Below are 57,671 nucleotides of genomic sequence, written 5' to 3' on the forward strand. Positions count from 1 at the left end.
AAAGTTTGATCTCGACATCCACGCCAGCGGCGAGGTCGAGTTTCATGAGGGCGTCCACGGTCTGCGGAGTTGGCTCAACAATGTCGAGCAGGCGGCGATGAGTTCTGATCTCGAACTGCTCGCGACTTTTCTTATCCACGTGGGGGGAACGGTTAACCGTAAACCGTTCAATATGCGTCGGCAGCGGGATAGGACCCCGAACCCGCGCACCCGTACGCTTCGCCGTGTTTACGATCTCTTTTGTGCTGTTGTCAAGCACCCGATGATCATACGCCTTCAGGCGAATGCGGATGTTCTGGTTGTCCATTTATTTTCTAGTCCAACACCTTACTTGTCCGGAGTAACCCGGGCCGCCAAATAAGACCCCAGCTAAACAATTAGCCGGGGCCCTACAGTCTTTGGCTTTTTCCGAATTACTCGGTGATAGAAGCCACTACACCTGCACCAACGGTACGGCCGCCTTCACGAATAGCGAAACGCAGACCTTCGTCCATAGCAATAGGTGCAATCAGCTCAACGTCCATAGCACAGTTATCGCCTGGCATTACCATTTCTGTACCTTCTGGCAGGTGAACAACACCTGTTACGTCAGTTGTACGGAAATAGAACTGAGGACGATAGTTTGTGAAGAATGGTGTATGACGACCACCCTCTTCTTTCGTCAGGATGTAAGCTTCAGCTTTGAATTTTTTGTGCGGCGTAATTGAGCCTGGCTTTGCCAGAACCTGACCACGCTCAACGTCTTCACGTTTTGTGCCACGCAGAAGCGCACCAATGTTGTCGCCAGCTTCACCGCGATCAAGCAGCTTACGGAACATTTCAACACCGGTAACGGTGGTTTTAACAGTGTCACGCAGACCAACGATTTCTACTTCGTCACCAACGTTAACTGCGCCACGCTCAACACGGCCGGTAACAACTGTACCACGACCAGAAATTGAGAATACGTCTTCGATCGGCATCAGGAACGGACGATCAATCGGACGCTCTGGCTGAGGAATGTACGCGTCAACCGCTTCCATCAGCTCAAGAACGCGATTTTCGCCAACTTCTGCATCACCATCTTCGAGGGTAACCAGAGCAGACCCTTTGATTATGGGGATATCGTCGCCAGGGAACTGGTAAGAAGACAGAAGCTCACGAACTTCCATTTCTACGAGCTCGAGCAGCTCAGGATCATCAACCTGGTCAACTTTGTTCAGGAACACAACCAGAGCAGGCACACCAACCTGACGAGCAAGCAGGATGTGCTCACGTGTCTGAGGCATTGGGCCGTCAGCAGCAGAAACAACCAGAATTGCGCCGTCCATCTGAGCAGCACCGGTGATCATGTTTTTCACATAGTCAGCGTGTCCGGGGCAGTCAACGTGAGCGTAGTGACGCTTCGCTGTTTCGTATTCAACGTGAGCTGTAGAAATGGTGATTCCACGAGCGCGTTCTTCAGGTGCAGCGTCGATCTGATCATATGCCTTAAACTCAGCACCACCAGCTTTCGCCAGGGTCTTTGTAATAGCAGCTGTCAGAGAGGTTTTGCCATGATCAACGTGACCAATGGTACCAATGTTACAGTGCGGTTTATTCCGCTCAAATTTAGCCTTAGCCATTTTTCCACTCCACACTTCCGGTTAAACCGGAAGCCGTTTCAAAATACACTTCACTGAACTCCACCGGGGAGCCAGCGCACGCAAACAGTTACCAGCGATAATGACTGAAAGCTTTGTTTGCTTCAGCCATACGATGGGTATCTTCACGCTTTTTTACAGCAGATCCACGATTGTTAACCGCATCAAGCAGCTCATTAGACAACCGGTCCTGCATGGTGTTTTCTCCCCGTTTGCGGGAGGCATCAATCACCCAGCGAATGGCCAGCGCCTGACGGCGTTCTGCACGGACTTCCACAGGAACCTGGTACGTCGCACCACCAACGCGGCGTGAACGAACCTCTACTGCAGGCTTAACGTTATCCAGAGCATTGTGGAACAATGCAACCGGATCAGCAGAAGCTCCACTACGACGCACAAGCGCCTCGAGAGCTCCATAGACAATCCCTTCCGCAGTGGATTTCTTGCCATCATACATAAGCGCATTCATGAAACGCGTGATGACAATATCTCCGAACTTCGGATCGGGAAGAATTTCGCGCTTAACAGCGCGGTGACGGCGGCTCATACCTTAACTTTCCCTTACTTCGGACGCTTAGCGCCATAAAGCGAACGACGCTGGCGACGCTTCGCGATACCCTGGGTATCAAGTACACCACGAAGGATATGGTAACGCACACCCGGAAGGTCTTTTACACGACCGCCACGAATTAACACAACGCTATGTTCCTGAAGGTTATGACCTTCACCAGGAATATAGCTCACCACCTCATAGCCATTCGTTAAACGCACCTTAGCAACTTTACGCAGTGCAGAATTAGGCTTCTTTGGTGTCGTTGTATAAACGCGGGTGCAAACACCGCGCTTTTGCGGGCATGCCTGCAGTGCAGGCACTTTGTTGCGCTTGACTGCGGGCTTACGCCCCTTGGCAATGAGCTGGTTGATGGTCGGCATGCGCCTTTCCCGATCCTTACACAATTGAGCCGGAAGGCCTTTTTATCGGCCACCGACTGTCATTTAAAAATCCCATCAGGCAAAACACCCGTATGGGGCTATGTTAACATCCGACCCCGCTTCTTACAGAAGCCAGTCGCATGTTTTACAAGTGAATTCGACATACCCCGCTCTCACAGGCAGAGCGGAGCCGAGGGCTGTTTCGTAACGCCTTGACCAGATGAAGTCAAGACAATACGGCCGATTCCTCTAAGCTTTCTCCCATTTTACTTAACAGACAAAAAAAAACCGGGGCGCAAACCCCGGTTTTTATCTTTAACGCACACTGTAAAGGCGAATCATTCAGCTGCTGAAGAACGCCCTACACGCTGACGGTCCTGAGATGCTGCAATCGCACGAAGGCGATTCATAACACTACCTGTACCGGCCGGGATCAGACGACCGACAATGACGTTCTCTTTAAGACCATTCAGACGATCAACCTTGCCAGCTGTCGCTGCTTCAGTGAGCACTCGTGTGGTCTCCTGGAAGGAAGCGGCAGAGATGAACGACTGCGTCTGCAGAGACGCTTTCGTAATACCCTGAAGAACAGGCATCGCAAGAGCCGGACGCTCACCAGCGTTCAGGCACTTCGTATTTTCAATATCAAACTCAATACGATCTACCGTCTCACCGATAAGATAAGTTGTGTCGCCTGGCTCCAGAATCTCAACTTTCTGAAGCATCTGACGCACGATAACCTCAATATGCTTATCATTAATCTTCACACCCTGAAGACGATACACATCCTGAATCTCGTTCACCAGATAGTCAGACAGCGCCTCTACACCCATGACTTTAAGAATGTCATGTGGCACACGAGGACCATCAACCAGCGGATCGCCCTTCTCGACAAAGTCACCTTCCTGAACGGAAACGTGCTTGCCTTTGGGGATCAGATATTCTGTCTCTTCGCCTGTCTCGTCGTTTTTAACGATAATACGGCGTTTAGACTTATAATCCTTCCCGAACTCAACGCGACCTTCCATTTCTGCAATGATCGCATGGTCTTTTGGACGGCGAGCCTCGAACAGTTCAGCAACACGTGGCAGACCACCCGTAATATCACGGGTTTTAGACCCTTCACGTGGCAGACGGGCAAGCACGTCACCAGCATGAACTTCTGCACCATTCTCAACTGAAAGCAGTGTTTCAGGTGACAGGAAGTAACGGGCGTCATTACCATTGGCCAGTTTAATCACTTCACCGTTTGGACCTGTCAGCTGCAGACGCGGACGCAGATCAACGCCCTTCCCTGCCTGCTTATAGTCCACCACCACTTTAGATGTCAGACCGGTCACTTCGTCCATACGCTCAACGAGTGTAATGGAGTCAATCAGGTCAAGATATTCAATCTTACCGGCTTTTTCTGTGATGATTGGCAGTGTGTAAGGGTCCCACTCTGCCAGCTTCTGACCACGGGCAACGGCTTCACCTTCTACTGTCAGCAGACGGGCACCGTAAGGCACACGGTAGCGCGCTCTTTCAACGCCTGCATCATCTGTCAGCAGAATTTCACAGTTACGCGCCATAACAATCGGAACGTTCTGAGAGTTATGAACCACGTTACGGTTACGGATCACAACCTTACCATCACGTGATGCTTCAATCATTGACTGCTCAGCACCACGCTGCGCTGCACCACCAATATGGAAGGTACGCATTGTCAGCTGCGTGCCTGGCTCACCAATAGACTGAGCGGCGATAACACCAACGGCTTCACCAATGTTAACCGGTGTGCCGCGTGCAAGGTCACGGCCATAGCAATGACCACAAACACCAACGCGACTGTCACAGGTCAGCACGGAACGGATAAAGACAGATTCAATACCTGCTTTCTCAATCCGCTCTGCCTCAGCTTCTTCAATCAGGCTGTTACGAGGCACAATGACCTCTCCTGATGTCGGATCAGCAATATCAACAGCTGCCGTACGACCAAGAATACGCTCGGACAGAGACGCTACGATCTCACCGCTGTCCATAACCGCACGAACAGTCAGACCACGCTCTGTACCACAATCTTCCTCAATAATGATGCTGTCCTGCGCAACGTCAACCAGACGGCGGGTGAGATATCCTGAGTTAGCTGTTTTAAGCGCTGTATCAGCCAGACCTTTACGGGCACCATGGGTTGATGTGAAGTAATCGAGAACCGACAGGCCTTCTTTAAAGTTAGCGATAATAGGCTGTTCGATAATTTCACCTGATGGTTTCGCCATCAGACCACGCATACCAGCAAGCTGTTTCATCTGTGCCGGTGACCCACGAGCACCGGAGTGGCTCATCATCCACACAGAGTTAATTGGTTTACCAACTTCCTGACGGGAAATTTCTTTGGTCATTGCAGCCTGCACTTCGTCAGTGCAACGTGACCAGGCATCAACCACTTTGTTATAGCGTTCGCCGGCGGTAATCAGACCATCCTGATACTGCTGTTCGAACTCTTTCACTTCAGCAGCTGTACGCTCTACCAGAACTTTCTTCTCTTCAGGGATGATCATGTCATCTTTACCGAAGGAAATACCAGCTTTAGCAGCGTGCCTGAAACCAAGAGCCATCAGACGGTCACAGAATATAACAGCTTCTTTCTGACCACAGTGACGGTAAACCGTATCAATTACGTCAGAAACAGCTTTCTTTGTCAGCTGTTTATTGATGAGAGAGAACGGAATAGCTTCATTTTTGGGCAGAATCTGCGCAATCAGTACGCGACCTGGCGTGGTCACAACAGTCTGATAGACAGTCTTGCCGTCTTTTATCGTCTCAAAGCGGGCACGGATTTTATCATGCAGCTTCAGAGCACCATCATTGAGCGCATACTCAACTTCACTAATGGAAGAAAATGATGGTGCACCCTTAACCAGAATTTCACCCGTTGTTTCATCATAGGTGTTTTTATCTGGTGTCAGCGCGTATTCCGGCAGCTCAAGGCTGAGATAATACAGACCCAGAACAATATCCTGAGACGGCACGATAATTGGCTTACCATTTGCCGGGCTGAGAATGTTGTTGGTCGACATCATCAGTACGCGTGCTTCAAGCTGAGCTTCGAGGCTCAGTGGCACATGCACAGCCATCTGGTCACCGTCAAAGTCAGCGTTAAACGCTGTACAGACGAGCGGATGAAGCTGGATAGCTTTACCTTCGACCAGGATCGGTTCGAACGCCTGAATACCAAGACGATGCAATGTTGGTGCACGGTTAAGCATAACAGGATGTTCACGGATAACCTCTTCGAGGATATCCCACACTTCCGGACGTTCTTTCTCAACCATACGCTTTGCAGCTTTAATGGTTGTCGCGTGACCATATTTCTCCAGCTTGGAGTAAATAAAGGGCTTAAACAGCTCCAGCGCCATCTTTTTGGGCAGGCCGCACTGATAAAGCTTCAGCTCCGGACCAACCACAATAACTGAACGGCCTGAATAATCGACGCGCTTACCAAGAAGGTTCTGACGGAAACGACCCTGCTTGCCCTTAAGCATATCTGAAAGAGATTTAAGCGGACGTTTGTTCGCACCAGTAATCGCACGGCCACGTCGACCGTTATCAAACAGAGCGTCAACGGCTTCCTGAAGCATACGTTTTTCGTTACGCACGATAATATCGGGCGCACGCAGCTCCATAAGACGTTTCAGACGGTTATTACGGTTGATAACACGACGATACAGGTCATTCAGATCTGATGTTGCGAAACGACCACCATCAAGTGGTACCAGTGGACGCAGCTCAGGTGAAATAACCGGAACATAGTCAAGCACCATCCACTCAGGACGTGAACCGCTTTCTGCAAAAGCTTCAACCAGTTTCAGACGCTTAACGAGTTTTTTGCGTTTTGCTTCTGAGGAGGTTTCTTTCAGTTCCTGACGCAGGTGAACCTTTTCGGCATCACAGTCAATACGCTCAAGAACCTTCTTAATAACCTCAGCACCGATACCAACCTCAATGCCTTCTTCACTATATTCATCAAGAACATCAAGGTACTGGTCTTCAGTCAGCAGAGAATACTGCTTCAGTGGTGACGTACCTGGCTCAAGAACAAGATAGTTTTCGAAATAAAGAACTTTTTCAAGATCTTTAAGCGTCATATCGACCATAAGACCGATACGGCTAGGCAGAGATTTTAAAAACCAGATATGTGCAACAGGGCTGGCCAGCTGGATATGCCCCATACGCTCACGGCGTACTTTTGCCAGAGTAACTTCAACACCACATTTTTCGCAGATAATACCGCGAAACTTCATGCGTTTATATTTACCGCAAAGGCACTCATAGTCCTTAATAGGACCAAAAATACGGGCACAAAAAAGGCCATCACGCTCAGGCTTGAACGTACGATAGTTAATCGTCTCGGGCTTCTTAATTTCACCGTAAGACCAGGAGCGGATCTGCTCCGGTGATGCCAGCTGAATTTTAATCTGATCGAAGGTCATCGCCTGGCCGGTCTGACCAAGGATTTTCATGAGTTCATTCATGTGCTGAAGCCCCCAGAGGGAAAGTGAAAGCAGCCGGGGTGTTTGCCCCGGCTACTTCTGCAAAACAAAAACTGAGAATAGCGGCTGTTAAAGCTGGTGCGCTCACTCTGACTCAGCCCCCTGCTCCAGCTCAACATTCAGACCCAGAGATTTGAGCTCTTTGATCAGAACGTTAAAGCTTTCAGGGATACCCGCTTCAAAGTCATCCTGCTCACGCACAATCGCTTCATACACTTTGGTTCGACCGGAGACGTCATCCGATTTCACCGTCAGCATTTCCTGAAGTGTGTAAGCAGCACCATAAGCCTCAAGTGCCCAGACCTCCATCTCACCGAAACGCTGGCCACCAAACTGAGCTTTACCACCCAGAGGCTGCTGCGTTACCAGAGAGTATGGACCAATAGAACGGGCATGGATCTTATCATCGACAAGGTGATGCAGTTTAAGCATGTAAATATAACCAACTGTGGTTTTACGCTCAAACGGTTCACCTGTACGACCATCAATCAGCTGAGACTGACCTGATTTATCAAGACCTGCTTTTTCAAGCATCGCTTCGATATCAGGGATAGACGCACCGTCAAACACAGGTGTTGCTATTGGAACGCCCTTACGCAGGTTATTCGACAGCTCTATCAACTCATTATTGTTCATATTGGCAATAGCGTCATCATAGACTTTCTCGCCATAAACATCTTTGAGTGAATCAAGCAGTTCCTGGCGTTTCTCACCTGTGCGCTGGTATTCATCAACCAGATCACCAATGCCGCGGCCAATATTAGCACATGCCCAGCCAAGATGTGTCTCAAGAATCTGCCCCACGTTCATACGTGAAGGCACACCCAGCGGGTTCAGAACGATATCGACCGAAGTACCATCCTCAAGGAACGGCATATCCTCAACCGGAACAACCCGGGAAACCACACCTTTGTTACCATGACGGCCGGCCATTTTGTCACCAGGCTGAAGCTTACGCTTCACAGCAACAAAGACTTTAGCCATTTTCATAACGCCAGGGAGCAGCTCATCACCGCGCTGAAGCTTCTCGACCTTGCTTTCGAAACGTGCCTGAATTTTCTGAATTGATGCATCGAACTCACGACGCAGCACTTCCAGCTCAGCCATAACCGTATCAGAATCAACGACGATGTGACGCCATGCACCACGAGGATGCTCAGCCAGAACCTCAGCTGTAATTTCCGTGCCAGAACGAATGCCTTTATAGCCCGCACCAGCTACCTGACCGACAAGCTTTTCGCTCAGACGGCTGTAGAATGAACGCTCCTGAATACCACGCTCATCATCACGGTCTTTAGACAGACGTTCAATTTCTGCGCGCTCGATTGCCATCGCACGCTCGTCTTTATCAACGCCACGGCGAGAGAACACACGCACATCAACAACCGTACCCGTCGTACCTGGCGGCAGACGCAGAGACGTATCACGGACGTCAGAAGCTTTTTCACCAAAGATCGCACGCAGAAGTTTTTCTTCTGGTGTCATCGGGCTTTCACCCTTTGGTGTTACCTTGCCGATCAGAATATCGCCAGGGTTAACCTCAGCACCGACATATACAATGCCTGCCTCGTCAAGATTGCGGAGCGCTTCTTCACCAACGTTAGGAATATCGCGGGTAATCTCTTCCTGACCCAGCTTCGTATCACGAGCCATGACTTCAAATTCCTCGATATGAATCGAGGTGAAAACGTCATCTTTCGCAATACGCTCGGAGATCAGAATTGAATCTTCGAAGTTGTAACCATTCCAGGGCATAAACGCGACCAGAATATTACGACCCAAAGCCAGTTCACCAAGCTCGGTTGACGGACCGTCAGCAATAATATCACCAGCTTTTACCAGATTACCTACGTGCACCAGCGGACGCTGGTTAATGCAGGTTGACTGGTTAGAGCGCGAGTATTTGCGCAGACGGTAAATATCTACACCCTGTGTCGCACCAGAAGAATCTGTTGCACGCACAACGATACGGGCACCATCAATCTGGTCAACGATACCATCACGTTTTGCAACGATCGTGGCACCTGAGTCATGAGCTACAGCAGCTTCCATACCCGTACCAACCAGAGGCGCATCAGAACGCACCAGCGGCACAGCCTGACGCTGCATGTTTGATCCCATCAGTGCACGGTTTGCGTCATCGTTCTCAAGGAACGGAATGAGCGCAGCAGCAACTGAAACCAGCTGTTTTGGCGAAACGTCACAGGCTGTCACGTCAGTTGGCGCCACCAGACGGAAGTCACCACCACGACGAACAGAAACCAGCTCATCAGTCAGTGCACCAGCAGCATCCTGCTTCGCATCAGCCTGTGCAACGACCAGCTTTTCTTCTTCCATAGCGGAAAGATATTTCCAGCCATCCTGAAGAACGCCATCTTTAACAAGACGATAAGGTGTTTCAATAAAGCCGTACTTGTTCACTTTGGCATAAGTTGCCAGAGAGTTAATCAGACCAATATTCGGGCCTTCAGGCGTTTCAATCGGGCAGATACGACCGTAATGTGTTGGATGAACGTCACGCACCTCAAAGCCGGCACGCTCACGGGTAAGACCGCCCGGGCCAAGCGCTGAAAGACGACGCTTGTGCGTTACTTCTGACAGCGGGTTGGTCTGATCCATAAACTGGCTGAGCTGCGATGACCCAAAGAACTCACGCACAGCAGCCGCAGCTGGCTTTGCGTTAATAAGGTCATGCGGCATAACAGTGTCAATATCGACTGAGCCCATACGCTCACGGATCGCGCGCTCCATACGAAGCAGGCCGATACGATACTGGTTTTCCATAAGCTCGCCAACAGAGCGAACACGACGGTTACCCAGATTATCAATATCATCAATCTGACCGCGACCGTCTTTAAGGTCGCACATCACTTTAATGGTGCGCAGAATATCTTCTTTACGCAGCACACGCAGATCATCCGGAGCATCCAGATCAAGACGCATGTTGAGTTTTACACGACCAACAGATGACAGGTCATAGCGATCAGCATCAAAGAAGAGACCACGGAACATAGCCTCAGCGGTTTCAGCCGTCGGCGGCTCACCTGGACGCATAACACGATAAATATCGATCAGCGCTTCATCACGTGAACTGTTTTTGTCAACTGTGAGCGTGTTGCGGATCCACGGACCATTCGCTGCATCAATTGCCAGCACAGGGAATTCGGTAATCCCGGCTTCTTCAAGAGCTGCGAGACGTGCCTCGGTGATTTCTTCACCGGCTTCGCCGTAAATTTCACCGGTTTCATAATTGACGATATCACTGGCGATAAAACGACCGATCAGATCAATGTCACCGACAAGAACTTCACGTGTTTTTTCAGCAATTTTACGAACAGCACGGGCTGTCAGCTTAGCTTCTGCCTCAGCAACAACCTCACCCGTCTCGGCGTCAACCAGCGGTGCAAGCAGCTTAAGACCACGGAATGATTCCGCATCGAAAGGACGTGCCCAGCCTTTAGGGGTTTTGGTGAATTTCACCGTACCATAGAAGCTTGCCAGGATCTCGTTGTCGTCCATCCCCTTGATATCGAGAATGTCAACATCACCACCTTCAGCCAGCTTAGCTTCACGTGCAGCAACAGAACGATCGCTCTCAAGCGCATAAAGCAGCGTGGTAACAGGCAGCTTACGTTTACGGTCAATACGAACGTAAATCAGATCTTTTGCGTCAAATTCGAAGTCAAGCCATGAACCACGGTAAGGAATAACACGCGCTGCAAACAGATATTTACCTGAAGAGTGCGTTTTACCTTTATCGTGATCAAAGAACACACCTGGTGAACGGTGCATCTGACTGACGATAACACGCTCTGTACCGTTTACGATAAACGTACCGTTATCGGTCATCAGCGGCATGTCACCCATATACACGGGCTGCTCTTTAATATCACGAATAGAACGTGAGCCGGTATCTTCATCAAGATCCCAGACAATAAGACGCAGAATAACTTTCAGGGGCGCTGCATAAGTCAGGCCACGCTGAATGCACTCTTCAACATCATATTTTGGTTCTTCAAATTCGTAATTTACAAACTCAAGACGCCCCCGACCTGCGAAGTCATTGATCGGAAATACCGACCGGAAAACTTCCTGCAAACCAGTCGGTGTGCGCGAATCAGGCGACACATTAGCCTGAAGAAATGCTTCATAGGACGCACGCTGTATGTCGATCAGATTCGGCATCGGAGCGACTTCGGGAATCCGCCCGAAACTCTTGCGAATCCTCTTCCGTCCTGTGAACGATTTAGTAATTGCGTTCATCTTCGCTCCTGCCCGCCGTTGCTCTCGGATCATCAGATCTGCCCCGAAGACAGATCAGAGGGTCCGACCGCCCTTGTGTTACCACAAAAAGAACTACCATACCCAATCAGACTCAATAAAGATCTGAACAGGCAAACGGGCAGAGGCCAAAGCCCCCACCCGAAAGTCTTTTCCAGTTACTTTACTTTCAGAGAAAGTAAAATACAGGAAATTATTTAATTTCGACGCTTGCGCCGTTGTCTTCAAGAAGTTTCTTGATTTTTTCGGCTTCGTCTTTGTTAGCGCCTTCTTTAATGGTTTTAGGAGCACCTTCAACCAGGTCTTTAGCTTCTTTCAGACCGAGACCCGTGATACCACGGATTTCTTTAATGACGTTAATTTTTTTGTCGCCAGCTTTGGTCAGAATTACGTCGAATTCTGTTTTTTCTTCAGCAGCAGCGGCAGGAGCAGCAGCAGCAGCAGCAACTGCAACCGGAGCAGCAGCAGAAACGCCCCATTTTTCTTCGAGGAGTTTTGACAGTTCAGCAGCTTCGAGAACGGTCAGAGCTGACAGTTCGTCAACAATCTTGTTAAGATCAGCCATAGATTTAGACTCTCTATATAAATACTGGTTTACAAAATGCGACCTCAGCATGAGGGAGGCCACACTTCAGAAAAAAGACATCACACACCAGACGGCGTGTAATTTCAGGCAGCTTCCGCCTCACCCGTTTTGGCATAGGCCCCAAAAACCCGAGCAAGCTGGCCAGCCGGTGCCTGAGTGACACCAGCAATACGTGTAGCAGGCGTGGAGATAAGACCCACGAGCTGTGCACGCAGCACATCCAGAGATGGCAGCTCAGCAAGAGCCTTGATTCCATCGGCCCCAAGGACCTGAGAACCAAGTGATCCACCAAGCACCACAAGCTTGTCATTGGTTTTGGCGAACTCAACGATCACCTTCGCTACAGCGACCGGATCTTCTGACCACGCAAGCGCGGTAGGACCCTTCAGCAGCGAGCTGATTCCGTCGAATTGGGTACCAGCCAGGGCGAGTTTTGTCAGCCGGTTCTTCGTGACTTTGTACGAAGCACCCACTTCACGCACCTTGCGTCGCAGATCAGTCACATCAGCTACGGTCAGACCTTTATTTTCGGTGACCACAACCATTGACGTTTCGGCAAACACGGTGGCGAGGGAAGCAACGAAGTCCCGCTTTTCCGTACGGTTCAAATCCCGTCTCCGTCTTGTTCCGCCTGACACATGTTCAGTCAGAACGGGTTGCCCATAGAGCTTTACGACCACCGCAAAGCTCTGCTCGCCTGCCCTCTAAACGGAATCCCGGAGCTACCGTAAAAAACGATAGACAACCAGCATCCCCGTCTTACCACCTGCAGGCCTCAGGGCCTATTAAGGTCTAACCACATGCGGTCTCGGACAGGTCAGGAAGCTGAATATACCAGCTTCCCTGAGATGTCACGCCAGATATACCGACGCAACGTCATTCTTTTACTCAGCCAGCGAAAGCTGAAACATCAAGGCTGACACCAGGACCCATTGTAGAAGACAGACCTGCCTTCTTAAGGTATGTGCCTTTAGCACCTGACGGACGCGCTTTCTGAACAGCATCAACAAATGCACGAACGTTTTCAGCAAGCTTCGCTGCATCAAAAGATGCTTTACCAACGCCAGCATGAACAATACCAGCTTTCTCAGCACGGTATTCAACCTGACCAGCTTTAACAGCTTCGATAGCACCTTTAACGTCCATGGTAACCGTACCCAGTTTTGGGTTTGGCATCAGACCACGTGGACCGAGGATTTTACCAAGACGGCCAACCAGAGCCATCATGTCAGGCGTTGCAATGCAGCGGTCGAAAGCAATTTCGCCTGCCTGCACTTTTTCCATCAGGTCTTCTGCACCGACAACGTCAGCACCGGCAGCCTGAGCTTCGTCTGCTTTTGCACCACGGGCAAAAACACCAACGCGCAGCGTTTTACCTGTGCCATTTGGCAGAGAAACAAAACCACGGACCATCTGATCAGCATGACGCGGATCAATCCCCAGATTCAGGGAGATCTCAATTGTTTCGTCAAACTTAGCTGTTGCATTGCCTTTTACGAGAGCAATAGCTTCATCCAGACCATAAGCCTGATCGCCGTTTACTTTTGCCTGAGCAGCTTTGAGACGCTTATTAGCCATAATCTCAGCCCTCCACCGTCAGACCAATGGAACGAGCAGAACCAGCAAGCATGCTTACTGCACCGTCGATGTCATTAGCGTTCATGTCTTTAAACTTCTGCTCCGCAATTTCACGAAGCTGCGCCATCGTCACTTTACCAACATTGGCTGATCTACCAACAGTCTGGCTACCTTTTGAAACCTTTGCAGCTTTCAGCAGGAAGTATGTGTTTGGCGGCGTTTTTGTAATAAAGCTGAACGTACGGTCTGCATAGGCTGTAATAACAACCGGGATCGGCATACCTGGCTCAAGACCCTGGGTCTTGGCGTTGAACTCTTTACAGAACTGCATGATGTTCAGACCGCGCTGACCGAGCGCTGGACCTACTGGCGGTGAAGGGTTAGCCTTACCAGCAGGAATCTGAAGCTTGATGTAGCCAACAACTTTTTTGGCCATATCCGGGACTCCTTATCGTTGAACCCGAACCGTGGTCAGCGGCTCAGCGCATACCGCGCACGAGCCTCCCACGTTCCGTTGAGAGTGCCGCCCTTAGCGGCTTTTTGAAAACAGGTCAAGCAAATCTGCTATTTTTTTTCACCAGTAAGATCAGCAGAGCGTGCATCTGTCTGCGTGCCAATACCGCCGACGGGCGTTGCGTGATGAAGCTTTTCATACTGCAAAACGCCAAATGGCATCAGCTCATGAGAGCCAGGCAGTTCGCTCCGTGACCAGCCCCCGCCCAGCGCACGAATTAACTCTACACGCGCATCAAAGGCCCGGGTCTGAACCTGCACAAGTTTAATACGCGCCTCAAGTGCTGCAATCTGCGCGACCACTGCATCCAGATAGTTTGTAAGGCCACCTGTATAAAGCGCCATTGTCATCGTCTGCGTGCGCAACGCGGCATTAACCGCGCCACTCTGCTGCTGCTGCTGTACCTTCAGGCGCGTTGTCCTGGAAAGATTATCCTGCACTTCCTGAAAAGCGCTCAGCACAACGCTTCTGTACAGATCTTCCTGCTGGCGATACTGCGACCAGCTACGCTGCAGCTCAGCCCGCCGCGCCCCGCCGGTAAACAAAGGTAGCAATGCCTGCACAGCATACTGGTACATAGAGTTAGACAGAGACGCGAGGTCAAACCCGTTATCCATAAATCCGGTCATCGCGTTAAATGACACATCAGGATAAAATGCAGCCCTTGAAATACCAATCGCCCTGTTCGCCTGGGCCATGCCCCGCTCAGCTGAGGCAACATCGGGACGACGCTCCAGCAGTGTTGCAGGCAAGGCAACGGGTGGTTCAACATCAGCAAAAGCAAACTTATTCACCGGCGCAATATGAAACGTTGCCGGAGCCTTATTCACAAGTACGGCTATAGCATGCTCAACAATCTCACGCTGAGTGAGAATGTCTGTCTCCTGCGCCTGGGTCGTGAAAAGCTGTGTCTCAGCACGTGACACATCCATACCAGGAGCGATAGAACCAACAAGACGCAGCTTAGTAATCTGCACCGCTGTTTTATAGTAACCTATCGAATCCCTGTACACCGCATCCTGCACATCAAGCCCGCGCAACAGAACATAATCACTGGCCAGTTCAGCCTGAAGGCTGAGACGTGCCAGCGCATAATCTGCGGCTATAGCCTGCGCGCGCTGCTTGGCAACCCGGGTTCTGTTACGGATAGCCGACCAGAAATCAGGCTCCCATGTCGCCACAGCTGAATATTGCTCAGACGACATATAGGTAGGACCGGTGGCAGTTCCACCACGCCAGAGCCTGTGATGAGAGCTTTTGTTTTTCTGTGCACTCGCACTGCCATTGAGCTGCGGGTACAAATGCGATTTAGCCTCAGCAACAGCGTCACGCGCCTGCAAAAAAGCCTCAGCCTGCGCCTGCAAGTCAGGGTTAAGGCGCATAGCCTGAGCCTCAAGTTCATTCAGCTGCGGATCACCAAACATGACCCACCAGTCAGAACGAAGAGCTGCGTCAGACGGACGGGCATCCGTTAAAAACTTCGCATCCCCCCAGCCTGCCGGCAGCTTCAGAGGTTCAGGCTTATAACGGGGAGCAAGGTCACAGCCAGACAAAGCCGTTGTCAGTGACAGAGCAGCAAGCCCCCACCGCATCATTTTATATGACCTTCCGCCCCATTTCATTGACGACCTCCGGCTTCAGGTACTGGTGCATTATCATCAGGCAGAGCTCTTACATTTTCTGTCTGCTTTGCCGCATTAGCCTTTGCCGCAGCGGAGGCCGCCACGGGCTTAACCGGAGGAGCGTTATACCCTGGCGTGCCCTGAACAACACGCACCTCCTGCCCGTCAAGAATGCCGGCAGAAGGATTATTAATGACACGATCGGTCTTTTTAACACCGCGTAAAATCTGCAGGGTAGACCCAAGATTTGTACCCACTGTAACGCTTACAAGATGCACATGGTTGGTATCATCAACCAGCGCAACCTGCGTACCCTCCGCGCGGAAAATAAGCGCACCCAGCGGCAGGATCAGAATATTTGAATCTCCCGGAGCACGGAATGTCGCTGTCGCATACGAATTAGGCCACAGTTCACGGGTTTTATTATCAATTGTGAGCTCAGTGGTCACGGTACGGGTAGAAGAATTAAATGCCGTCGCTGCTGTGAGATATTTTGCTTTAAACACTTTATCAGGATACTGCGGCAGAACCAGATCAGCCTGAAGGCCTGGCCCTATAACATCAGCGTAATCCTGCGGGACAGCGACGAAAACACGCATAGCATGCACATCAGCAACACTGAAAAGTTCTGTCGCCTGCCCCTGTGAATCCACATCACCGCGGCCGGCATTAACATAATCACCTACGTTAGCAAAACGCGATGTAACGACACCATCAAACGGGGCGACAATACGCTTAAAGTTCTCCAGCGCGGCAAAGCGCTCGACATCGAAGCCCGCGGCCTCCATCTCAGCTTTTTCAGCCGCAGCATTCGCGGCCTGCACGTCAACCTCCTGACGTGAGACGGCCTGCGTACCCTGAAGAGCCTTCCAGCGGGCAGCTGTAATTTCAGCAAGTTTATACCGGGCTTTGGCAACATTCAGCCGGGCCTGCGCTGCGGAATACTGCGCATCAAGACCTGGCGTGTTAATTTCAGCAAGTACGTCACCTGCCTTCACAACAGCACCGAAATCCTTATACCACATTTTCACGTAGCCCGAGACCTGGGCATAAATAGGAGCCTGATACCAGGCCGAAACATTAGCGGGCAGAGACAACGTACGCTCTGACGGCCCCTCCTGCGGGTAAATAACCTGTATAGCCGGCACAGCCTGATGAATTGTTTCATCAATCAGTTTTGAATACTGCATATGCCGCTGCACAAGGCCGATAACGACCAGCCCCACAGCAACACCCCCGACAACAAACACCCAGAGCCGGCGTTTTGCAGGGGAAACTGAATGCTGCCCCGGGTTTGAGTCATGTCTGCCGTGCGGCCCCTGATCATGCGCACTCATCAGCTCTCTCCCTCGCTCTTCAGCTCTGTCTTTTTATGATTGTGTAACAAGGCAAAAACGCAGGGGACGAACAGCAATGTCGCAACAGTTGCAACAATCAGCCCGCCCATAACGGCTTTACCTAAAGGCGCATTTTGTGAATTACTCATAGACATCGGCAACATACCGATAATCATGGCCAGTGCAGTCATCAGCACAGGGCGAATACGCTCATACCCGGCTTCAAGAGCAGCCTTAACCGCGTCACCATGCTCATCAAGCCTTTCACGGGCAAACGCTACAACCAGAATAGCATTTGCGGTGGCCGTGCCCATGCACATAATCGCCCCGGTCAGAGCCGGCACAGACAATGTTGTATGCGTGAGAAACAGGCTCCATGAAATGCCAGCCAGCGCCCCCGGGAGGGCCATGATGATGATAAACGGATCAAGCCATGACTGAAAGTTAACAACGATCAGCAGATAAACCAGCAGAATGGACATCGCCAGACCAGCAATCAGCTGCACATATGCACTGTTCATTGTAACTGCCTGCCCACGCACAACGAGAGATGAACCATGAGGCAGATTGATCCGCTCCTGGTCAACAATCTGCTCGACATCACGCGAGGCTTTACCCAGATCAACTCCCTCATTTGAGGCATAAATATCAAAAACGGGCATAATATTATAATGCGCGACCTCACCCGGGGTGCCTGTCTGCTCAATATGGCTCAGCCCTCCCAGAATCTGCATATTTTTACCTGAAGGGTTACCGTCACCTTTATCAACCGGTGTAAGCTCCAGGTCATTCATGGTCTGCAAAAATGCAGCCGGCGTCTGAATATCAATCAGATGCGAGACACCAGTCGTAACATCAAGCCAGTAAACCTGACCGACCTGTGAACTGCCTGAGAGTGACACCAGCGCATTGTTAGCGACATCAGATTCCGTAATCCCTGTACCAAGGGCATATGTACGCCGTGCGTTAATGCGCAGTGTAGGCGTTGTCATAGGCTGCTGCACCGAAATATCCGTCAGCCCCGTAACATGGCGCAAACGCTCAGCCAGCCGGTTAGCAAACTTAAAATTATCCGTCAGATTACGACCGACGATCTGCACATCAATAGGTGACGGCAAACCAAAATTCAGAATTTTTGAGGTCAGATCACCAGGCATGAAAGAAATTTGTGTACCGGGAAATTTCTCCATCAGATTGCGACGGATCAGACGACGATACTCAGCAACCGGGGCCTCAGAGTTTTTCAGTGATACCGTCAGGTCACAGTCCTGTGTACCAACCGTAGGTGTAGGGATAAATGCCTGGTTCAGCGCACTGAAGGGAAGACCGCAGTTATCAACGATACCCTCAACCTGACCAGGCAGTGTGCGCTCGATCTCCTGATTAATAAGCTCGGAAATTTTTCCGGCTTCCATCAGCCTTGTGCCCAGCGGCGCACGCATATGAATAGCCAGCGCGTCAGAGTTCACTTCAGGGAAGAAGTCCTGCCCGACAGCCAGCAAAAGCCCCATTGACAGCACAGAGCACAAAACAAAGATCGGTATAAAACTGGTACGCACGCTCACCAGATATTTCAGCAGGCGGTAATAGGCGTGACGAAAAGCTTCAAAACGACGCTCAAAGCCTTTCTGAAAACGACCGAAAAACGTTTTCGGCGCTTCACCCGCATGTGCACGGTGGGCTTCAACCTGAGCCGCCAGCATGAACTTTGCCATAGTTGGCACCAGCGTTCTGGACAGAATGAACGAGGCGATCATGGCAAACACAATGGCTTCAGCCATTGGCATAAACAGCCAGCCGGCAACCCCCGTCAGCTGGAACAGCGGTGTCCACACAATACAGATACACAATGTCGAAACGAATGTCGGAATAACAATCTGGTTAGCCGCGTCGATAATAGCGGTTTCCAGATCTTTATTCATTTCAAGATGCGCATCAATATTCTCAATCATCACGGTGGCATCATCGACAAGAATACCGACCGCGAGCGCCAGACCGCCAAGCGTCATAACGTTAATGGTCTGCCCCGCCCAGCCAAGGCAGATAATCGAGCACAGCATTGCCAGCGGAATTGACGTGGCAATAATCACTGTCGAACGCCACGATCCGAGGAACAGCAATACCACAAGGCCTGTCAGACACGCTGCTGTGAACATTTCACGCAACACATCCTGAACAGATTCCTTCACAAATGTAGAGGCGTCATTGAGGATTTTGATACTAACACCCGGCGGCAGGGTTTTGACAATCCCCGGCAGCAGGGCCTTCACACCCGCAACCACCTCAAGCGTAGAAGCATCACCACTTTTCATAATAACGATCAGAACACCCTGCTGCCCTTTAACAAGCACCAGGTTGGTCTGAGGCGGACCACCTGAATGAACCCAGGCAACATCCTGCAGGCGCACTACAGCGTTTCCGACCTGCTTGATCGGTATCATATTAAGTTCATCAAGCTCACGGGGGGACGCGTTAGTCTGAACCATCCAGTCAAATGGCCCGATACGCTGATCACCTGCAGGCAGCACAATATTCTGACTACCCAGAGCTTTTGAAACGTCAACCGGCGAAAGCTTATGAGCCAGCAGCTTAATCGGGTCGAGGTCAACCATTATATTGGCTGGCTGACCACCATAGGGATTGGGAATAGCTGCACCCGCCACCGACACCAGAGCCGGACGGATATAGTTTGACGCCATATTGTAAATTTCTGACGCCGTCATCGAGGTTGAGGCAACCTGAAGGGTAATAACCGGCACCGAAGACGCATTATACGTCAGAATCAATGGGGGCGTTGACCCCGTCGGCATCTGCTTAATCACAGTCTGCGAGACGGAAGTAATCTGCGTTTGTGCAACGGCAGTATCTGTTCCGGGCTGGAAGAAAATTTTAACAATACCACGCCCGTAATAGGACTGACTCTCTATGTGCTCAATATTGTTAACGGTAGCAGTCAGCGCACGCTCGTAATAATACACGACACGACCCGACATATCTTCAGGCATTAAGCCGGTATATGTCCAGACAACTGCAACAACCGGGATGTTAATACTTGGAAAAACGTCAGTAGGGGTTTTGAAAATTCCCCTTATACCAAAAACAACAATGAGAATAGAGAGCACAACAAAAGTATATGGCTTTTTAAGCGCCGTAACGACGATTTCATTCATTGCGCGCCTATCCTCAGATGATCACTAACAAACAACAGACATCCTTCCCTCGCATACAGCTATCCTGTGATGACGCAAATAAAAATACCTTTAACAGGCCTAAACTTACGTTCATATTCCCTGTAAAAGCAGGACATAATTACTCCACACCTGATACTTACGTACCTTTTCTCAGAACAGTTCATTACCCTTAATAAACGTATTCGCTCACAACGAAATTAACACACATTTCCGCGTGAAATGATACCATGCAATGACAGGGATTTTTTTAGAGATTATACTGAACCATCCGGCACAGAACCGTTCAACAACAATAACAATTCACAACAGGAACTTTCCGCGTGCATCTGCCTGACCCCGCCGCTCTTTCGGCACCGTCTTCGTCTCGTCATAAAATGCTTTACCTTCAGGTTGTCGCAGCTGTGATAGCCGGTATCGTTGTTGGCTACTTTTTTCCCGGTTTTGGCACATCATTGCGGCCACTGGGTGACGGATTTGTTAAACTCATCAAAATGGTGATCGCCCCTGTCATTTTTCTGACGGTCAGCACCGGCATTGCCGGCATGGCAGACCTGAAACAAACCGGGCGCGTTGCCGGCAAAGCTATGAGCTATTTCCTACTCTTTTCCACGCTAGCACTGATTATTGGCATGATTGTGGCCAATGTTGTCCGCCCGGGCAGCGGCCTCAACATCGACCCGGCATCTCTTGATGCCAGCAGCATCAGATCATTTGTTACTGAGGCACACTCTCACACATTTACCGAATTTCTGATGCACATTATTCCCACCACAACGGCGGGAGCCTTCACATCAGGCGAAATTTTGCAGGTGCTGCTCATTTCCATTCTTTTTGGGATCAGCCTCGCGCAAATGGGCAAAGCCGGCGAAAAAATACTCGATTTTTTCAAAAGTCTGACCGAACTGGTCTTTGGCGTCGTCAGACTGGTGATGTACGCTGCTCCTGTTGGTGCTTTCGGGGCAATGGCTTTTACAGTTGGTCGTTTTGGCGTCAGCTCTATTGGCAATCTTGTGCTGCTTATCCTCACCTTCTACCTGACTGCTATTTTATTTATTGTCCTCATTCTCGGTGTTGTTGCCCGCCTGGTGGGCTTTAACATTTTCAGTCTGCTGCGTTACCTTAAAGAAGAGCTGTTAATTGTTCTGGGTACCAGCTCATCTGAATCAGCCCTCCCCGGCCTGATCTCAAAACTCGAAAATGCAGGCTGTCCGCAGGGTATTGTGGGGCTGGTCGTGCCTATGGGGTATTCCTTCAACCTTGATGGTACCAATATCTACATGACCTTATCCGCCCTGTTCATCGCTCAGGCGACAAATGTTCACCTTGGCCTGGGTGAGCAGGTTGCTCTTTTGCTTGTCGCTATGGTCAGCTCAAAAGGAGCCGCCGGCGTTACTGGTGCGGGATTTATTACTCTTGCCGCAACACTTTCTGTCGTACCTTCTGTTCCCGTTGCTGGTATGGCGCTGATTTTAGGTATTGATCGCTTCATGTCAGAGTGCCGGTCACTGACAAACCTGATTGGCAATGCTGTCGCCGCGATTGTTGTTTCACGATGGGAAAATAGTCTCGATAAACAACAACTGCGCAATGCACTTGAAAATAAAAAAATATCCCACCAGGCACCTGAAATTTACTGAGATTAAAACGGAACAGTATGTGATGAATACAGTGCAGCGCATAAGAGGTATTATTGCGGGATCAGCCGGCAACCTTCTGGAGTATTATGACTGGTACGTTTATTCATCTTTCGCAATTTATTTTGCCCATGCTTTCTTTCCCCACGGGGATCAGACCGCTGAACTTTTAAAAAGCGCTGCAGTATTTGCCATTGGCTTTTTTATGCGCCCTGTCGGGGGCTGGCTTCTTGGCTCTGCTGCTGACCGTTATGGCAGACGAACAGCCCTGACTGTTTCAGTCACAGCAATGTGCGCCAGTTCGCTTATTATAGCCTTCTGCCCTACCTATGATCAGATCGGCCTTATGGCACCTGCTATTCTGCTCATTGCCCGCCTCGTTCAGGGGCTCAGCCTTGGTGGTGAATACGGAGCTTCTGCCACCTATCTGGCTGAAATGTCATCTGCACATAACAAAGGCTTCTGGTCAGGCTTTCTCTACGTCACGCTGGTGATGGGGCAACTGCTGGCTCTTATTATCCTGCTGCTCATGCAATATGTTTTTCTGACACCAGAGCAGATTTCCGCATGGGGCTGGCGCGTGCCGTTTTTTCTTGGCGCTGTTGGCGGCCTGCTGATTTTCTGGATGCGGCGAAACATGGAAGAAAGTGAAAACTTTAAATCCAGCCACAAGAAGAAAGAAAAAGGTGGCCTGAAGGTACTCTGGAAATACAAACGGGCTATTATGACCGTATGTGGCATGACGCTGGGCGGCACGGTCATTTTTTATACCTACACAATTTACATGCAAAAATACCTTGCAAATACGGTAGGCTTTCCAAAAGACACCGCAACTCTGATCTCCTCAGCTTCGCTTGTCGTCTTCTCTCTTCTGCAACCTGCCTTTGGTGCCTTATCTGACCGCATAGGCCGTAAACCCCTGCTTATCTATTTTGGTGTTATGGCAAGCCTTTGCACACTTCCCGTTTTTTCAATGCTGTCAGAAATCAAATCCCCCTGGCTTGCCTTCCTCCTTATCGTTTTCGCCCTGAGCATCGCCTCAGGCTACACGTCTATCAATGCCATTGTTAAAGCCGAACTTTTTCCGACACAGGTCAGAGCCCTTGGCGTTGCTCTGCCATACGCCATCACTGTATCGGTCTTTGGTGGCACGACAGAATATATTGCTCTGTGGTTTCGCCAGATCGGCCACGAATCCTGGTTTGCTGTATATGTTTCGGCCTGTGCGTTTGTCACTTTCCTGACGGTTCTGACACTTCCCTCAGGGAGCCAGATCGACACATCCCCGGAAAATACGGCAAACTGAAGAGTTCATAACAAAGGCAAATGCTGTCAGAATCAGGCCTTCAAAAAGCCATGAGTCAGGTCTTTTCTATACGCATAGAACAGTTACAACGCTGAACAGGGAGTGTTCTCATGCGGTCTGTTACAAAGCTCTTAATTGCTCTTCCTGCTGTCATCGGAACTCTGATGACGACCGTGCCTGCTGCACATGCTTATCCTTATGGCCGGGGCGGCCCTCCTCCAGGCGGTGGATGGGGAGGTCCCGGCCCGGGTGCCTATCGCCACCATCACCATAGCAATGGCGGCGCTATCGCCGGTGCTCTGATTGGCGGGCTTGCTGTCGGCGCCCTCGCCGGAGCGGCGATCGGTACTCCCGTAGCTCAGCCGGCTCCACCGGTTGCTTATATTCCACCAGCACCGCCAGTCTACGCTGTGCCAGTGGTACCGGTAGCACCACCGCCACCACCACGCCCCGTTTATTATGCTCCTGGCGGGTATTATGCACCCGGCTCTTACTACGCTCCGGGCGCTTATTAAGCTTTCAGGCAAACAGCCAGAGCATTTACAGTGCCGAAACAGCCTCCACAACTGCATCGGCATGGCCGTCAACTTTAACTTTATGCCATATGCGCGCAATTTTTCCTTCAGCATTAATCAGGAAAGTTGTGCGCTCTATACCCATGTATGTTTTGCCATAAAGCGACTTTTCGACCCAGGTACCATAGGCTTCGGTCACCTGACCATCTGCATCTGATGCCAGAGGAAAAGCCAGCCCGTATTTTTCTGAAAAGCTTTCGAGCTTTTTCATCGGGTCACGCGAAACGCCAATAATATTAAGTCCGGTTTTATCAAAAGCCTGCAAAGCATCGTTAAAAGCGCAGGCTTCCTTCGTGCATCCTGGCGTATCAGCTTTCGGATAGAAATACAGAACAAAAGCCTGCCCTTTAAGGCCCTGAAGGCTAACGTGCCGGCCGTTCGTAGCATCCATCGAAAAGTCGGGAGCTGTATCTCCCTCTTTCAAAACATACGTCTGCGACATAACACTCTCCTTTTTTGACACTATACGTTACTGACTGCTTTCTTCACCTACGATGCCAGCAATACGCTCAAAACATGCTCTGACAGCATGTGCCAGTTCACTGGTTTCACTCAGCACATCAGACAAACTACCCATCTGTAAAGCACGCAGCAACACAGCCTGAGCACCGGCTGAAAGTTCCTTTTCCAGATCCTGTGGCGGCACGGGTCCACACAACAGACGTAGCAGACACTGCAGACGCCGCCAGATACGGTCAGCCTTCAGCAAAAGTGTCACATCATCGTGCGACAATACGCCTGCCCGGCCAAGCTGTGTCAAAGCACGTCGCGTGCATGTGTCTCTTACCGACGAATCAACTGCCTCCAGCTGCAGACTCTGAGCCAGAAACTCGACTTCCATCAATCCGCCGGAACGCCTTTTAACGTCCCATGGGCTTGATGCGGGCAAATCCCGCTCAAGTCTCGCCCGCATGCTCCGTGCGTCTTCAAGAACACTCCCCGCACTGAATGGAATTTCCTTTACCGAACCATCAAGAATATGGTTCAGGTCCTCCTGCAAAACACGACGCAGGGCCGGAGGTGCCGTGATAATGCGTGCACGGGTTAAAGCCATACGCTCCCATGTCCATGCCTGTTCACGGTGATAACGCATAAAAGCAGCACGTGACACCGCAACCGGACCAGCGGCACCTGACGGGCGCAGCCGCATATCAACAGCATAAAGCGGCCCCTCTGGCCCCGGGGCTGTCAGTGCTGCAATAAAGGCGTGGGCCAGCCTCGTGTAATATTGTGATACCGTCACACTCCGGGGGGCAGAATAAAATGCACCCTCTGCTGCTGCCGCAGCCCGTTCAGGAATAATGCTGTTTAGCTCTTCTTCCGGGTGATCAAAGACTAAGAGCAGATCAAGGTCTGAACCAGGCATCATTTCACGAGAGCCTGCTTTACCCATTGCAATGACTGCCATGCTGCCGCCAGGAACACGACCATACCGGCGGGTATGGTCTTTCTCTACAGCACGCCACAAAGCAATCATCACCGCATCAGCGAGAATAGTGCGGATACGCTCTCCCTCATCTTCATCCATCCGCCCTTCAAGAACAGCGACAGAAAGACGAAACTCCTCACCACGCAGAAGCGGACGGAGCATTGTCACGAGCATTTCAGTATCTTCTGCTTCACGGGCCAGCTGATGCAGGCGCTCGCGAACATTACGCCCGGATTCAGGCTCAGGCTCCAGTATACCCTCAAGAGCAGAAGGGGTATCGGCAAGATGATCAGCAAGAAAAGCCGAGGCATCAAATATGTCTGCAATGCGATCAATCAGAACCGGGTTTTTCTCAAAAAGAGAAAGCAGCTGCACCCCTGCATGCTGACGCGCCAGCAACGTGTCAAAACGCCGCAGACATGCCAGAGGGTTGCTACGGGTTACAAAGCTGCCCAGCAGAGCAGGCAGCAGCTTACGCAGCAACGCCTGGGCACGCTCTGAGCGCAAAGCCCTCATGCTATGTTTCTGCCAGCGCGCCAGAATCTGGGCAGCCTCAACAGCCTGATCAGCACTAAATCCCTGCTCGTTGAGATAATCAACCGTTTTTTGATCGTTCGGGTCAACAACCAGAAAACGTGCATCCTCCGCTTCGGGGCTTCCTGAATGCGTCACAAAGTGGCGTTCAAAAATACGGCGCGTTTCACGCATGCGTGGCAACAGATCGAGCACCATTGTCTCAGCATCTGAGTAATTCATAAAGATAGCGAACGCCTCAAACGCCTCACGCTTATCTGGCAAAGAATGCGTCTGCTGGTCTGAGCGCATTTGCAGACGGTGCTCAGCGTCACGCAGCAGACGATAGGTACGAGCCAGTGTCTCTGCCTCTTCACGCGGCAGATAAGCCGAACGCACAAGCTTTTTAAGCGCACCAAATGTTGTTTTATCCCGCAAGGCGGGGTCTCGCCCGCCCCAGACGAGCTGCATCGCCTGAACAATAAACTCAATTTCGCGAATACCGCCCTGCCCCAGTTTCAGGTTGTGCCCAAGCAGCCAGCTGATACCTGCCTGTGCATCTGCCATCATTGTGTCAGGCTGTGAGGCAAGGTCCGTCCGCCCGGTTTTACGGTAGTGGTCTATACGGGCCTTCATGATGTGAATATCATCAATCAGAGCGAAATCGAGATGGCGCCGCCAGACAAAAGGACGAAGCCCATCCAGAAATGACCGCCCCAGAGCCAGATCACCAGCAACAGGGCGCGCTTTTATCATAGCCGCCCGCTCCCATGTCTGCCCCAGGCTTTCATAATAAACCATCGCGGCCTGCACAGAAACAGCAGGCGGCGTTGATCCCGGGTCGGGCCTCAGACGTAAATCAGTACGAAAAACATAGCCATTTGCATCGCGCGCTTCCATCAGACTGACTAAATCGCCGGTCATGCGAATAAAAATGCGTCTTACACCGTCTGATTGCTTGTATAATGACGGATCATACAGCACCATAAGGTCAATATCAGAGGAGAAATTAAGTTCACGTGCTCCGTGTTTTCCCATTGCCAGAACAAAAATTCCACAGCGGAAGGTCGGACGCTCCGGGTTTTTCAATTCTATCTGACCTGAATAGTGGGCAGCGCGTAATAAATGCCTGAGAGCAACCTCCAGAGTCATGTCAGCAAGACGGCTCAGCGTCTGAGTAACTTTTTCAAGCGACCAGAAGCCACCCAGATCAGCAACTGCGGCCAGAAGCGCAATACGTTTCTTAGCCTGACGCAGAACAGCCGCAATATGCTCTCGCTCACGGGTAATGTCACAGGCATCGAGCTCAGCAAAAACATGTGCCGCACTTTCTGCCGGCCCCTGCCGCATCAGTGCCACAAAGAATGTGATATCCTGGAAGGCAAGATCAGACAGGTAGGGGCTGTTGCCACCAAGACAGGCAAGCAAAGCCATGACACCCGGCTGATCAAGGACAGCCTGATAACCAGCCTCACGCAGGGCATCAGCCATGTCTGTGCAAAAGCGGTCCGCGGCCTGCGGTTCAGCTGCCGCCGGCCACCTGGCATCGGGCCAGACGCTGGAACCACGCAACTGACGGATATCATGAAACAGAATTTGTGGAGCGGGTTGTATCATATGACCATCCTGGAGAAGAACAAAGGGTTGCTGCGTTGACTTCAACTGGTCAAGACCTGCCTCGTCCCGCAAAGAAAAAATTACGTTTTGCGCTGCTTATTACAGCGCTTGTTGTCCTGCTTATTCCGGTCTGCGCAGTGGCCAGCCTGCTGTGCTATATGCTCTTTAAACCTTTGAATATAACACCACTGGCCAGACCTTTTTTGCCTGTGGTCTTACAAAAAGATAAAGCACATCCTGAAAATAAAACCACCCTTGACTTTGGCAGAATTGAGCTGAGGTGGAACAGCCTGCACGATGGTTTTGCCATTCCACTCAGACTTAAAATTTATAACATCAGTCTCATCCCCGGTGCCCCGACAGCACCGGCCGACACTATTAAAGAGGCTGAAGCGACACTTAGCCCGCTATCATTAATACATGGTCAGATCAGATTACATACTCTTGCCGTTACAGGTGCGCATCTGAATCTCAGCCGCACACCGGATGGTGATATTAACCTGACCGGAGCACCAGACGGCACACACCATCATAATAAAAAACATTCACACTCATTCAGCTTCAGCAGCATCCGGCATGTAAGGCTTCATGATACTGTTATTAAGCTCGACGACAATAAAACAAACACACGGTGGACACTCTCCCCCGCAGAAGCTGATCTGAATGTCCAAACCCTGCACGGAAAAAACGCTGTAACCGGTTCACTCTCCTTACAGATTACCAGTCAGGATACACCTCAGACACACCTGGCTATAAACGCAGGCGGCGTTGTTACCAAAAATAATAATGCAAGATGGCATATTGCTCTCACACCGGTCCGTCCTTCGGCATTTGCTTCACTTGCACCAGAACTGACCCAGATTAACAACACCGTAAGTCTGGGTGCTGATATCACTCTCTCACCTGTTAAGCACAGCATCTGGCTAGTACCTGGTGCAGTTGACCTGACGACCGATATTGGCGCAGGCACGATAGAAGTAAAGAAACTACCTTATCTTCTCACGCACGGTACCGCCACACTGCATGCTGACCTGCTTCATCACTCAGCCAGCGCAGTCGGAGCAAAACTAAAATTAAAAGAACTGACCCTTAACCTCCTTAACCCTGCCGCACCTGATCAGCCCGATCAGGGCCTTACGGTCACAGGTCAGGGTTATTTTGATATTTCCGATCTGTTAAGTCCCACAGGCCTGTCAGGCGGAGCAACGCTTTCTATCCCCGGCTTACAATTTGCGCAGATAGGTAACTACTGGCCTATACGTGCGGCCAAAGGCGGACGCCTGTGGGTAATGAAAAATATTACATCAGGCACAGCCCGAAACCTGCATGTCTCTCTGGATTTACAAAGCAAAACCGGCTGGAGTGCTCTGAAAGTCAAACATATTGACGGCGGGGTCGATGGCACAGGGCTAACTGTTCACTGGCTGCGTCCGGTTTCGCCTTTTCATGATGTTAGTGCACATCTGGCAATTAATAACCTTAAAAGCATCACTATTACGTTTACCCAGGGCTACCAGATCGCAACGCTCAAAAATGCTGCGCTGGCAACAACCGGAACAGGACGCATCACAATTAACTCCGGCACAATGGTCATCAACGGGCTTGATCAAAAAGATCAGACGAGCGTGATCAATGCCAGTATGCACGGCAAGGTGCAGGATATTTTGTCTCTGCTGTCTGAGCCACGTATGCACCTCCTCTCGCGCCACCCGCTCAGTTTCAGCCACCCGTCAGGCAGTGCAGATATCTCGCTGATGCTGGGTCTTCCTCTGGAAAGTCACATTACAGCCGATCAGCTTGTCGTTGATGCCAGAGCAGCTCTGTCACACGTACATCTTGAAAACGTTGTGCTGCATCACTCCGTCAATGATGGTCAGTTTAAACTCCAGGCCACAACAAAAAAACTCAGCCTGTCAGGGCACGCACTGGCTGGTGAGCAGCCATCTGACGTTTCCTACATGATGAATTTTGTACCTGGCAGCCCGACTGATATTGCTGAAACACTCCACCTGAATGCACATATCACACCAGATTCTGCTCTGGCTGCGGGCGTTGTAACGGGAAACCATTTCGAGGGCATGGCTAACCTGAAAGTTGATTATACGCGTTTTTTTAATAAACACGCCATCGTCAACCTCAACCTTGACCTGAAACATGCAAACATCTTCATTCCCATGTGGCATAAAGCCGCAGGGCAGCCTGCCACACTCTCTGCCACACTCAACATGGCTGATGGTCATATGGTCAGTGTCGATAAACTCGCCGGGGACGGACCTGATCTGAATATTCGCGGGCAGATTAATCTGCGCTCTCAGACAGCACCCAGGCTGGTTGTATCCTCTTTCCATATAGGGCGTTCCTCAGGACACGCTGAACTGTCTCTTCCTTTTCTGTCCAGAGACAAAACGATTGATGTCAGCGTTGTTGCTTCACAGCTTGATCTTTCCCCCCTGCTGGACTCAGCTTTTGCCTCCGCGCCATCTTCTTCTCCTGATACGAAAAAGAAAGAAAATGATGGATATTCTATCCCCACAGCAGCGAATGGGAAATTACATGGCCCTCCGGGGAATGCGTGGAGAATAAATCTGCAGGCTGACTCACTGATTTATAATGAGACCAAGCCTGCTCTGCACAGCATTAACGCCCGTTTTTTTCATAATGGCCTGCGGCTTGAGAAAATGCTTTTCACCATGAAAGCTCCCTCTCCCATTACAATTCAGATGACCCCCGCACCTAAAAACCGGCATTTATCTGTGAATATCCCTGATGCCGGTGGTTTTCTCAAAGCCTTTAACATTATTCCTGATGTCGAGGGCGGACATGCGACCCTGGAAGGAACATTTAACGACGCTTTGCCGGCAGCACCTTTTGATGGTGTTATTAATGTCAGCACATTTTCAGTAACTAAAGTACCAGGTATCGTTCTCGCAGCGAGAAACATCTCTCTCTATGGCTGGATTAATAGTAAAAAGGCCTCTTCATTTGCAATTACGCACCTTTCGGTGCCCGTGTCGTTATCAGATGGCATTATCAATATTCATGATGCCAATGCTGGTAACGGTGCACTGGGGGCGACGATGAAAGGAGACATTAATCTGAAGCAGGGTACACTGGATATTGATGGTACGGTTATACCGCTATTTGCCCTGAACAGTCTGCTTGGTAAAATACCGGCTATCGGACAATTATTCAGCCCCGAAAAAAATGGCGGCCTGCTGGCAGTAACATTTTCACTGTCCGGGAAACTTAAAAACCCTGATTTCCACGTTAACCCGTATGCCATCCTGTTACCCGGAGCGCTGCGGGCGGTTCTCCCTGACTAAGATTATGCCTTACGGAACAGGAGGGGCATCCGGATCTTCTATGTCGGCATTACTTTCTGTGAGATAAATTGTATCATGCAGGCGATCAAGAACATGCGCCGTAACAGCGCCTGAAGCGATAAGCCTGCGGAAACCAATATCTTCCTCTTCAAAGCCTGTATCAACACCGTTGCCACTTGTCTCACCTACAGGCTGAAACAGCGTATCAAACTGCGGAAGAACCTGCGGTGTCAGCCAGTGGCGCGTATGTGATACAACAGAAGAGGCATCGGCGACGTCACAGGGTCTGTCAGCAGTGAGCACCACAGTCTGTGTTGTAATAAATGCCTGACCCGGAGTGTAGTCGGATATTGCGTCTGCAAATATTGTACCAGCAGGAATGATAAGAGGGAAACCTTTTGCCCCAGCAGGCGACGCAACACAAATACTTACTCCACCCTGCCCTTTAGGCACCTGTTGTACGACACCAAGGCCGGCAGCATAATCATGACCGGTCTGAGCAGAGGCATATGAAAAACACAACAACGCCACTACCCCGGTCCAGGGCAATAACCTGGTAAACTTCCCCATCGTACAATCCAGCCCTGCTACGCGTTCTTACACACACTACCCAAACAAAGGCATATATTCAAAAATTCTTACGGCGTAGCAGGGGCGACCTTACTAAACCCCTCCGGCACTCTGAAGATACTATCAGGTTGAGCCGCGCGGTCTACTCTTACAGCCTGAACCATAATTTTTTGTTTGCGCGAAACCTGAAGCAGTAAGCCATCGGCCGTATAACAGGCATCCGTGACAAAACCATCTGAATCTTTTGTGCGCCAGAGCGTGCAATGCTCACCAGCGACAACTGAAGAACCAAGACGTGCATAATGCCCCATCATCGCCGGATGTCCAGGAGGGGTCAGCTCATGTGACGGAGCAGGCATAACACTCTGAGTATGACGCACCAGATCCACCACTGTCAGGGTATGATCAGGCCAGGAGGTTAACATGAAAAGTGCGTTCCCCTCAGGGTCAATACGCTGACGCAGCGTGGCAACCTGCCAGCGCATCCGCTGCTTAAGCAGGCTTCCGTTTTGCGGAGACGTTAACTCATAATCTATGTCAACATCAGTTCCTGGCGTAATACACGGCGCATTCTGGTCACATACAGCCTCATGCTTTCCTGCCGCAGCAGACGACGCAACTGCAGGCGTCTGTGCATATACTGCAACAGAAAACATGCTGCCCAGCAGCACCCCAAGGCCTGCTATAACCTGACCAGATACCTGCCTCATTGCCCCTCTCTTTCTCCTGTCTCTGACGCGGCCTCTGACCCTGTCGCACCCGGCCCGGTTCCTGTTATACCTGCGCTGCCGGCTGAACTGTCCGGAGATGATGGCTCACCGCCCCCTTCACCTCCGCTTGCTTCAGCATTACCTCTGTGCGGTACAAACTCATGAAAACCAGCAGGCGGCTCAAAAGCACTTGCAGGAACAGGATCGTAAGATATTTTTTCAGCCTTAAGGTGACCATTAAGGCCGTCAACATCAACCCCTTCATAGTCAAGAATAAGACCATCTGCTGTCACGCAGACCTTACTCTTACCCTGCGTTGAGACAACACCCCATAATGTGCAGGGCTGCCCCGCGATAACATCCTGCCCCTGGCGAGTAAACTTCATTGATAAATCAAGAAAAAATGGATTTCTGATCGCTTCCTGCTGTACAAGGCGCGTGTAGATTTTACGGGCATCCAGCGTAATAATAATTTCCTGCGCACTACGGTTCATAATAACTGAACCACGCTCCTCATCACCCTTGCTGTCCTGAAGGTAGCGAATGCGCATCAGCCCGCCATCACCTGAAAACAAAAGCTGCACATGACGGTTTGTCAGTGGCGGAACCGTATTTTTCTCAGCCTCAGACATACCAGCCGGAGGGCGGGGCTGAAAAACGTAATCAATTGTTGCATCACGAGCAGGTGTAAGAGGCGGATGCTCCTGCGAAGCAGCCTCTGCTCCCACAGCGCGGGCTCTCCACATATCACAGCTCACAATATTCAGACTTGTCAGAAAACATGCCGCCACAGCTGGCAGAAAAAATTTACAGCCTGACAGGCGACGTATCATAACGATCCTCGTTTTTTCATCTTACACTGCGGTGCCACGCAACGCACGAATTGTGTTTCGTAATTCCTCTTGAGGGATATTACTACGCCAACATGGCGACATATGGACAGCACCCGACAAAGTCGCCTTATAATCAGCGGCAGGGATCTCAAGCCCGCCAAAACGCGCCAGATGTTCTGTGCCAAATTGTGTATCAAGCACAATAAAGCCAGAAATCTGTAGCCGCGCGACCAGGTGCACCAGAGCAACTTTTGAGGCATCCCGCTCACGGCTGAACATGCTCTCACCAAAAAAAGCACCACCCAGAGCAACACCATACAAGCCGCCCACAAGCCGGCCATCCCTGCGGCATTCTACACTATGAGCAAACCCCTGATCGTGCAGAGCACAAAACAGACGAAAAATTTCTGCATTAATCCAGGTCTCTTCACGCCCGGGTGCCGGAGCAGCACATCCTCTCATCACGCCGGGAAAATCCTGATCAACAGTGACATCAAAGGTATCTGAAAGCACCGTACGCATCAGACGGCGTGGCAGATGAAATGTCTCCAGCGGTAAAACTCCGCGTGGGTCAGGGTCATACCATGCCAGCTCGTCCCCTTGTGCACTGTCAGCCATAGGGAAAAAACCTGCAGCATAAGCACGCAGCATAATCTCAGGTGTCAGAACCTGTCTGGACACATCAGAGCTCCTTTATAATTTAACTGTTAATTCCTTTGCAGGACGGTCACTAAAAATTTTATTTTTCAACGCAGGATGACCCTTCCTTTTATTCTGAGCCCATTCCATGATCTCCTGCTCAGGTCATACTGCTATAATATGGTATAATTTTACCGCTTTCTTATCTGTCAGGGGTCAATATGTCTGCTGAAAAACCTCGTCTTATCCGCTCAGTTCGTCTGCTCGACGCTGCAGAGCGACGAATCCTGTCTGAATTTTCAGCACCTGCGGCACCAGCTCATCCGCTCAACACCGCAGAGCTGATTGAACTGGCACATAGTTTTCAGGCACAGGCCTTACTTGTAACACATCACACACCTTTAAAAGGCGATGATGTTGCAGCCCTGCCAGACTGCGTCAAGCTGGTTGCGACCGTTAGCGTAGGCCTTGATCACCTTGATGTCGCCGCTCTTAACGCGCGTGGTATTGCTGTATCGAATACACCCGGCGTGCTGACTGACTGCAATGCCGACCTGACCATGATGCTGATTATCGCAGCATCACGCCGGGCGGCAGAATACTACAACATTATGAAAAAAGGCTGGGGCCATTCTCTGGAAATGGATGAGATGCTTGGCCACAGAGTCAGCGGTAAAACTCTGGGCATTATTGGCATGGGGCGCATTGGTCAGGCCGTAGCACAGCGCGCACGCGGTTTTTCAATGAATGTGTTGTATCACAACCGCCGTCAGCTGGACCCCTCGCAGGAAGAAGGCGCTACATATTATGCATCTCTCGAAGAGATGCTGCCAAAATGTAATATTCTCTCGCTTCATCTGCCCGGATCATCAAACGGCCAGCCCATCATTACAGCCCGTACACTGAGCTTGCTGCCGCGCGGGAGTATTCTGGTCAATGCGGCCCGTGGCTCTCTTGTTAATGAAACAGCTCTGATTGATGCTCTTCGTTCAGGTCAGCTGGCAGGAGCAGGTCTTGACGTATATCAGAATGAACCTAATCCTGACCCACGCATTCTTGCCCTGCCAAACGTCTTCATGACACCGCATACCGGCAGCGCAACGATTGAAACACGCACAGCTATGTGTATGCTGGCACTTGATAACGCAGCAGCTATTGCTGCAGGCACGCCTTTACCATCACCCGTAACGGCCTGACCATAATCATATTAAGGAGAGACCCGTTATGACAATGCGCCTTTTTTGTGTCATTGGCATTGGCCTGAGTGGCCTGGTGTCACTCTTTGCACCGCATTATCAGGTAACAGCTGAAGTTGTATCGAGCGGCTTTATGATACTGGCCCTGGCAGGCACGCTGCTCATACAGGAAGACTGACAGGTAATTCTCAAGCAGGAGCGCATGACGTCACGCGCTCCTGCTTTAAGTGCGGGCTTATTTTTTAACCTGCTCACGCAGTGCCAGAGCTGTGTCACGCACCACAGGGCCATGTTCACGCTCAAGACGGCGAATGGTGAAATGTGCTCTTGCGAGTGCTCTGTAATGATTCAAAAAAGCAGTATTCAGGGATGCACCACAAAGCGCACCAGCGACAGGCATAAGCTGCAAAGAGACCTTTTGCCCCAGAGCCAGACCATAATGTGAAGCTACTTCAGCGATCAGCATAACAACCGGGCGACCACGTAACAACGCCCGTGCCGAGAAATAGCCCAGTTCATTTTCATCCCCGTCGCGCACATTAGGGAAGGCTCTCAGCGCAAAAACTTCCAGACAGGCAGCACGGGCATCTTCCTGCGACAGATCTTCACCCTCTTCACGGGCAATATGTGCAATCTCGCGCATAATTGTCAGAGTTGTAAAAGCAATATCGGGGGCAAGGCCAGCCAGACCTGTAAAGCCACCGACAGCTCCCGAAACTGCAACTGCAGCCTGCGTTACCGGTTTACGCCAGCTTTGCTCATCACCCGCCACGGCATCACTACCGGAGCGCAGCCCGACAACAGCAATATCAAACGCACGGGTCACAGCACTTTCTGCCAGAGCACGCAGCTTCTGCTCCATACCAGGGGCCATACCAAGTCCACGCAGGCCAAGACGCGCGGCATGGCCGACAGCTCCGCCCATCAGGTCAGCAAGGCGCACAAGCACACCTTTCCCGGCCTCAACCTGTGTCAGGGCATGCTCCAGCTCGCCCAGATCCTGAGTGCTCAGAGCCAGAGGGACAACATCACTGCCGGCCTTGTCATTGTTCGTCATTTGCGGTCTTTCAGCCTCCTGCATGCACGCCACAATCAACGGTGGCGAAACTGGTCACGCTGTTCTTTCGGATCGATGGCATTATAACACAGAACTTTCGGGTACAACACAACCCCGGTGCCTGCACATCAGACACCAGAAAGATATGGTTATTGTCGTGCCCTGTAATAAGGTCCATAAATATGCCCTGCCAGTGCCTGTGAGACATACTCTTCAGGCACCCTCCATACAGGCCAGTTCAGTTTTTATACGGAGCTTTGTTTATGTCACACTACAAAAAACTTTCTGAGGATTTTGCAGTTGCCCCTCAGATCTCACCTGATGACGTGCCAGCTATTCGTGCTGCAGGCTTTAAAAGCATCATCTGCACACGTCCCGACAACGAAGATCCAGGCCAGCCTTCAGCTGAAACCATTGCAAACGCGGCCACACAGGCAGGCCTGTCTTTTTATGCTATTCCTGTGATGTCAGGTGTGGCTCCCTCTTCCGATGCTGTTATCGAAATGCAGGAAGCCCTGAATACACTGCCAGGACCAGTATTCAGCTATTGTCGCTCTGGCACACGTGCGGGTGTTCTCTGGCAGCTGGCGACACAGAAATAAGCCGGAGCCTTATTCTTTCCAGCCACCCATACTGCACAGCGCCTGCCAGTGCTGTGCAGACACCGGACAGACTGAAAGCCTGGACTGCCTTACCAGAGCAAGGTCCTCCAACGAGTCATCAGCCTTAATTTCAGCAAGGGTCACCGGCCTGGGCATAGCACCCACTGTTTTAACATCGACACATACCCAGGAACCAGACTCTGCGCTCGGGTCGGGGTAAGCCTCACGCACGATTTCAACAATACCAACAATCGCGCGCTGCACATTTGAGTGATAAAAGAAAGCGCGGTCACCCAGGCGCATTGCGGCGAGGTTTTTCTTTGCCTGATGGTTACGCACCCCGGTCCAGGGTTCTGTACCATTGGCAACCTGCTCCTGCCAGCTAAATGCATCTGGTTCACTTTTAATCAGCCAGAACGCCATATTTTTCACTCAACCCTGTTGCCATCACGAAAAACTGTTTTCACAGCCCGGATAATAACACTCTCAAAAAGGCCTGCTTTGGTGTAAGGATCAGCCGCAGCGAAAACATCAGCTGCCGATGGGTTGTCAACATCAATCATAATCAGGCTACCGCATGGCTTTTCTTCTTCATCAAGCATAGGTCCTGCAAACCGGATGATATTTTTATGTTTTTCAAGATGAGCAAGGTGCTGAGCACGTGTTGCCAGGCGGGTCTCAAAACCATTCTGACGATCTGTGCACACAATAGAAAACAGCATATCTTTTTCTCCTGATAATTGCCTGCTCAGATCGCCCACGAATAATGGCCTCGTGTCAAGGGGAATAAAATGATATAACGCCCCCTGCACGCGAGTTGCTATTTTTTTCCTGACACAGAAAAGATACTTCGTTATGTGCCTTCAATGTTCCTTCATTCAGTATGCGAAACGAACAAACCATTGAGTGCCTCACATTCTTCTGCCTCACGTCTCAGCAGCTTTTTTCACCGCTACGCTAACCCGGGCCGCTTTCTCAGGCTGGGCAAAGTGCTTCAGCCATGGCTCACCTGGCCTGCTATTGCCCTGACCCTGACCGGGTTGATCTGGGGGCTGTTTTTCTCTCCTGCTGACTGGCAGCAGGGAGATAGTGTGCGCATTATGTACATTCATGTACCCACAGCCATTCTGGCATCAGCAGGATATGCCGCTCTTGCTCTTTGCAGCGTGCTGTCTCTGGTGTGGCGTCACCCGCTGGCTGACCTGGCAGCGGCAGAAATCGGCCCTGTCGGGGCCTGTATTACCGCTCTGTGCCTTGCGACGGGGTCCTTGTGGGGCAAACCTATGTGGGGCGCCTGGTGGGTATGGGATGCCCGCCTGACATCAGTACTTATTCTGTTCTTTCTCTACCTGGGGCATATCACGCTTATACGTGCTTTTGACGACCAGCAGCGCGGCTATCGTGCCGCAGCCATCCTGGCAATTGCGGGCGCAGTTGATCTGCCTATTATTAAATTCAGTGTACAATGGTGGAACACCCTGCACCAGCCTGACAGTATCACTCTGACCAGTGCTCCCACCATGTCTGGCAGCATGCTCTGGCCTCTCGCTCTGTCAATGCTGGGTATTTCCCTGGGGTTTGCAGCCATCGTACTGGCACGTCTGCGCGCTTCTGTAATGGAGAGCCGTATTCGCAGCCTGCTTTCAAACCAGCGCCGCCACAATGGTGATCTCTCATGACACATCTGCCATTTATTATCGCCAGTTACGGACTTTTTATTGCTCTTGCCCTTTACCTGAGTGCGGGAGCTGCCCTACGTCTCAGAACTGCTCGTTTGAAACTGCTGTCACTTGAGCCGGCTAAACCCAGTTCGCCAGGAAAAAAATCCGTCTCATGACCCGTAAAACACGCCGTCTCTGGCTGGTTATTATCTGCGTAGCATGCTTTGGCACAGCCGCGGCTCTGATGCTGCGTGCCTTTTCATCTGACATTGTTTTTTTTGTCACGCCCTCACAGCTCACACAGAACGCACAGCCAGCTGACCGTACAGTTAAGCTCGGCGGCATGGTTGTCGCTAATTCGGTTAAACGTGAAAAGCATGGGGACACACCTGTTTCCAGCTTTGAAGTCACCGATGGCCAGTCAGCCGTCACCGTGAACTATGAAGGCGTATTGCCTGACCTGTTTCGCGAGGGGCAAAGTGTCGTGGCAATTGGCTCGATGAAGAACGGTATCTTCATCGCCAGTGAAGTTCTGGCCAAGCACGACGAAACCTATATGCCCAAAGAAGTGGCTGAAGCCCTGAAAAAATCGGGCAAATGGGACCCACGCTTTGGCCCGCCGCCTGATGCCGCCAGCTGGAACAGTATGACGGTTAAGGATGCAAAAAAATCTCTCCTGCCGCCGCCAGCTCCTGCTGCACAGTAACATACCACCACACAGTTAATCCGGGAGTGCCCCACTGATATGCTGAGCCCCGAACTCGGACATTACGCCCTTGCCCTGGCCTGTGTTCTTGCCTTTGCACAGGCGGTTGTGCCGCTTATCGGCGCCTCAACTCGCGACATCCGCCTCCTGACGCTGGCGCCTGCCCTGGCTCTGGGACAGCTGCTTGCGCTTCTGGTATCCTTTCTGTGTCTGATCAATGCCGCAGTAACTGATGACTTCTCGGTTCAGAACATTGTCGCAAACAGTGCTGTCTCTAAACCTCTGCTGTATAAAATAACCGGTGTATGGGGCAACCACGAGGGCTCAGTGCTTTTGTGGATCCTTATCCTGGGTATCTGCGGGGCTGCGGTTGCGGCGTTCGGGCGTAATCTGCCTGGTATTCTGCGGGCACGGGTTATTGCCGTACTGGGCATTATCGCCGCAGGTTTTGAACTCTTCTGCCTGACAACATCTAACCCCTTTGCGCGTGTATGGCCCGCCCCGATGGATGGACAGGGTATGAACCCCCTGTTGCAGGACCCCGGCCTCGCCTTTCACCCGCCCATTCTCTACACAGGCTATGTTGGCTTTGCCGTACCGTTTGCTTTTGCTATCGCCGCTCTGATCGAGGGCCGGGTCGATGCAGCATGGGGCCGATGGGTCAGACCCTGGGCTGTTGCGGCATGGTGCTTTTTAACCTGCGGGATCGCACTGGGGTCATGGTGGTCTTATTATGTGCTGGGCTGGGGCGGCTACTGGTTCTGGGACCCGGTTGAAAATGCCTCTCTCATCCCCTGGCTGACTGGTACGGCACTCATTCATTCCGCCACAGTTGTTGAAAAACGCGAAAGCCTGAAGATCTGGACCGTACTCCTCGCTATCGCCACATTCTCCTTCTCTCTGTCAGGTACATTTCTGGTACGCTCGGGCATCCTCAACTCAGTTCATGCTTTTGCTAATGACCCGGCACGTGGCATTTTTATTCTTGCTCTGCTGGCCCTGGTTATTGGTGGCTCACTGGCTCTGTTTGCCTGCCGCGCACCGGCTCTGACATCAGGTGGTTTTTTTGCACCGGTCTCCCGCGAGGGGGCACTTGTGCTCAACAATATTTTCCTGTGCTCCATCTGTGCCGTTGTCGTAACCGGCACGATGTATCCTCCCTTTATGTCATTGCTGTTTGACCGCACAATTTCGGTCGGTAAACCTTTTTTTGACGCAACAACAATCCCCCTTGCTCTCCCTTTATTTATGTTCATGGGGATCGGGCCAATGCTTCCCTGGAAACGGGCTCAGCTCTGGCCGGTGATACAGCGACTATGGATTACCCTCATCCTGACAGGACTGGCTTTTGCTATATCTCTCTGGGGGGTTGCAGGTGTTTTCCCCGCTCTGTCATGTGGTGCTGCTGTATGGGTTATTCTGACAAGCATTACCGATGTAACAGAACGTATCAGGCTGTTTCGCATGCCCTTAAGTGGCAGCCTGCAACGCGCACGTGGTCTGCCCCGCTCTGTCTTTGGCACCGCCCTGGCACATGCAGGTGTGGGCATCAGTGTTCTGGGGCTCGCTGTTATGTCTCAGGCGCAGCACAAAATTACCGAAATTACACCTGGCACTACGCAGCATCTGGCAGGTTATGACTGGACGCTTGAAAAGGTGGAGCAGGCACCCGGCCCTAACTACACCGCCATGACAGCAACAGTTAAAGTCAGCCGCAATGGTCATCTGGTCGCCATGATGCACCCGTCACGTCGCAGTTTTAACGCACAGCATCAGACAACAACCGAAGTCTCTATTCACACCAACCTGCTGGCAGACCTGTATTGTGTGCTCGGAGACCAGCACGGAACAGATGCTAACCCCACCTATGTGCTGCGCCTTCATTATAATCCTCTTGCACCATGGATGTGGCTTGGTGCTCTGATTATGGCTGTGGGTGGTATACTCTCTCTCTCTGACAGACGGATAAGAGTCGGTGCACCGCGACGCGCTCAGTCTGCAGCCAGAACGGTGACATCACCATGAATGACACACACGACGCTCCTCCCTCATCGCCGCTGCGCCGCAGACTGCTTATGGGTGTTCCTCTGGCGGGTGCTGCAATCGTTGGGGTCGGTTTCGCCAGAATGCTCTCTGGCATGCAAAAAGGCTCCTTCGATCCGCACAAAATTAATACACCGGTGATTAACCGCCCCGTTCCCGATTTTACCCTGGCTGCGCAGCCGCCTGGTACAGGCTTTTCAGCGCAGGACCTGCGGACCATGACCAAACCTGTTCTGGTCAATTTTTTTGCCTCATGGTGCATCCCCTGCCTGGCAGAAATGCCGGTACTCATGACCATTAAAAAAGACATCGAACTCTGGGGTATTGCCTATAAAGACCGTCCTGAAAATGCTGAGGGCTTTCTGCGTCATTCAGGTAATCCCTATACACGTATCGGCAGTGACCGTGAGGGACGTACAGGCATTGACTGGGGCATTTCCGGCGTACCCGAAAGTTTTCTCGTCACCCCCGGTGGGATCATCCGCTGGCACACAGCGACACCCCTTGCCCCGGATATTTTGCAAACGACCCTGCTTCCCCTTCTGGCAAAACTGAACAGCCCATGAGACATATGCTTTCAGCCCTGAAACGCCGTTTAATCACCGTAGTTTTTGCTGCTGTTATAGTTGTCATTGCAACGCCTGCCCTGGTGCTGGCCGTTGATGACCCGTCAGAAATGCTGCCTGACCCAAAGCTGGAAGCACGGGCTGAGCATATCGGTTCACAGCTGCGCTGCCTTGTATGCCAGAATGAGTCGATCGAAGACAGTAGCGCCGGTCTGGCCCGCGACCTGCGCCGCGTTGTGCGTGAACATGTAGCGCAGGGGCAGAGCGACGGGCAGATTATAGAATGGATGGTCAGCCGCTATGGCAACTTCATTCGCCTGGCTCCCCCCCTTACACTGGCAACGCTGTTGTTGTGGGGGATGGCGCCTCTGGCCCTGCTGTGCGGATTTGTGATTGCTTTTGTGGTCAGAAGCCGCCGCGTGAAGATACAGGTTACGCCATCACCTCTCACAGAAGAAGAAAAAGCCAGACTGGCAGAACTGACAAAGGACTAAATGCATGATCTGGCTTTCTATCCTGCTTTTAAGCCTGCTGGCCCTGGCTCCGGCGGCTGTACAGCTCTGGCGACGTTCTCAGCAGATTAAAGATGAACGCGGTTCAGCGCTCGCTTTGCATGAGGCTCAGCTCTCAGAAATTGACCGTGACCTTGCCGCTGACCTTATTGCACCTGCTGAGCATGATATTGCACGCCTTGAAATTCAGCGTCGTATACTCGCAGCTGATCGTCCTGCCCCGCAGGCAAGTCCGCGCCTTTCGGCTCCCCTTGTCTGGTGCGGCCTGCTGCTTCTGCCAGCAGCGTCGATCCTGCTTTATCTTTGCAACGGTATTCCTTCTCTGCCACCTCAGCCACTCGGCCAAAGGCTGGCTGCAGAGCACGCACAGAATGTGCGCAATGATGCTGTTCTGGATCGTATGAGACGGACCCTTGCACAAATGTCAGCAGATGACCCCAGCCTGAGACAGGGGTACCTTCTGCTTGGCCAGGCTGAAGCCTCACGAGCCCGCTATGCAGATGCAGCTGATGCCTGGAACCACGCGCTCAGTCTGGGCTTTGAGCCTGAGCTGGCGGCCCGCACGGCTGAAGCCATGACACGCGCCAGTGACCATGTCACACCGCAGGCCCTGGCTCTTTTTCGTAAAGCTATGGATGCCGCACCGGCTGATGCTTCGTGGCGCAGTGCCGTACAGGCACGCATAGCTGAAGGAGAACACGAGCAGGATAACCCCTGAGGGCTCCTGCCGCTATACACTATACAAAGACAGTAAAATTAACGGATGCCGTTTTTTTCCATATGGCGGCTCCATATATCCTTTTTAAAACTGGCCTGTGGCGGGCGAATTTCACAGGAAATTAGATAAAGGCCAATCACAAAGACAAGGTTTGAAAGCGCGTTAAACCACATCGCCTGAAAAAAGGGAGGAGCGGTTACGTTTGCCTGCCACATTGTGTAAATTGTAAATGGTATAGAAACGATCCTGACCCCGCGCAGTACATGGCGCAGCGGATTAGCATAACCTGGTTTAACCAGTGCGCGCATACGACAAAGGCCTATAAAAAACGTTACGCACAACGCCCAGATCAGAATATTAAACACCATCGAACTAAAATCTTCGATGCCGTTAAAAATAAAAACAGCAATAATTGAAGCCGCAGAAAAAAGTAGTGACCCCAGCTGAAAACTCATACCGACATCAAGAACATTCATCCTCTCCGGCAGCCGGTCGGCCAGAGGCTGAAAGACTTTATCAAGAAGCCAGGCATCAGCCTGTGTAATACGTTCACCTAAACCCATCTGCTCTTCACAATATTATATAAAAACTCTCTGCCCGCCGGTCCTGCTTATTTATCCGGCAGGCAGATCGTTTACGTTAAAAATTAAACGCTGCTGCTTTCAGATTTGTCGGCAATATTACCGTCTGGTGTTGCTTTGTGCACAGCCTCAGGCAGAAATTGTGCCAGAGCACCCAAAACTGCATCTGCCGGCAGGCCTGAGCGATCGACCAGATTGTGTAATGTTTCGCTACCAAGCATCTCTCTGATTTCATCAGCTGTTACAGGCAGATTATCACCCTGGCCAATCCATGAACGGACCTTATCGCCCAACCCGCATTCGTCAGCTTTTGCCTGAATTTTAGCAATCATTTCCGGCTGCAAAAAGGACTGAAGCTGCTGCTGCATCACGCCAGACAGGCTGCTTCCAATCGTGCTTTCAACTTTATTTACAAGGTTGGCTAAAAAACCAGACATCTGCAGATCCCCAATGTCGCTGCAAAATAAAAATACAGCAGGTTGCGTCACCCCGAAAAAAGGCCGACGATCTGCTTTGTTATGGACCAGATAAGCAACTTATGCGAGCTTTATGCGGTTGTGCCTCTCTGCCCTCCCCTCTTTTCAGAATGGATATAGCTGATATGCGCTGGATACCCGGAGGAAATTTTCAGAATTCAGGCTACTTTACCGGCGAATCCTTTATTCCTCAGCCTTAGAATAAAAGCCTCAGGTCTTGCCAGACATTCTTCCCTTTCTTCTGAAGCACATAAAGCCGCTGGAGCGTCTGAACGCCTTCAGTCAGTCTGAAAATAAGTTACTGGCAAAATGGAAATGGCTGTTTGCGCCATCATTGCCAGCGCTTAGCTTTGCCATTCGTACCACCGTAGCCTCCCTGATCGCACTGTATCTTGCGATGTGGATGGAAATGGCTGATCCGCAATGGGCGGCTATGACTGTGTGGATTGTAGCACAGGGCTCACGAGGTGAATCCCTCTCCAAAGCCAGATGGCGTCTTGTTGGTACAGCTGTGGGCGTAACCATGGCTATTACGCTCATTTCGTCTTTTATTCAGCAGGCCTGGCTGTTTTTCCCTGCACTGGGCATATGGGTGGGGTTATGCTGCACGCTGGCTACATTAGTACGTAATTTTCGCTCTTATGCTTTGGTGCTGGCCGGGTACACCTGCGCCATTATTTCCATCGGCTCCATTCAGACCCCTCAGAATGTCTTTATGATTGCCATGTCACGTGCCACGTACATTGTTCTTGGTATCGTTTGTGAAAGCACCATCGCAGGTCTTTTCAGTTCAAACCTGGCAACCACGGCACGCCGCAACATCCGTGAAAAACTGCATACAGCACTGGGTAGCGTGTCTGTGTCAGTAGCCGGCCTTTTATCCGGCTCTGAAAATGCAATGATCCGTTCACGAGAGATGTTTGGCCCACTGCTCTCGATCAATGATCAGATAGAGTTTTCAGAAGTGGAAATGGGGCCACATGGCCATGAGGGAGACCATGCACGCGCTGCCCTTGCTGCAGTTTCTGTTTTGCTCTCCCGCGGGCTAGGCATGGCGGTGCGCCTGCAGTACCTCGACAGTGACCAGCCTGCATTTCAGAAAACCGCAGCACAGGTTAGCAGCTTCCTTAATACTGTCACTCAGAACCTCGATACTGATGAACATGTCCAGGAGTTGCTGCATGACCTGCAACATTTGCGCGGCGAATGCCGCCAGCAGATTGTCGATGCGCTGACGCAGGAAATCAGTACGCCCAATGAAGAACAAAGCGTCGAAAAGGTACAGGCCTTACTTGATAACCGTATTCTGCATAACGCGCTTGATGAATTGTTGCTGGAGCTTGAGCAGGCCATTAAAGAATATGATGCCAGCCATCATGTCATACGCGGTGACCACTTCCATTTTCGTATGCAGGCACATAACGACCAGCGGGAAGCACTGTATAACGGAATAAGAGCTTTTGCCGCTATTACCGCCGCAGGCCTGATATGGGAGATCACTGCCTGGCCATCAGGACTGACTTTCATTACGTTTGTGGCTATTGTCTGCGGGCTGTTTGCCACGCGTGAAAACCCTGTTCTGGCCAGTACGCATTTTCTTTACGGCACATTATGGGCCGTTGCGATCTCTGCCATCCTTGTTTTTATTGTCATACCCCCTCAGGCTGACTACGAAACGCTGGCAGCTACATTTGCGCTTCCGATGATTGCTGGCGGGCTGGCTGCGCGTAATGCAGCGACTGCCTTACCTTCAGCTGCATACACACTCTTGCTGCCAAACTTTGTCGCTCCCAGTAACCATGGCCGGGAAAATGAACTCGCCTGGTTTAACTCAACAAGCAGCGTTATCCTTGGCATTGCGTTTGCTATTATCGTGTTTAAAATTGTTCTTCCCTTCGATAATGCAAGTGAACGCTGGCGTATGCGCCGCAGCATGCTTAACGAACTGCGCTTTCTGGCCTCCGCACATCCTATTCCGGAGACAAGGGACTGGATTGGTCGTAACATTGACCGCTTTTCACGGCTGATCCGTCATGCCGGACCAAAACCTTCAGCTACCATTGAAGGCTGCCTTCAGGGCACTCTGGCAACCATGACTATAGGTCTCAACATTATACGCTTGCGAAACCTGCTCGCGCGGCAGCAAATTCCTCCACAGGCCCGCCGCACGATAGAAGTCGTCATGCTACGTATGGAGCGTTTTACAGGTAAATATGACCGCACAGCGCAGACCGCACAGCGTGCAACCAACATTCTGCGCCGTCTGGAGGCAACCGAACCCAATATTACAACAAGGATCGAGCTGACGCGTGCCATTGCCTATCTGATTGTTGTGTCGCACGAGCTCAGGGCTAATGCTGTTTTCCTCGACACATCAAAGCCCTTCAAGGTCAGATAATACCGCGCCTGCAGGCAAAGTATCATTTTACTGCGCAGGCGGGGCCAGAGGATGCAATAAAACGCCACCTGCGAGCTGCCCCCACTGATCGGCATCTTTTTGCATCTGACTGCCAGATTGCGCTGCAGCACTCTGAGCCGCACGAGCCCATAAAGAGGCTGCACCTGCATGATCGCCCGAGATGCTGGCCGCACGCGCTGCCAGAGCCAGAGCTCTCGACATTTCGTTATACGAACCCTCATCTCGTCTCAGGTCAGCAACCTCACGGGCAAGAGACATAGCCTGAGCCGGGTTGGTTTTAATGAGAGACAGTGCCTCAATCTCTTTTTTATCAGCCAGCACAGAAACAGAAACCGGCTTTTTCATATTATGAAGGCGTGTATATGCACGTTGTAAAGCGGCATTATCACCACTGTCATACCCTGCCAGCCCCATAATAAGCGCTGCACGACCTGCAAGGTCTTTATCAGCCTCAGCCATAGGCGCCGCAGCATCCTCTATCGCCTGCGTATAATTTTTCAGCTGATAGTAAGCAGCTGCCTGGACCAGCTTTAACGATACGACTGACGTATCATGGCGAATAAGAAGTGTCTGACTAACGTCCTGAACTGTCTTTAAAGCATCCTGCGGCTGACCCGCCGCGAGCTGAGATACAGCAAGGTTATAACCAGCCTCGGCCATTGCCGGACCGTCATCACGCTTAAGAGCCTGCTGCCCGGCCGTGCGATATTCACTCATCGCGACCTTATAGCGCTTCAGGTCAAAAGCGCTCTCACCCGTGTCCATTGCCTGAGCATAAACAGGATCATCAAAAGCTATTGGTGCCGGCTGTGACGTACTACCGCAGGCGGCGAGAGACATCAGCGCGGCGGATGAAAGAATTATTTTTTTCATGGCTGCACCCTGCGTGGTGGCAACCAGCCTTTTTTACTGTTTTTTGGCTGCCCTGAACCGCCAAGTAACCACATGCCACGCAGCTGGTTTGTAAGTTTCTGAAGGCTGTAAAGAGTTGTCTGAGCCTGGGTCAGCAACGCAGGCAGATCAGCTGTACTGTCCTGCACACTGGCCGCGATTGCCGGCAGATGCGGTGTCGTTTTTGCCAGGTCACCCGACATCGACTTTACATTTCCCATTGTTGCGTCAGCTTTACTCATGATAGTCGCCATCTGATTTTCTATCGGCTTCAGCTGACTAATGACCGTATTGAGTGATACGATTGTTTTCTCTGCATCTTTAATCAGTGCATCATTGGTCAGAAGCTGGCCAACAGAGCCTTTTCCTTCGTGCATAGCCGTCATAGTGGCATCAAGCTCAGCCATCATATGACGCGCACTCTCCAGTGTAGGAACAATCTGCGTCTTAATATCATTCAGCGTTGCTGTGATCATATCACCAGGATTAGGAGCCGGCGTCGCACTGATAACAGCATAATCCCAGTTCATCGGGGCACCATATCCCCGGTTCAGATCAAGATAAGACGACCCTGCCACAATAAACTGCTTGCGAATAACTGCCGTACTGTCACGACGGATAAAGGGCTTAGCCTGCAGGTCAAGGTCAACAATTACATACATATCGCCTGAAGGGTTCAGCTTGATGGAACGAATAGTGCCAGCATGCGCCCCCAGTAACTGAACATCACCCCCGACGGTCAGCCCCTCAACACCACCTGCGGGCAGTGTAACGCGTAAGATAGCCGGTGGCGTCAGCCAGTCACGCAGCACCCCGGCCTCGACGATAACCCCACCGAAGGCTACCAGGCTCAGTATTACAAGGAGCCCCACCCACTCGTCCGTATATCGGAGTGAGATTAATGGCTTAACTTTCTGTCGTAAACGAATCTGAAACATTAGCCTGCCCGCACCGCCACGAGTCCATCATCCACAAGGCGCCACATACTGGTGGCTAACTGACGATAGCGCCTTTGCACTGTATTATTACGCACCAGCCAGATTACTCCAGCTTCTTTATTTCGGGCTGCAACAACAGCACCAACAAAAGCCTCTTCAAGATCAGCAGGGCATGCCTCCAGCAGATTTTCGAGAAGAAGAATCTGAGGGTTACCTAAAAACGCCCTGACACAGGATGCCCTGATAAGGTCTGTCTCAGAAAGCATATCCGGACGCAACACTGGCAAACCTGGCAAACCAAACCAGCTGCTCAGCTGTGTTGCCTCAATAACAACCTCACTCATATCACGCGTCGTATGATGTAGCTGCTGCAGGCCTATTCCCATATAAGTGCCGAGAAAATCAGGCCAGCTGGAGCGGTGTGACATCCGGCCAATCCGTCCGCGCAGAGCATTTTTCTCCCGGTCGCGTAAATCTGCCCAGTCAAGCCCCATAAATTTAACGGCACCATCAACCAGCGGGACAAGCCCTGAGCACATATCTGCAAAAGCAGTAGCCCGGCTGTTGTCACGCACTTCTATGATAGCACACTCACCAGGCATCAGTTTCATACTGAATGGTACAGGTGGTAACCCACTCTCATCAAATGACGGAACAGCTTTATTCAGCTCTAAAACCGGACCTGTTGCACGTGTGTACATATTCAGAAATCCAGACTAAACAAAACGCTGACAGCCATAACAATCAACATACCGCGGGAAAATCCGCGAGGTAAAAGCGTACGAAGGTTATCCTGACTGGTCGCAGTCAGCCCTGTAATACAGGAACCAACCCCTACCACAAACCCGACAGTAACAAATTTCAGAGGGATCATAATATAATCTGCCGTAGACATGGCAGAAATAACATCATTAAAAAAAGACCATACCGGACTTGTCACAACTCCCGAAACGCGACTGATAATATACCCGGTCAACAGTGACGCGATTGAAAAGACTATGCCCAGCGTAAAACCGGCAACGGTGAACGCAAGGGTACGAGGCATAACAAGCAGCAAAAACGGGTCGATGCCCTGTGCCTGAAATGAGCGGATCTGCCCGCCTGTTGTCAGAAGGCCAAGCTCTGTTACAGACAGCATGCCATTACGACCGAGTAGCAAAATACCGACCAGAATAGGCGCTATCTCACGGACAACCACGTTAATCAGGATAGAGCCGGTCATTTTGGCCATACCAGCCACACCAAGCCAGTATATTGTTTGTGAAACCGCAGCGACGCCGGTAAGTGTTCCTGCAAAGAGCGTTGCAATTAAACCACCACCAATCACGCTGTTCATGGTCGTGCCAAATTCATAACGCACTGTACGTCGCCAGGCATTCTGACTGATACTCTCAAACAGAACCCCCCAGCAGGCCCCCAGCATCACCAGAAAAAACCAGACCTGATGGCGCACAAGCCGCCCAAGCGCCCCTGTTTTTTTTACCAGCCACAAAAAAAGACGCAGCAGGAGGCTCTGCTTCTGATGCATCTGAATGCTATCGCTAAGAATAGCATCATTTTCATCACCACCACCCTGTGCGGGCAGTTTGCTCTCCCCCCCGCTCATCGGTGTGCTGCCAGAATGTAAGCGCGGCTCAGACCGAGGTGAGGCGCAAAGAAGGTTCCTCTGCTACGGAACAGATAACGGTCACGCAACACAGTATAAACACGTTCTGTCACCTGAACGGTACCCGCGCCCGCTGCCCCCTGCGCCATCAGTTCGGCGACTGAAACTGTCTGCCCCCAGAGGTTAAACACTTTGGGCTCATGTCCGACCTCACGGCCAAAAGCAGCCCCGTAATCAAGACCCATCGTAAAGACAGGTTCAAGGTTAGCGCCGGCCAGGGCGGCCATAAATGCCTCACGCATTGACAGGGCTGCATTGGCAATGCGCAGCAGAGCCGTTGGGTCTTCTGCATCTGTACAGCCTGCCGTACAGATCATACGATGCCCGGCAATTTTTACGGCAAAAAGCTGCTGTTCTGTAGCGATACGCTGCACTTCACAGGCAAGACGATCTATCAGCTGAAGCAGTTCTACTGTTTCTGTATCATTGTGTAAGACAGGGTCGGTGAAAACAACAACCAGCACGGCAACGTGATGATAGACACCTGAAGTCTCAGCCAGAGCAGCCTTTGAATCTGCATTCAGCACGGTGTCAAAATGTGGTTTCAGCCCGGAGACCACCTGTGGCACATCATTATCACCAGCAATAATTTTGCCAGTGTCAGCATCGTTAAACCCTGTTGTACGGTCACCGTACAAACTGGCAAAGCGCACAGCAACAATAGAAGATATCAGATCAACAAAATAAAGAAGGTGACCAACAGATGACGCATCTTCGAGAACTATTGCGCCAACAACTTCACCGGCTCCGCGCGCAGGATGAACCACGACCCGCTCAGTGCCGATCTCTCGCATAACCAGCCTTTCAAACTGTGTTGTGCGTGTATCGCCGGTCGCATCGTCAACGGAGAAATTTTCACCATCTTCGAGGGCCTTAAAAAACTCCTCCATATCCTGACGAAACATTTCAAATCCGCCGGAATGTGTATCCTGCTTGCTGTCATAGGAATCTTCACAGATCATCGCTGAGCCATCATGCAGAAAACGCCAGACACTCACACGACGTGCACCGGTAATGTCAGCCAGCTGCTCAGTCAGGACCAGAGGTTCACTGGGGTCATCAAATAAATGCGGCGTTGATGATATCTGCTGAACTGAAGCGGCCTCACGCGCGACCTGTCGTTGCTGCGCGACAAGTAATCGGTCTGTACGATCTGTTCTGCGCACCTGGCGGGCCAGCAACCCGGCAAGAATTAAAGAGAAAACAATAATAACAGCAGCAAACTGCAAACTCTGTTTGCTACTCTGACGGGCAAAATTCGAAAAATCACTCTCAGGTGCAGACAACAGCAGCACCCAGCTTTCTGACGAATTCTTAAGAGGAGACGTCATCGTAACATACGGCTTACCATCAACCGTGAAGCTACGAGGTCCGAACCCCCGCACACGATAATGATCAAAACCCATAGCCAGAATAGGCGAGGTTTTGGCATTAAGTACCATCTTTGCCGGGTCCCAGTCAGCTTCCTTAGCCAGCTTCATCAGATGCCGGCCAGCGATGACCCTCCCCTCCGTATCCAGAATGATAGCATTGCCGGTTTTACCGACCTTCATTCTATCAAGAAAACCGCTTAGCTCATTAAGTGAAATATTTGTAGCGAAAACAACAGTCTGACTATCAATCCCCTTAAATCTCAAAGCACTGGTCATAATAAACTGACCACTGGACGGAAAGAGATACGGCTGTGTCCACTGCACTGCATCTTTATGCTCCGTCACTTTATACCAGGGACGCAGACGCGGATCATACTCACCTGCCGGATCACTTGCCTCACCGATCTGCACACCGTCATTGTTATAATAAATGTGATGAAAAACTTTATGCCCCTGAGTTCCCTCAAGAGTTGTCTGCTCAATATTTTTTCTGTCTTTCGTCCGGGCAATCATCGTAAAATTGCCCCTGGCGTCGGCCAGGTAGAATGACTCAATTTGTGGTATATTATGCAGCATTGCGCTGCCATATGAAAAAAAGACACGCTTCTGTACAGCAACAGGCACATGCTCGATCATCCCGCTGGCAACAATATTACCAGCTGAGGCAGGCATGATATAATCTGAAACTTCCTGAGAAATATAACGCTGCACGGCATCCAGCAGCTCATGCGTCAGCGTTCGCACCCCTGTTCGCGTGGTGTTATACGAGTGCATGCCAATAACGACAATAGCAAGAACACTGAGCACCAGAGCAAGGCCTGGCAGCACAAGATGAAATAATATACGCCTGACAGAAAAATCGCTTTGTTTCGTCGGGTCAATTATTTCTTCAGAAGACACGATTTTTTTCCACTAAAATCTGAATACTCTTTGCTGATGCAAAGAGGGTATTCTTTTTTTATAAAAACACACCATAATCTTGCACAAAAAAGATCAGATTAACCAAATATTTTTTATGAATCTGCTTCTTCAATGCGCACTGGCAATGACATAGCCTGACCAACCCTGGCCAGTCCACGCCTTACACTATCCCCTTTTACTGCCACACATGACGAACTCAGCCGCAAAACAAGTTCTTTACGCTGGCTGACAAGTTCCGTCCCCTCAAGCAGAGCTGCGGTTCCACCTGCAACAGAATATGCAAGCCGCAATGCCTGCCCAAGTATTATCGCACGATTCCACTCATCATCTTCGAGCAAAATTCGTGATGTTGATAAATATGCCTCATCAGAAACAGCAGAATATCTGACCGCCAGGGCCAGGGCCAGCCATGCACGGGCCTTATGATCAAAGCCGGTACCCTGCAGCCTTAATACACGCCAGTATGTCTGCTCGGCACGATATTCAGGATGATCATGACTACCAACATCTGAAATACGACAGGCAATACGGCGCAGTCGATTCTGGCGTTTTGTTTCTTTTATAAACAAAGAATCAGTCCACCGCAGCAGCACGCCTGGCATCTTCATGCTTCGCCCGAGCCGCAGACACATATCCTGCGCCACAACCTCCATAGGGTCCTGCTCAAGGCAGTCAGGGGCGACATTAAGCATGTACCACCCCTCACGCAGACCATCGACACAAAACACAACCCGCTCAGGCTGTATTTTTCTCAGCAGACGGCGCAGCACAGTTGCGGCAAAAGGTATATCTGACAAACGCTTTTTAGGAGATCCTGACAACCGCTCAAGCCCGCGGCGTGGTGCATGCAACAGCCAGCCGGTCATCTCGCGTGCCTCTTCAGCATCAAGCGTATAGTAATGAATAATATTAAGAGGATACTGCATACGGGCAATATGCAGGCGGGCCAGTGCACGAAATGCCCCGCCGACCAGATAAAGGGTGCTGCCTTTAAGCTTACTCAGCCATCTTACATTATCAATATCGTCATCGGCCAGCTGCTTGGCTATTTTGATATCACCCTGAGAGCGGTCTCCTAATCTGATTACACCAAGTGGTAACGTACTTGCATCATGACGACCTTTACGCGTCAGATTAATCAGCTCCAGAGAGCCCCCTCCGATATCTGCGACAATACCTGAAGCACCCGGGATGCCACACATCACACCGATGGCAGAATGGTCAGCCTCTTCTTCGCCCGAAAGAATGCGAATGGGCACGCCAGGCATATGGCTACGCAGCGCATCTATAAATCCCGGGCCATTTCTTGCATCACGCACGGCAGCCGTTGCCAGAATTTCAAACGGATCAGCATGCATAGCACGGGCAATGGCATGAAAACGCTTCAGCACGTCCAGCGCAAGCGTTACACCCTCCTCATTGAGCATACCTGTCTGTGTCAGCCCTTTACCAAGGCGAAGCACTGCTTTTTCGTTAAAAATCGGAACAGGGTTGCGTGATACCCCTTCGAACACAACGAGACGGACGGAGTTCGACCCGAGATCGACTACAGCCGAACGACGAGGAATATCATTCTGCATTTCTGCTCTTTCTCTTTATGCGTCAAACATCAGGTTCTGAAAGGAAGACAACGTGGCAGGAGCCCTCACCCCTCCCTCATGAGCTGCCGAACCGCGCCCGGAAAGAGAAGAGTTTGTCATAAACCATTCATGCGCCGAGAAGGGCTTTCTGCCAGGAGCAACTCTGCGCCATTTACCATTGGGTTCAAGCATCCATGACTGAAGTGTATCTTTTATATTAGATACCATAATCTGACCGACAACCTGAGCATGCACCGTCGGGTTTGTGATCGGCACCATACTCTCAACCCGCCAGTCCATGTTACGTGTCATCCAGTCAGCGGACGAAATATAAACCCGGGCATGACGCGACGGCAGACGATGACCATTACCAAATACAAAAATACGGGAATGCTCAAGAAACCGCCCGACGATCGATTTCACCCGTATATTGTCTGAAAGACCAGGGACACCAGGGCGCAGACAACACATACCGCGCACAACAGCCGAAATTTTCACCCCTGCCTGTGATGCACGATACAAATGATCAATCAGCTCAGGGTCGACCAGTGAATTCATTTTCAGCCAGATACTGGCCTGCTTCCCTGCTTTAGCCAGGCTGATTTCAGCATTAATCTGCTCAACCAGTGTCTTACGGATTGTAATAGGGGAAAATGATATTTCCTCCATTTCAGCCGGCAGCGCGTAACCCGTAACATAGTTAAATAACCGTGCAGAATCACGAGCCAGCTCTGGCTTGCAGGTAAAGAAAGACAAGTCTGTATAAATTCTGGCCGTAATGGGATGATAATTCCCCGTGCCAAAATGTGCATAAGAACGAACCTGGTTCCCTTCCCGCCGCACAACCAGGCTGAGTTTCGCATGTGTTTTCAGGTCAGCAAACCCAAAAACAACCTGCACACCGGCAGCCTCAAGCGCCCGGGAGAGGCGAATATTCGCCTCCTCATCAAAACGGGCCCGTAGCTCAACCATTGCTGTCACTGACTTGCCTGCTTCAGCCGCTTCTATCAGAGCCTTAACAATAGGAGAGTCACGGGACGTACGGTACAGAGTTTGCTTAATTGCAATGACATTAGGGTCAAGTGCAGCCTGCCGCAGAAACTGCACCACCACATCGAAGCTTTCAAACGGGTGGTGTACCAGCAGATCTTTTGCACGAATAGCAGCGAAACAATCGCCGTTAAAATCAAGAATACGCTCCGGGAAGCGTGGCGTATAAGGCGGGAAAAGCAGATCAGGCCTGTCATCAACTATCATCTGCTTCAGGTCAGAAACACCTATGATACCCGGGTGCACAATAATCTCTTCATCCGGCAGATCGAGGTCCGCCGCAATAGCAGATGCAAGCTCTCTGGGAACGCACGCTTCCATGTCGAGATGGATAACCACACCACGGCGGCGGCGTTTTAATGCACTTTCATATGAGCGCACCAGATCTTCGGCTTCATCTTCAAACTCGACATCCGTGTCACGCACCACACGTAACATGCCGCTTTCGCCAATAACCAGACCGGGAAACAGCTTGTCGATGCACAGCGCTATCATATCTTCAAGGCGAATGAAGCGCACTTTACGGCTACCATTACCATCCCTGACAGGCAGACGAATAAAACGCTCAACCTGCGCAGGCAGAAGAATAAGCGCATTCATCACGAAATCGTCAGTTTCACAATTCAGCAGACGCAGGGCCAGAGCAAGACCCATATTGGGGATGAATGGTAACGGATGCGCTGAATCAACAACCAGCGGTGTCAGCACCGGAAAAATCCGGTCCATAAAACAGGAAACAAGCCAGGCACGATCGGCGTCATCAAGCTCTGGTATATCCTGCAATATAACATCAGACTCAGCGAGCAACGCTCTGAGCTCAAGCCATATACGCTGCTGTTCATGCAGCAGCACAACAGAGCGTTCACGCACAGCATTTAACTGCTCTGCGGGGGTCAGACCATCGGGAGAGAACGCCGCAAGCCCTTCTCTTACCTGACCAACCAGACCAGCAACACGAACAGAATAAAATTCATCGAGGTTACTGGCGCTGATAGAAAGAAAGCGAAGCCGCTCAAGCAAGGGGTTACGGGGGTTATCTGCCTCCTCAACAACGCGCTGATTAAAATCAAGCCATGAGAGCTCACGATTAATGAAACGCTCAGGAGAATCAGACGCGATCTGAGGCTTTACGGGTTTTTTTTTAGAAGGCGCAGTGGCACCAGGAGGGCGTTTTGCACGGCGTCTTATAGCAACACCGGTTTTATTGTCCTGCCTGCTCCGCACCACCACTGCTGTCTCCTTATTTTATATCGTCCTGACACTACCGCGCAGAACGTATAAATACAAAATATTTCAGCAGGATAAAATATGACATCCTGCTGAAACAGAGATCAGAAGCAAACTATTTTACAGATGTCCCTTTACCAGCTCATCTGCCAGCGCCTGATCTTTATAAACAACCTTCAATGCCTCGATAATAGCAGCACTATCAACAGCGACTGCTCTGTTATTACTTTCATCATAGAAGAAATCTCCACCCAGAGAGTGAATATTCCCGTCAAAAATCAGGCCAACAGCATGTCCCTGAGTATCAATAACCGGAGAACCTGAATTACCGCCGATAATATCGTTGGTCGAAACAAAATCAAACGGCGTTTTCATGTTCAGATGCGCTTTAGCGTCAACCCATGGCTGGCTCAGCTTGTAGGGATCTGCGCCGGTGGCACGCTCATACAAGCCGGAGAAATACGTAAATGGCGGAATAGCGCGACCATCCTCGTTCCAGCCTTTAACCTGCCCAAAGGACAGACGCTGTGTAAAGGTTGCATCAGGATATGATGCCATACCGTCACGGGCAAAACGTGCTTTTGCCATTGCTTCAGAAGCCTGACGTGATGGAGCAAGCACATCATCATCCATCTGATGGCGCAGATTACGAGCTTCTGGCTCAATTTTTCTGGCCAGAACAATCATCGGATCATCAGATGCAGCAATCGCTTTTACTCCACCTTTCCACAAGGCAAGACGCACAGCAGGGTCAGCAAGCTTTGTGCCTCCGACAAGCTCATTCGCCAGCTCTTCAGGAGATGATTTGGCCAGGACGAGCTGTGTCAGCTTGCTGTCAGCGCCAAGAACCTGACGCAGTCTGGTCAGAGAGAATGCAAGTTCTGTTTTTTCCAGTTCAGGATACACAGGAGCCACTGACGCCAGTTCTGCCTCAAGAGCAGGAAGGTTAGCATCATGATACGCGCTCAGACGGCTGGCATCTGGCTTCTGACGCTCATCAGCAGCACGCACCAGCAGTTTTGCATAAGCAAACAGATCACCACCAAGACCAGAAGAGCGCTCAAGCATCATATAAGGCTTAAAAATCTGCTCTTCTACAGCTATAGCCTGGGTATTTTTAGCCCATGGATCGCCATAAAGTTTCTGACGTTCAGGGTCTGCATTGATCCAGTTCTTCAGTTCGGTTTCGCTTTTAACCTTTGCCATCAGAAACTTTGAATCAGCCAGCACAGGCACTCGTCCACGGAAAACTTTAAGGCTGTTTTCTATGCCAAAAATACGCTCCTGCGCTTCCTGGCGATGACTGGCACTTTCACGACTATACTGCCACAGCACACCATCAAGTGCTGAGTAAGCATCTGTCACGAACGGAACCATCACATTGCGACGAAATTCCAGATCAGCCAGAGGCAGCTCGCGCTCGGTCGAACCAGGGTTGCCTGAGGTAAAGACCAGCTGCCCTGCTGCCGGGCCGACCGGATCAAATGGCAGGTAAGAAGAAACTTTGGCAGGCTTGCCATTTTCATAAACCCGCAAAAACGCCATATCGAGGTCATAACGCGGGAAATTAAAGTTGTCCGGGTCACCACCAAAGAATGCCGCATTCTGGTCAGGAGCCATAACCATACGGACATCCTGATAACGGTGGTATTTATACAGCGCAATGCGACCACCATGATACAGGCTGACAACCTCACAGCGCCAGGTTTTGGCATCTGTGCCGGCACATTCTTTTTCAATAGCACTCTCTTCAGCCTGACGAGCCTTTGTATAAGCCTCACCATCTTTGCCTTTGAGCGCTGCCTGCATCCGGTCTGTTACGTCCGTAATACTGTCAAGCTGATTAAGTTCCATCGCCGGGCAGTTCTGCTCCTGAGCCGGAGAGGCGGTATAATAACCATCCTGAAAATAATTATGTTTTGAATCAGAAAGCTGCTGCAGGCAGGTGTTCGCACAGTGATGGTTGGTCATTACGAGACCATCTGCTGACACAAAAGAGGCTGAGCACCCAAGCGCCAGTCGCGCAGAAGATTTAGTGACGTGCTCAATCCATTTTTGTGTGGGCGTAAAATTATACCGCTCTGCCAGTTGTCTGACGGGCAGATTATCCATCGTCCACATGCCTTCATCGGCACGGGCGTCT

At 51.0% G+C, this 57,671-nt stretch carries 46 protein-coding genes (2 of these 46 running past the window's edge); 14 read left to right on the forward strand and 32 right to left on the reverse strand.

Annotated features, from left to right (window positions below):
- From rpsJ to GOB58_RS05715, 13 genes are all read right to left on the reverse strand, one after another.
- Positions 1 to 307, reverse strand: the 5' portion of a protein-coding gene (gene rpsJ / locus GOB58_RS05655; protein WP_007282720.1) for a 30S ribosomal protein S10. It extends 2 nt beyond the left edge of the window; only the first 307 of its 309 coding nucleotides appear in the window; its start codon is at positions 305 to 307; the stop codon is cut by the window's left edge — 1 of its three bases falls inside, at position 1.
- Positions 308 to 413: 106 nt separating this feature from the next.
- Positions 414 to 1,604 carry an elongation factor Tu gene (gene tuf / locus GOB58_RS05660; protein ID WP_086554399.1) on the reverse strand — a complete coding sequence of 397 codons (1,191 nt, stop codon included), beginning with the start codon at positions 1,602 to 1,604 and terminating at the stop codon, positions 414 to 416.
- Between the two features lie 88 nt (positions 1,605 to 1,692).
- A complete protein-coding gene (gene rpsG / locus GOB58_RS05665) occupies positions 1,693 to 2,169 on the reverse strand; it encodes a 30S ribosomal protein S7 (protein WP_086554400.1) in 477 nt (158 codons plus the stop codon).
- Positions 2,170 to 2,183: 14 nt separating this feature from the next.
- Positions 2,184 to 2,555: a 30S ribosomal protein S12 gene (gene rpsL, locus GOB58_RS05670; protein WP_086554401.1), complete on the reverse strand. Its 372-nt coding sequence runs from the start codon at positions 2,553 to 2,555 to the stop codon at positions 2,184 to 2,186.
- Between the two features lie 338 nt (positions 2,556 to 2,893).
- Positions 2,894 to 7,069 carry a DNA-directed RNA polymerase subunit beta' gene (gene rpoC / locus GOB58_RS05675; RefSeq protein ID WP_086554402.1) on the reverse strand — a complete coding sequence of 1,392 codons (4,176 nt, stop codon included), beginning with the start codon at positions 7,067 to 7,069 and terminating at the stop codon, positions 2,894 to 2,896.
- 102 nt (positions 7,070 to 7,171) lie between these two features.
- Entirely contained in the window at positions 7,172 to 11,350 is a 4,179-nt protein-coding gene (gene rpoB / locus GOB58_RS05680; protein WP_086554403.1) for a DNA-directed RNA polymerase subunit beta, read from the reverse strand.
- Positions 11,351 to 11,561: 211 nt separating this feature from the next.
- A complete protein-coding gene (rplL, locus tag GOB58_RS05685) occupies positions 11,562 to 11,933 on the reverse strand; it encodes a 50S ribosomal protein L7/L12 (protein WP_086554404.1) in 372 nt (123 codons plus the stop codon).
- Positions 11,934 to 12,037: 104 nt separating this feature from the next.
- Positions 12,038 to 12,562 (reverse strand): 50S ribosomal protein L10, encoded by a 525-nt coding sequence (rplJ, locus tag GOB58_RS05690; RefSeq protein WP_086554405.1) that lies wholly within the window; start codon positions 12,560 to 12,562, stop codon positions 12,038 to 12,040.
- Positions 12,563 to 12,842: 280 nt separating this feature from the next.
- Positions 12,843 to 13,532, reverse strand: a complete 690-nt coding sequence (rplA, locus tag GOB58_RS05695; RefSeq protein WP_194299645.1) for a 50S ribosomal protein L1 — start codon at positions 13,530 to 13,532, stop codon at positions 12,843 to 12,845.
- A 4-nt stretch (positions 13,533 to 13,536) separates the two neighbouring features.
- On the reverse strand, positions 13,537 to 13,968 hold the full coding sequence (gene rplK / locus GOB58_RS05700; RefSeq protein ID WP_086554407.1) for a 50S ribosomal protein L11: 432 nt from the start codon (positions 13,966 to 13,968) through the stop codon (positions 13,537 to 13,539).
- Positions 13,969 to 14,096: 128 nt separating this feature from the next.
- A complete protein-coding gene (locus GOB58_RS05705) occupies positions 14,097 to 15,641 on the reverse strand; it encodes an efflux transporter outer membrane subunit (protein WP_242005238.1) in 1,545 nt (514 codons plus the stop codon).
- Positions 15,642 to 15,664: 23 nt separating this feature from the next.
- The gene (locus GOB58_RS05710; protein ID WP_086554409.1) at positions 15,665 to 17,005 is read right to left on the reverse strand and encodes an efflux RND transporter periplasmic adaptor subunit; all 1,341 of its coding nucleotides are present in this window, start codon (positions 17,003 to 17,005) and stop codon (positions 15,665 to 15,667) included.
- Positions 17,005 to 20,175 carry an efflux RND transporter permease subunit gene (locus tag GOB58_RS05715; protein WP_086554410.1) on the reverse strand — a complete coding sequence of 1,057 codons (3,171 nt, stop codon included), beginning with the start codon at positions 20,173 to 20,175 and terminating at the stop codon, positions 17,005 to 17,007. Before GOB58_RS05715 ends, GOB58_RS05710 begins: the two co-directional genes overlap by 1 nt.
- 395 nt (positions 20,176 to 20,570) lie before the next feature.
- Between GOB58_RS05715 and GOB58_RS05720 the strand changes: the two genes are divergently transcribed.
- The 3 genes from GOB58_RS05720 (at position 20,571) to GOB58_RS05730 (ending at position 23,651) form a co-directional block, all read left to right on the forward strand.
- A complete protein-coding gene (locus GOB58_RS05720; RefSeq protein ID WP_086635928.1) occupies positions 20,571 to 21,833 on the forward strand; it encodes a dicarboxylate/amino acid:cation symporter in 1,263 nt (420 codons plus the stop codon).
- A gap of 22 nt (positions 21,834 to 21,855) precedes the next feature.
- Positions 21,856 to 23,136, forward strand: a complete 1,281-nt coding sequence (locus GOB58_RS05725) for an MFS transporter (RefSeq protein ID WP_173559570.1) — start codon at positions 21,856 to 21,858, stop codon at positions 23,134 to 23,136.
- A 110-nt stretch (positions 23,137 to 23,246) separates the two neighbouring features.
- Positions 23,247 to 23,651 carry a hypothetical protein gene (locus GOB58_RS05730; protein WP_086554412.1) on the forward strand — a complete coding sequence of 135 codons (405 nt, stop codon included), beginning with the start codon at positions 23,247 to 23,249 and terminating at the stop codon, positions 23,649 to 23,651.
- 25 nt (positions 23,652 to 23,676) lie between these two features.
- Here the strand turns inward: GOB58_RS05730 and bcp are convergent, their stop codons facing one another.
- Positions 23,677 to 24,153, reverse strand: coding sequence for a thioredoxin-dependent thiol peroxidase (bcp, locus tag GOB58_RS05735; protein WP_086635899.1), 477 nt, complete (start codon positions 24,151 to 24,153; stop codon positions 23,677 to 23,679).
- 27 nt (positions 24,154 to 24,180) lie between these two features.
- Positions 24,181 to 27,270 (reverse strand): bifunctional [glutamine synthetase] adenylyltransferase/[glutamine synthetase]-adenylyl-L-tyrosine phosphorylase, encoded by a 3,090-nt coding sequence (locus tag GOB58_RS05740; protein ID WP_173559571.1) that lies wholly within the window; start codon positions 27,268 to 27,270, stop codon positions 24,181 to 24,183.
- Between the two features lie 35 nt (positions 27,271 to 27,305).
- Here GOB58_RS05740 and GOB58_RS05745 point away from each other — a divergent pair, with 35 nt between their 5' ends.
- On the forward strand, positions 27,306 to 30,593 hold the full coding sequence (locus tag GOB58_RS05745; protein WP_173559572.1) for an AsmA-like C-terminal region-containing protein: 3,288 nt from the start codon (positions 27,306 to 27,308) through the stop codon (positions 30,591 to 30,593).
- Between the two features lie 9 nt (positions 30,594 to 30,602).
- Here the strand turns inward: GOB58_RS05745 and GOB58_RS05750 are convergent, their stop codons facing one another.
- The 4 genes from GOB58_RS05750 to aat form a co-directional block, all read right to left on the reverse strand.
- Positions 30,603 to 31,163 (reverse strand): hypothetical protein, encoded by a 561-nt coding sequence (locus GOB58_RS05750; RefSeq protein ID WP_143295980.1) that lies wholly within the window; start codon positions 31,161 to 31,163, stop codon positions 30,603 to 30,605.
- Positions 31,164 to 31,231: 68 nt separating this feature from the next.
- On the reverse strand, positions 31,232 to 31,873 hold the full coding sequence (locus GOB58_RS05755; protein WP_086554417.1) for a hypothetical protein: 642 nt from the start codon (positions 31,871 to 31,873) through the stop codon (positions 31,232 to 31,234).
- Entirely contained in the window at positions 31,870 to 32,706 is an 837-nt protein-coding gene (locus GOB58_RS05760) for a DUF4412 domain-containing protein (RefSeq protein WP_173559573.1), read from the reverse strand. The genes GOB58_RS05755 and GOB58_RS05760 overlap by 4 nt, the downstream gene beginning before the upstream one ends.
- A 21-nt stretch (positions 32,707 to 32,727) precedes the next feature.
- Complete coding sequence (aat, locus tag GOB58_RS05765) at positions 32,728 to 33,357, reverse strand: leucyl/phenylalanyl-tRNA--protein transferase (protein ID WP_194299652.1); 630 nt, start codon at positions 33,355 to 33,357, stop codon at positions 32,728 to 32,730.
- A 209-nt stretch (positions 33,358 to 33,566) separates the two neighbouring features.
- On the opposite strand from aat, the gene GOB58_RS05770 reads away from it, so the two are divergent.
- On the forward strand, positions 33,567 to 34,541 hold the full coding sequence (locus GOB58_RS05770; RefSeq protein ID WP_086554420.1) for a 2-hydroxyacid dehydrogenase: 975 nt from the start codon (positions 33,567 to 33,569) through the stop codon (positions 34,539 to 34,541).
- 28 nt (positions 34,542 to 34,569) lie between these two features.
- Positions 34,570 to 34,719, forward strand: coding sequence for a hypothetical protein (locus GOB58_RS05775; RefSeq protein WP_158092785.1), 150 nt, complete (start codon positions 34,570 to 34,572; stop codon positions 34,717 to 34,719).
- Between the two features lie 57 nt (positions 34,720 to 34,776).
- Here the strand turns inward: GOB58_RS05775 and GOB58_RS05780 are convergent, their stop codons facing one another.
- Positions 34,777 to 35,598 carry an EcsC family protein gene (locus GOB58_RS05780; RefSeq protein WP_369822923.1) on the reverse strand — a complete coding sequence of 274 codons (822 nt, stop codon included), beginning with the start codon at positions 35,596 to 35,598 and terminating at the stop codon, positions 34,777 to 34,779.
- A gap of 263 nt (positions 35,599 to 35,861) precedes the next feature.
- On the opposite strand from GOB58_RS05780, the gene GOB58_RS05785 reads away from it, so the two are divergent.
- On the forward strand, positions 35,862 to 36,200 hold the full coding sequence (locus tag GOB58_RS05785; RefSeq protein WP_086635904.1) for a TIGR01244 family sulfur transferase: 339 nt from the start codon (positions 35,862 to 35,864) through the stop codon (positions 36,198 to 36,200).
- A 9-nt stretch (positions 36,201 to 36,209) separates the two neighbouring features.
- Here GOB58_RS05785 and GOB58_RS05790 read toward each other — a convergent pair whose 3' ends face one another.
- Together GOB58_RS05790 and GOB58_RS05795 are read right to left on the reverse strand one after the other, a co-directional pair.
- On the reverse strand, positions 36,210 to 36,623 hold the full coding sequence (locus GOB58_RS05790) for an EVE domain-containing protein (protein WP_086554508.1): 414 nt from the start codon (positions 36,621 to 36,623) through the stop codon (positions 36,210 to 36,212).
- Between the two features lie 5 nt (positions 36,624 to 36,628).
- The gene (locus GOB58_RS05795) at positions 36,629 to 36,922 is read right to left on the reverse strand and encodes a YciI family protein (RefSeq protein ID WP_086554423.1); all 294 of its coding nucleotides are present in this window, start codon (positions 36,920 to 36,922) and stop codon (positions 36,629 to 36,631) included.
- A 180-nt stretch (positions 36,923 to 37,102) separates the two neighbouring features.
- Between GOB58_RS05795 and ccmC the strand changes: the two genes are divergently transcribed.
- The 6 genes from ccmC (at position 37,103) to ccmI (ending at position 42,406) form a co-directional block, all read left to right on the forward strand.
- Complete coding sequence (gene ccmC, locus GOB58_RS05800; protein ID WP_086554509.1) at positions 37,103 to 37,879, forward strand: heme ABC transporter permease CcmC; 777 nt, start codon at positions 37,103 to 37,105, stop codon at positions 37,877 to 37,879.
- A 154-nt stretch (positions 37,880 to 38,033) separates the two neighbouring features.
- Positions 38,034 to 38,567 carry a cytochrome c maturation protein CcmE gene (ccmE, locus tag GOB58_RS05805; protein ID WP_086554424.1) on the forward strand — a complete coding sequence of 178 codons (534 nt, stop codon included), beginning with the start codon at positions 38,034 to 38,036 and terminating at the stop codon, positions 38,565 to 38,567.
- 39 nt (positions 38,568 to 38,606) lie between these two features.
- Positions 38,607 to 40,592: a heme lyase CcmF/NrfE family subunit gene (locus GOB58_RS05810; protein WP_086554425.1), complete on the forward strand. Its 1,986-nt coding sequence runs from the start codon at positions 38,607 to 38,609 to the stop codon at positions 40,590 to 40,592.
- Positions 40,589 to 41,176: a DsbE family thiol:disulfide interchange protein gene (locus tag GOB58_RS05815; RefSeq protein WP_173559574.1), complete on the forward strand. Its 588-nt coding sequence runs from the start codon at positions 40,589 to 40,591 to the stop codon at positions 41,174 to 41,176. Before GOB58_RS05810 ends, GOB58_RS05815 begins: the two co-directional genes overlap by 4 nt.
- Before the next feature lie 5 nt (positions 41,177 to 41,181).
- A complete protein-coding gene (locus tag GOB58_RS05820; RefSeq protein ID WP_173559706.1) occupies positions 41,182 to 41,670 on the forward strand; it encodes a cytochrome c-type biogenesis protein in 489 nt (162 codons plus the stop codon).
- 4 nt (positions 41,671 to 41,674) lie between these two features.
- Positions 41,675 to 42,406, forward strand: a complete 732-nt coding sequence (ccmI, locus tag GOB58_RS05825; RefSeq protein ID WP_173559575.1) for a c-type cytochrome biogenesis protein CcmI — start codon at positions 41,675 to 41,677, stop codon at positions 42,404 to 42,406.
- Between the two features lie 38 nt (positions 42,407 to 42,444).
- Here the strand turns inward: ccmI and GOB58_RS05830 are convergent, their stop codons facing one another.
- Both GOB58_RS05830 and GOB58_RS05835 read right to left on the reverse strand, forming a co-directional pair.
- Positions 42,445 to 42,969, reverse strand: coding sequence for a hypothetical protein (locus GOB58_RS05830; protein WP_173559576.1), 525 nt, complete (start codon positions 42,967 to 42,969; stop codon positions 42,445 to 42,447).
- 83 nt (positions 42,970 to 43,052) lie between these two features.
- Positions 43,053 to 43,424, reverse strand: coding sequence for a YidB family protein (locus GOB58_RS05835; RefSeq protein ID WP_173559577.1), 372 nt, complete (start codon positions 43,422 to 43,424; stop codon positions 43,053 to 43,055).
- A gap of 256 nt (positions 43,425 to 43,680) precedes the next feature.
- Here GOB58_RS05835 and GOB58_RS05840 point away from each other — a divergent pair, with 256 nt between their 5' ends.
- Positions 43,681 to 45,861, forward strand: coding sequence for an FUSC family protein (locus tag GOB58_RS05840; RefSeq protein WP_086554429.1), 2,181 nt, complete (start codon positions 43,681 to 43,683; stop codon positions 45,859 to 45,861).
- Positions 45,862 to 45,888: 27 nt separating this feature from the next.
- Here the strand turns inward: GOB58_RS05840 and GOB58_RS05845 are convergent, their stop codons facing one another.
- The 8 genes from GOB58_RS05845 to GOB58_RS05880 all read right to left on the reverse strand — a co-directional run.
- Positions 45,889 to 46,755: a tetratricopeptide repeat protein gene (locus tag GOB58_RS05845; RefSeq protein ID WP_173559578.1), complete on the reverse strand. Its 867-nt coding sequence runs from the start codon at positions 46,753 to 46,755 to the stop codon at positions 45,889 to 45,891.
- Positions 46,752 to 47,711 (reverse strand): MlaD family protein, encoded by a 960-nt coding sequence (locus GOB58_RS05850; protein WP_173559579.1) that lies wholly within the window; start codon positions 47,709 to 47,711, stop codon positions 46,752 to 46,754. The genes GOB58_RS05845 and GOB58_RS05850 overlap by 4 nt, the downstream gene beginning before the upstream one ends.
- The gene (locus GOB58_RS05855) at positions 47,711 to 48,412 is read right to left on the reverse strand and encodes an ABC transporter ATP-binding protein (RefSeq protein WP_173559580.1); all 702 of its coding nucleotides are present in this window, start codon (positions 48,410 to 48,412) and stop codon (positions 47,711 to 47,713) included. The genes GOB58_RS05850 and GOB58_RS05855 overlap by 1 nt, the downstream gene beginning before the upstream one ends.
- Before the next feature lie 2 nt (positions 48,413 to 48,414).
- On the reverse strand, positions 48,415 to 49,317 hold the full coding sequence (locus tag GOB58_RS05860; protein WP_086554433.1) for an ABC transporter permease: 903 nt from the start codon (positions 49,315 to 49,317) through the stop codon (positions 48,415 to 48,417).
- Positions 49,314 to 51,650: an adenylate/guanylate cyclase domain-containing protein gene (locus GOB58_RS13270; RefSeq protein WP_173559581.1), complete on the reverse strand. Its 2,337-nt coding sequence runs from the start codon at positions 51,648 to 51,650 to the stop codon at positions 49,314 to 49,316. The genes GOB58_RS05860 and GOB58_RS13270 overlap by 4 nt, the downstream gene beginning before the upstream one ends.
- A 113-nt stretch (positions 51,651 to 51,763) precedes the next feature.
- Positions 51,764 to 53,251, reverse strand: a complete 1,488-nt coding sequence (locus GOB58_RS05870) for a Ppx/GppA family phosphatase (protein WP_086554435.1) — start codon at positions 53,249 to 53,251, stop codon at positions 51,764 to 51,766.
- A 15-nt stretch (positions 53,252 to 53,266) separates the two neighbouring features.
- A complete protein-coding gene (locus GOB58_RS05875) occupies positions 53,267 to 55,531 on the reverse strand; it encodes an RNA degradosome polyphosphate kinase (protein ID WP_086554436.1) in 2,265 nt (754 codons plus the stop codon).
- Positions 55,532 to 55,648: 117 nt separating this feature from the next.
- On the reverse strand, positions 55,649 to 57,671 hold the 3' portion of the coding sequence (locus GOB58_RS05880; protein ID WP_173559582.1) for a S46 family peptidase. Its footprint extends 65 nt past the window's final position; 2,023 of the gene's 2,088 nt are visible here — the last part of the coding sequence; its start codon lies off the right edge, out of view — the gene reads right to left on this strand; the stop codon is at positions 55,649 to 55,651.

The organism is Acetobacter thailandicus, assembly GCF_011516655.1.
Lineage (GTDB): Bacteria > Pseudomonadota > Alphaproteobacteria > Acetobacterales > Acetobacteraceae > Acetobacter > Acetobacter thailandicus.

Bases quoted from the DNA above. Each gene is read 5' to 3' on its own strand.
- tuf (WP_086554399.1), bottom strand. From the start codon at position 1,604: ATGGCTAAGGCTAAATTTGAGCGGAATAAACCGCACTGTAACATTGGT.
- rpsG (WP_086554400.1), bottom strand. From the start codon at position 2,169: ATGAGCCGCCGTCACCGCGCTGTTAAGCGCGAAATTCTTCCCGATCCG.
- rpsL (WP_086554401.1), bottom strand. From the start codon at position 2,555: ATGCCGACCATCAACCAGCTCATTGCCAAGGGGCGTAAGCCCGCAGTC.
- rpoC (WP_086554402.1), bottom strand. From the start codon at position 7,069: ATGAATGAACTCATGAAAATCCTTGGTCAGACCGGCCAGGCGATGACC.
- rpoB (WP_086554403.1), bottom strand. From the start codon at position 11,350: ATGAACGCAATTACTAAATCGTTCACAGGACGGAAGAGGATTCGCAAG.
- rplL (WP_086554404.1), bottom strand. From the start codon at position 11,933: ATGGCTGATCTTAACAAGATTGTTGACGAACTGTCAGCTCTGACCGTT.
- rplA (WP_194299645.1), bottom strand. From the start codon at position 13,532: ATGGCTAATAAGCGTCTCAAAGCTGCTCAGGCAAAAGTAAACGGCGAT.
- rplK (WP_086554407.1), bottom strand. From the start codon at position 13,968: ATGGCCAAAAAAGTTGTTGGCTACATCAAGCTTCAGATTCCTGCTGGT.
- GOB58_RS05705 (WP_242005238.1), bottom strand. From the start codon at position 15,641: ATGATGCGGTGGGGGCTTGCTGCTCTGTCACTGACAACGGCTTTGTCT.
- GOB58_RS05710 (WP_086554409.1), bottom strand. From the start codon at position 17,005: ATGAGTGCGCATGATCAGGGGCCGCACGGCAGACATGACTCAAACCCG.
- GOB58_RS05715 (WP_086554410.1), bottom strand. From the start codon at position 20,175: ATGAATGAAATCGTCGTTACGGCGCTTAAAAAGCCATATACTTTTGTT.
- GOB58_RS05720 (WP_086635928.1), top strand. From the start codon at position 20,571: ATGCTTTACCTTCAGGTTGTCGCAGCTGTGATAGCCGGTATCGTTGTT.
- GOB58_RS05725 (WP_173559570.1), top strand. From the start codon at position 21,856: ATGAATACAGTGCAGCGCATAAGAGGTATTATTGCGGGATCAGCCGGC.
- GOB58_RS05730 (WP_086554412.1), top strand. From the start codon at position 23,247: ATGCGGTCTGTTACAAAGCTCTTAATTGCTCTTCCTGCTGTCATCGGA.
- bcp (WP_086635899.1), bottom strand. From the start codon at position 24,153: ATGTCGCAGACGTATGTTTTGAAAGAGGGAGATACAGCTCCCGACTTT.
- GOB58_RS05740 (WP_173559571.1), bottom strand. From the start codon at position 27,270: ATGATACAACCCGCTCCACAAATTCTGTTTCATGATATCCGTCAGTTG.
- GOB58_RS05750 (WP_143295980.1), bottom strand. From the start codon at position 31,163: ATGGGGAAGTTTACCAGGTTATTGCCCTGGACCGGGGTAGTGGCGTTG.
- GOB58_RS05755 (WP_086554417.1), bottom strand. From the start codon at position 31,873: ATGAGGCAGGTATCTGGTCAGGTTATAGCAGGCCTTGGGGTGCTGCTG.
- GOB58_RS05760 (WP_173559573.1), bottom strand. From the start codon at position 32,706: ATGATACGTCGCCTGTCAGGCTGTAAATTTTTTCTGCCAGCTGTGGCG.
- aat (WP_194299652.1), bottom strand. From the start codon at position 33,357: ATGCTGCGTGCTTATGCTGCAGGTTTTTTCCCTATGGCTGACAGTGCA.
- GOB58_RS05770 (WP_086554420.1), top strand. From the start codon at position 33,567: ATGTCTGCTGAAAAACCTCGTCTTATCCGCTCAGTTCGTCTGCTCGAC.
- GOB58_RS05775 (WP_158092785.1), top strand. From the start codon at position 34,570: ATGACAATGCGCCTTTTTTGTGTCATTGGCATTGGCCTGAGTGGCCTG.
- GOB58_RS05780 (WP_369822923.1), bottom strand. From the start codon at position 35,598: ATGACGAACAATGACAAGGCCGGCAGTGATGTTGTCCCTCTGGCTCTG.
- GOB58_RS05785 (WP_086635904.1), top strand. From the start codon at position 35,862: ATGTCACACTACAAAAAACTTTCTGAGGATTTTGCAGTTGCCCCTCAG.
- GOB58_RS05790 (WP_086554508.1), bottom strand. From the start codon at position 36,623: ATGGCGTTCTGGCTGATTAAAAGTGAACCAGATGCATTTAGCTGGCAG.
- GOB58_RS05795 (WP_086554423.1), bottom strand. From the start codon at position 36,922: ATGCTGTTTTCTATTGTGTGCACAGATCGTCAGAATGGTTTTGAGACC.
- ccmE (WP_086554424.1), top strand. From the start codon at position 38,034: ATGACCCGTAAAACACGCCGTCTCTGGCTGGTTATTATCTGCGTAGCA.
- GOB58_RS05810 (WP_086554425.1), top strand. From the start codon at position 38,607: ATGCTGAGCCCCGAACTCGGACATTACGCCCTTGCCCTGGCCTGTGTT.
- GOB58_RS05815 (WP_173559574.1), top strand. From the start codon at position 40,589: ATGAATGACACACACGACGCTCCTCCCTCATCGCCGCTGCGCCGCAGA.
- GOB58_RS05820 (WP_173559706.1), top strand. From the start codon at position 41,182: ATGCTTTCAGCCCTGAAACGCCGTTTAATCACCGTAGTTTTTGCTGCT.
- ccmI (WP_173559575.1), top strand. From the start codon at position 41,675: ATGATCTGGCTTTCTATCCTGCTTTTAAGCCTGCTGGCCCTGGCTCCG.
- GOB58_RS05830 (WP_173559576.1), bottom strand. From the start codon at position 42,969: ATGGGTTTAGGTGAACGTATTACACAGGCTGATGCCTGGCTTCTTGAT.
- GOB58_RS05835 (WP_173559577.1), bottom strand. From the start codon at position 43,424: ATGTCTGGTTTTTTAGCCAACCTTGTAAATAAAGTTGAAAGCACGATT.
- GOB58_RS05845 (WP_173559578.1), bottom strand. From the start codon at position 46,755: ATGAAAAAAATAATTCTTTCATCCGCCGCGCTGATGTCTCTCGCCGCC.
- GOB58_RS05850 (WP_173559579.1), bottom strand. From the start codon at position 47,711: ATGTTTCAGATTCGTTTACGACAGAAAGTTAAGCCATTAATCTCACTC.
- GOB58_RS05855 (WP_173559580.1), bottom strand. From the start codon at position 48,412: ATGTACACACGTGCAACAGGTCCGGTTTTAGAGCTGAATAAAGCTGTT.
- GOB58_RS05860 (WP_086554433.1), bottom strand. From the start codon at position 49,317: ATGAGCGGGGGGGAGAGCAAACTGCCCGCACAGGGTGGTGGTGATGAA.
- GOB58_RS05870 (WP_086554435.1), bottom strand. From the start codon at position 53,251: ATGCAGAATGATATTCCTCGTCGTTCGGCTGTAGTCGATCTCGGGTCG.